The organism is Halococcus agarilyticus (assembly GCF_000334895.1).
Lineage (GTDB): Archaea > Halobacteriota > Halobacteria > Halobacteriales > Halococcaceae > Halococcus > Halococcus agarilyticus.
This window is the reverse complement of record NZ_BAFM01000008.1, coordinates 113,776-157,917: the sequence shown is the minus strand read 5'-3', so window position 1 is coordinate 157,917 and position 44,142 is coordinate 113,776. Positions and strand designations below refer to the sequence as shown.

General features: G+C 65.7%; 39 protein-coding genes and 1 pseudogene. 20 read left to right on the top strand and 20 right to left on the bottom strand.

Annotated features, from left to right (window positions below; genetic code table 11):
• Both TX76_RS18645 and TX76_RS08455 read right to left on the bottom strand, forming a co-directional pair.
• Positions 1-396, bottom strand: a pseudogene (locus TX76_RS18645) (DUF2254 family protein); the annotation flags it as partial.
• Positions 397-1,006: 610 nt separating this feature from the next.
• Positions 1,007-3,553, bottom strand: a complete 2,547-nt coding sequence (locus TX76_RS08455; protein WP_049901524.1) for an ATP-dependent DNA helicase — start codon at positions 3,551-3,553, stop codon at positions 1,007-1,009.
• Positions 3,554-3,712: 159 nt separating this feature from the next.
• On the opposite strand from TX76_RS08455, the gene TX76_RS08450 reads away from it, so the two are divergent.
• Positions 3,713-4,732 carry an AIR synthase family protein gene (locus TX76_RS08450; protein ID WP_049901521.1) on the top strand — a complete coding sequence of 340 codons (1,020 nt, stop codon included), beginning with the start codon at positions 3,713-3,715 and terminating at the stop codon, positions 4,730-4,732.
• 33 nt (positions 4,733-4,765) lie between these two features.
• Here TX76_RS08450 and TX76_RS08445 read toward each other — a convergent pair whose 3' ends face one another.
• On the bottom strand, positions 4,766-5,824 hold the full coding sequence (locus TX76_RS08445) for an NAD(P)-dependent glycerol-1-phosphate dehydrogenase (RefSeq protein ID WP_049901519.1): 1,059 nt from the start codon (positions 5,822-5,824) through the stop codon (positions 4,766-4,768).
• A gap of 138 nt (positions 5,825-5,962) precedes the next feature.
• Here TX76_RS08445 and TX76_RS08440 point away from each other — a divergent pair, with 138 nt between their 5' ends.
• The gene (locus tag TX76_RS08440) at positions 5,963-7,351 is read left to right on the top strand and encodes a sulfatase-like hydrolase/transferase (protein WP_049901516.1); all 1,389 of its coding nucleotides are present in this window, start codon (positions 5,963-5,965) and stop codon (positions 7,349-7,351) included.
• Between the two features lie 71 nt (positions 7,352-7,422).
• Here the strand turns inward: TX76_RS08440 and TX76_RS08435 are convergent, their stop codons facing one another.
• The 3 genes from TX76_RS08435 to TX76_RS08425 all read right to left on the bottom strand — a co-directional run bounded on the left by TX76_RS08435 (position 7,423) and on the right by TX76_RS08425 (position 10,046).
• Positions 7,423-8,118: a sugar phosphate isomerase/epimerase family protein gene (locus TX76_RS08435; protein WP_049901514.1), complete on the bottom strand. Its 696-nt coding sequence runs from the start codon at positions 8,116-8,118 to the stop codon at positions 7,423-7,425.
• A gap of 96 nt (positions 8,119-8,214) precedes the next feature.
• Positions 8,215-8,973, bottom strand: a complete 759-nt coding sequence (locus TX76_RS08430) for an SDR family NAD(P)-dependent oxidoreductase (protein WP_049901511.1) — start codon at positions 8,971-8,973, stop codon at positions 8,215-8,217.
• A gap of 83 nt (positions 8,974-9,056) precedes the next feature.
• Positions 9,057-10,046, bottom strand: coding sequence for an NAD-dependent epimerase/dehydratase family protein (locus tag TX76_RS08425; protein WP_049901508.1), 990 nt, complete (start codon positions 10,044-10,046; stop codon positions 9,057-9,059).
• A gap of 215 nt (positions 10,047-10,261) precedes the next feature.
• Here TX76_RS08425 and TX76_RS17570 point away from each other — a divergent pair, with 215 nt between their 5' ends.
• Positions 10,262-10,426, top strand: coding sequence for a hypothetical protein (locus TX76_RS17570; protein ID WP_154019039.1), 165 nt, complete (start codon positions 10,262-10,264; stop codon positions 10,424-10,426).
• 65 nt (positions 10,427-10,491) lie between these two features.
• On the top strand, positions 10,492-11,019 hold the full coding sequence (locus TX76_RS08420; protein WP_049901506.1) for an SHOCT domain-containing protein: 528 nt from the start codon (positions 10,492-10,494) through the stop codon (positions 11,017-11,019).
• Positions 11,020-11,286: 267 nt separating this feature from the next.
• Here the strand turns inward: TX76_RS08420 and TX76_RS08415 are convergent, their stop codons facing one another.
• The 3 genes from TX76_RS08415 to proS form a co-directional block, all read right to left on the bottom strand.
• Complete coding sequence (locus TX76_RS08415) at positions 11,287-11,958, bottom strand: DUF4396 domain-containing protein (RefSeq protein WP_049901503.1); 672 nt, start codon at positions 11,956-11,958, stop codon at positions 11,287-11,289.
• A gap of 117 nt (positions 11,959-12,075) precedes the next feature.
• Entirely contained in the window at positions 12,076-16,677 is a 4,602-nt protein-coding gene (gene gltB / locus TX76_RS08410) for a glutamate synthase large subunit (RefSeq protein ID WP_049901501.1), read from the bottom strand.
• 146 nt (positions 16,678-16,823) lie between these two features.
• On the bottom strand, positions 16,824-18,284 hold the full coding sequence (gene proS / locus TX76_RS08405; protein ID WP_049901499.1) for a proline--tRNA ligase: 1,461 nt from the start codon (positions 18,282-18,284) through the stop codon (positions 16,824-16,826).
• A 614-nt stretch (positions 18,285-18,898) separates the two neighbouring features.
• On the opposite strand from proS, the gene TX76_RS08400 reads away from it, so the two are divergent.
• A complete protein-coding gene (locus TX76_RS08400; protein WP_195156028.1) occupies positions 18,899-19,156 on the top strand; it encodes a GNAT family N-acetyltransferase in 258 nt (85 codons plus the stop codon).
• Positions 19,157-19,167: 11 nt separating this feature from the next.
• Here the strand turns inward: TX76_RS08400 and TX76_RS08395 are convergent, their stop codons facing one another.
• Both TX76_RS08395 and TX76_RS08390 read right to left on the bottom strand, forming a co-directional pair.
• Entirely contained in the window at positions 19,168-21,099 is a 1,932-nt protein-coding gene (locus tag TX76_RS08395; protein WP_049901496.1) for an ABC transporter ATP-binding protein, read from the bottom strand.
• Positions 21,100-21,213: 114 nt separating this feature from the next.
• Positions 21,214-21,708, bottom strand: coding sequence for a hypothetical protein (locus TX76_RS08390; protein ID WP_049901494.1), 495 nt, complete (start codon positions 21,706-21,708; stop codon positions 21,214-21,216).
• Between the two features lie 313 nt (positions 21,709-22,021).
• Between TX76_RS08390 and TX76_RS08385 the strand changes: the two genes are divergently transcribed.
• The 4 genes from TX76_RS08385 (at position 22,022) to TX76_RS08370 (ending at position 25,689) form a co-directional block, all read left to right on the top strand.
• On the top strand, positions 22,022-23,929 hold the full coding sequence (locus TX76_RS08385; protein ID WP_049901491.1) for a beta-CASP ribonuclease aCPSF1: 1,908 nt from the start codon (positions 22,022-22,024) through the stop codon (positions 23,927-23,929).
• 66 nt (positions 23,930-23,995) lie between these two features.
• On the top strand, positions 23,996-24,583 hold the full coding sequence (locus TX76_RS08380; RefSeq protein ID WP_049901488.1) for a PD-(D/E)XK nuclease family protein: 588 nt from the start codon (positions 23,996-23,998) through the stop codon (positions 24,581-24,583).
• A gap of 100 nt (positions 24,584-24,683) precedes the next feature.
• Positions 24,684-25,301, top strand: coding sequence for a hypothetical protein (locus tag TX76_RS08375; RefSeq protein ID WP_049901486.1), 618 nt, complete (start codon positions 24,684-24,686; stop codon positions 25,299-25,301).
• Positions 25,288-25,689 (top strand): disulfide bond formation protein B, encoded by a 402-nt coding sequence (locus tag TX76_RS08370; RefSeq protein WP_049901483.1) that lies wholly within the window; start codon positions 25,288-25,290, stop codon positions 25,687-25,689. Before TX76_RS08375 ends, TX76_RS08370 begins: the two co-directional genes overlap by 14 nt.
• A 6-nt stretch (positions 25,690-25,695) precedes the next feature.
• Here TX76_RS08370 and TX76_RS08365 read toward each other — a convergent pair whose 3' ends face one another.
• The 3 genes from TX76_RS08365 to TX76_RS18080 are packed head-to-tail and all read right to left on the bottom strand — an operon-like array spanning position 25,696 to position 27,138.
• Positions 25,696-26,511, bottom strand: coding sequence for an endonuclease III domain-containing protein (locus TX76_RS08365; RefSeq protein WP_049901481.1), 816 nt, complete (start codon positions 26,509-26,511; stop codon positions 25,696-25,698).
• 30 nt (positions 26,512-26,541) lie between these two features.
• Positions 26,542-26,955, bottom strand: coding sequence for a DUF371 domain-containing protein (locus TX76_RS08360; protein WP_049901479.1), 414 nt, complete (start codon positions 26,953-26,955; stop codon positions 26,542-26,544).
• Between the two features lie 24 nt (positions 26,956-26,979).
• A complete protein-coding gene (locus tag TX76_RS18080) occupies positions 26,980-27,138 on the bottom strand; it encodes a hypothetical protein (protein WP_195156027.1) in 159 nt (52 codons plus the stop codon).
• A gap of 793 nt (positions 27,139-27,931) precedes the next feature.
• On the opposite strand from TX76_RS18080, the gene TX76_RS08355 reads away from it, so the two are divergent.
• From TX76_RS08355 to TX76_RS08340, 4 genes are all read left to right on the top strand, one after another.
• Complete coding sequence (locus tag TX76_RS08355) at positions 27,932-29,605, top strand: glycoside hydrolase family 2 protein (RefSeq protein WP_049901477.1); 1,674 nt, start codon at positions 27,932-27,934, stop codon at positions 29,603-29,605.
• Between the two features lie 255 nt (positions 29,606-29,860).
• On the top strand, positions 29,861-30,751 hold the full coding sequence (locus TX76_RS08350; protein WP_049901475.1) for a coiled-coil protein: 891 nt from the start codon (positions 29,861-29,863) through the stop codon (positions 30,749-30,751).
• Between the two features lie 79 nt (positions 30,752-30,830).
• Positions 30,831-31,745 carry a signal peptide peptidase SppA gene (gene sppA, locus TX76_RS08345; RefSeq protein WP_049901473.1) on the top strand — a complete coding sequence of 305 codons (915 nt, stop codon included), beginning with the start codon at positions 30,831-30,833 and terminating at the stop codon, positions 31,743-31,745.
• A 74-nt stretch (positions 31,746-31,819) separates the two neighbouring features.
• Complete coding sequence (locus tag TX76_RS08340) at positions 31,820-32,959, top strand: DUF373 family protein (RefSeq protein WP_049901471.1); 1,140 nt, start codon at positions 31,820-31,822, stop codon at positions 32,957-32,959.
• Here TX76_RS08340 and TX76_RS08335 read toward each other — a convergent pair.
• Both TX76_RS08335 and TX76_RS08330 read right to left on the bottom strand, forming a co-directional pair.
• Positions 32,951-33,640 carry a type I 3-dehydroquinate dehydratase gene (locus tag TX76_RS08335; RefSeq protein ID WP_049901469.1) on the bottom strand — a complete coding sequence of 230 codons (690 nt, stop codon included), beginning with the start codon at positions 33,638-33,640 and terminating at the stop codon, positions 32,951-32,953. The two genes, TX76_RS08340 and TX76_RS08335, sit on opposite strands and share 9 nt — an antisense overlap.
• A 34-nt stretch (positions 33,641-33,674) precedes the next feature.
• Positions 33,675-34,706, bottom strand: a complete 1,032-nt coding sequence (locus tag TX76_RS08330) for a DNA-methyltransferase (RefSeq protein WP_049901467.1) — start codon at positions 34,704-34,706, stop codon at positions 33,675-33,677.
• 426 nt (positions 34,707-35,132) lie between these two features.
• Here TX76_RS08330 and TX76_RS08325 point away from each other — a divergent pair, with 426 nt between their 5' ends.
• The 4 genes from TX76_RS08325 (at position 35,133) to TX76_RS08310 (ending at position 38,850) form a co-directional block, all read left to right on the top strand.
• Entirely contained in the window at positions 35,133-36,110 is a 978-nt protein-coding gene (locus TX76_RS08325; RefSeq protein ID WP_049901465.1) for a transcription initiation factor IIB, read from the top strand.
• 358 nt (positions 36,111-36,468) lie between these two features.
• Positions 36,469-37,734 carry a DNA repair protein NreA gene (nreA, locus tag TX76_RS08320; protein ID WP_049901463.1) on the top strand — a complete coding sequence of 422 codons (1,266 nt, stop codon included), beginning with the start codon at positions 36,469-36,471 and terminating at the stop codon, positions 37,732-37,734.
• 101 nt (positions 37,735-37,835) lie between these two features.
• Positions 37,836-38,600, top strand: coding sequence for a CPBP family intramembrane glutamic endopeptidase (locus tag TX76_RS08315; RefSeq protein WP_049901461.1), 765 nt, complete (start codon positions 37,836-37,838; stop codon positions 38,598-38,600).
• A 61-nt stretch (positions 38,601-38,661) separates the two neighbouring features.
• On the top strand, positions 38,662-38,850 hold the full coding sequence (locus TX76_RS08310) for a hypothetical protein (RefSeq protein ID WP_049901459.1): 189 nt from the start codon (positions 38,662-38,664) through the stop codon (positions 38,848-38,850).
• Between the two features lie 107 nt (positions 38,851-38,957).
• Here TX76_RS08310 and TX76_RS08305 read toward each other — a convergent pair whose 3' ends face one another.
• Positions 38,958-39,641: a CPBP family intramembrane glutamic endopeptidase gene (locus TX76_RS08305; RefSeq protein WP_049901458.1), complete on the bottom strand. Its 684-nt coding sequence runs from the start codon at positions 39,639-39,641 to the stop codon at positions 38,958-38,960.
• A 3-nt stretch (positions 39,642-39,644) separates the two neighbouring features.
• Positions 39,645-39,944, bottom strand: a complete 300-nt coding sequence (locus tag TX76_RS08300) for a DUF5789 family protein (protein ID WP_049901456.1) — start codon at positions 39,942-39,944, stop codon at positions 39,645-39,647.
• Positions 39,945-40,249: 305 nt separating this feature from the next.
• On the opposite strand from TX76_RS08300, the gene rnhA reads away from it, so the two are divergent.
• Together rnhA and TX76_RS08290 are read left to right on the top strand one after the other, a co-directional pair.
• Positions 40,250-40,843 (top strand): ribonuclease HI, encoded by a 594-nt coding sequence (rnhA, locus tag TX76_RS08295; RefSeq protein ID WP_049901454.1) that lies wholly within the window; start codon positions 40,250-40,252, stop codon positions 40,841-40,843.
• Positions 40,836-41,396, top strand: coding sequence for a DUF7108 family protein (locus TX76_RS08290; RefSeq protein ID WP_049901452.1), 561 nt, complete (start codon positions 40,836-40,838; stop codon positions 41,394-41,396). The genes rnhA and TX76_RS08290 overlap by 8 nt, the downstream gene beginning before the upstream one ends.
• A gap of 87 nt (positions 41,397-41,483) precedes the next feature.
• On the opposite strand, the gene TX76_RS08285 is transcribed toward TX76_RS08290, so the two are convergent.
• Positions 41,484-41,843 carry a hypothetical protein gene (locus TX76_RS08285; protein WP_049901450.1) on the bottom strand — a complete coding sequence of 120 codons (360 nt, stop codon included), beginning with the start codon at positions 41,841-41,843 and terminating at the stop codon, positions 41,484-41,486.
• 1 nt (position 41,844) lies between these two features.
• Between TX76_RS08285 and TX76_RS08280 the strand changes: the two genes are divergently transcribed.
• Complete coding sequence (locus tag TX76_RS08280; RefSeq protein WP_049901447.1) at positions 41,845-42,039, top strand: hypothetical protein; 195 nt, start codon at positions 41,845-41,847, stop codon at positions 42,037-42,039.
• A gap of 522 nt (positions 42,040-42,561) precedes the next feature.
• Here the strand turns inward: TX76_RS08280 and TX76_RS08275 are convergent.
• Entirely contained in the window at positions 42,562-44,076 is a 1,515-nt protein-coding gene (locus tag TX76_RS08275; RefSeq protein WP_049901445.1) for an aldehyde dehydrogenase family protein, read from the bottom strand.
• Between the last annotated feature and the right edge of the window lie 66 nt (positions 44,077-44,142).

Here is a 44,142-nt window from a genome sequence, read left to right as displayed (position 1 = left end):
TATTATCCTGTCGTCGCTGTCGGCTATGCTGATTGTTCCATCCTTCATCTTTTTCAGAATTGAATCGTCAAAATTCTCTGGAAGCTGTTTTCGGAGCAACTGAGCTTGACTCATTGGGTCGAGCCTCTTTCCTATGAACACAACATACGATAGCAAGCAGCACAACGCCCATACTAATAAAGAGAAAACTAACGCGAGTTGTAGAGGCTCCTGAAGCGAGTATTTGGAAAATAGCACTATTGGTATTGATATCACATATGAGGCTACTATCAGCTGTATGAATCTCGATTTGATCAACGAGGGAATAATTCGAGGTGTTAGCTCTTGTGAGAAGTATTCTACTCCTAGAAGACTTAGTGAAATTGTAATTGCGAATATTGTGGCAAGGATTTGGGCAACAGTATTTGCTACTCCAGAATTAGGTCCCCCAAGAGAACGCTAGAAAATCAAATGGAAAATAGAAAGGTGTTACTAATATGCATATCGAAATCGCACCTCCTACGTAGAGAATAGTGTACTCCAGTAAGTCGGCCTTTGTCCGCTCAAAAAGGGTGAATTTTAGACCCATGAAATTATACAATCCCGAGACTCCAAGATATTTTAGTCTACTGATTGAGAACGTGGCTTGAAAACCACTCACCCTGTTGATCTTCTTTAACTCATCTTGTTGAGGATGTCCTGTGGTCCTCTGTGGGTGCCGGCGGTCTACAACCTGTCACGATATTCTCCCCATGAAACGCGGGAGGGGACCAAGGCAAACGACGCCTATTATCCCTACGTCTCCGACTATATGTTGGCAAACATCCGGGACAGGTGGCTATCAGTCTGTGGGACTTGACTCCCTTGGCCACTGCTCTACGTAACCGCTGGCTTCTACCGTAGGCCCGTGATAACCCTCTAAATTATCCTTCCGGCGGAAGCATAAGGTCGGTGTCTTCCTCCCCGCTATGCTTCGCAGTAGGTCAAGAGCGTTGTATTTGGGGGGAGGTAGCGGACAGACGAAAGCTCACCCACTTCCCCATTCTGGATGCTTCTCAGCGAATTCTTCTACTAGCTGTTCTAGAAACATCGGCGTCATCGTGGTCCACTCCTCGCGTTCCTCGGCCGGGAGATACTCATGGACCGACCGCGGCGCATCGGGGGTGTAGCGCTCGTCGAGGAACGCCCGAACGCCGACCTCCTCGGGCCCTCTGATGACCCGGCCGATGGCCTGCCGCGCGCGCCGGACTGCGGGCACCGTGAGCGCGTACTCGAAGGCCCGGTCCTCCCCGAACGCCGCGCCGTAGGCCCGCCGGACGGCTCGTATTCGGGGGGAAGCGACGTTCACGAGCGGGACGCCGACGACCGCGCACGCGCTCAGTTTCGCGCCGTCGTAGTCCACGCCCTCGGTGAGCGTCCCGCGCGTCGAGGTGACGAGCACCTTCCCACCGCCGGCGAAGAAATCGCGCTTGAGTGCTTCGGTGGTCTCGGCGCTCGACGGCTCGTCGACGAGGACCGGTTTCTCGACCGATGCCGTGAGGCGCTCGGCCGCCCACGCCGCCTCGCGGTAGCTCGGCATGCAGACCAGGACGTTGCCCGGGCTCTGCGCGATCTCCCGGAGTGCGTAAGCGTAGGTCTCGCGGACGTCGCTTCCGGAGTCGGGCGGACCCCGATTCCGCGCGGTGAACGCCGGCACGTCGACGATCCAGCTCGCGCGGTTTTCCGCGGGGAAGGTCAGATCGTACGTCCGCTCGGTGATCGGGCGCTCGACCTCCGATCGTTCGTCGCTGGTCGACTCGTCGTCCCCGGCTGCCCCGTCCTCGGTATCCGCTCCTTCGCTTCCGTCGCCCGAACCTCCCTTCGGACTCGGGAGGTCGACACCGTCGGGGACATCCGGAATTTGGGGGTCGTCCGCCGGTTCGGTCACGAGCCGATCGAGCCCGACACACTCCCGAAAGACGTCCATCGGTTCGAGCGTCGCGCTCATCAGGACTCCGCCACCGAGGTCCCCAAATCGCTCGCGGAGATCCGCGGCCGGCAGGCAGTCGTAGCATTCGAGCGCCGCAGTGTAGTGGCGTCGCCACTCGTCGCTGTGCTCGCGATCGGTGCGTTCGAGCGTCACCTCCCGGAAGTACGCGGCGTGATCGCGGGTCCACCAGTTTCGCATGAGTCGGCCGATGCTCCCGCAGACGCACGATCGATCGGGATCGACCGTTTCGAGCACGTCCTCGACCGCCGCGCCGACGGTGTGGAGCGATTCGAGGAAGTCCTCGGTGTAGCCGGCCTCGATCGCCCACTCGGAGAAGTCATCGGGCTCGTCGACCGCGGGATCGCGGAGCGGGATTTCGAGCCGGTCGGGAAGGTCGCCGCGCTCGGCCGCGCGGTCGAGATCGTCGAACTCCTCGTCGAGATACGTCTCGACCCGCCGATCAAGCCAGTCGATGGCGTCGTTGTAAAACTCCCGGGTGTGATCGAGCGCGTCGGTCGAGAGCTCCCAGCTCGCAAGCTGGGTGGCGATCGCCTCGCGGTTCTCGCGGGACTGACGCGCGTACGAACCGAGCTGCGCGATGTCGTTTCGCGCCCGCCGGAGCGACACGCTGCCGATTCGATCGCTCAGGAGATCCCGAACCCGCCCTTCTACCCTGTGGGCCTCGTCGACGATCACGAACGTGCGCTCGTCGACCACGCTATCGGTGAGCCCGCGCGTCCGGGGATCGAACAGGTGGTTGTAGTTGCCGACCACCACATCGGCGTCCTCCAGCAGCGTCCCCATCGCCCGGTGAGGACAGGTTCCGGCCGGGACTGCCCCGGTGAGCAACTCCTCGGTCGTAATGACACTATGCTCGCCGTCGGCGAAGGAGACGGGCGACCCCTTCTCACGGGCGTACCAGTCGGCCTCGAACGGACAGAAGACCTGCTCGCGGTCGCTTTCGGTCATCGATTCGGGGGCGACTGGTCGGCCCGTCGAGTACGGTGCGTCGACCCCCGCCGTCGAGAGTCCCTCGTCGAGCGTGCGCCACGAGTCGGCGTCGATCCGGGCCGACTCGACGAGTTCGGCCGCACGGCCGGCGTCCCACCACGCCTCGCCGCCGTCGTCGCCCGCGACGAGCCCCGCGGTGGTCTCCCGGAGGTCCTCGCAGGCGTCCTGAACCCCGCGATCGAACGCGTCCGCGCGCTCGTACGGACAGAGCGCGGGCTTGCCGACGAGCGCGAGTCCGGAAAACGGCTCGTCGAGGTCGGCGTTGATCGCCCGGAGGTCCTGGATGAACTGTCGGCGCTGCTGTTTGACCGGCGTCGCCACCACGACGTTGTCGTAGCGGTCGGTGTCCCGGAGGAGGTGGCCGGCGGCCGCGAGCGCGGCCATCGTCTTGCCCGTGCCGCAGGCCCCCTCCATCACGAGGTAGCCACCTTCCTCGCCGGCGTCGATCGCCGCCTCGATCGCGTCGGCCTGGTTCGCGTACGGCTCGTCGTAGCCGAAGAACGCGCGCCAGTCGACATCCGCACCCGACGCAGCTTCGTCGGCGCGCTCCTCGGCCGTGGCGGCCGCCCCGTCTCCTCGTTCGTCACCGCTCATCGGTCGTACTCGGGATTCCGTCGGCATCCGTTATAGACTGTCGGTCCGCGAAACGACGATCGGCAGCCAACGGGAGGCGTTTCGTCGGTCTTCCATCCCGAATCGCGACTCGGTCCCACCGATGAACACGGTTTTGTCGGTGCTCGCCCCGGTTCGGGCATGGCCGACTACGGGAAGGTGGACGCCGACTTTTTCGACGAGCACATCTATCCGCGCCTCGGCGCTGACCGGGCGGACGTCGCACTCGGGCCGCAGCACGGCGTGGATTTCGGGGTGGTCGAGATCGGCGGTCGTGGGGTCGTGATCGCGACCGATCCGGTCTCCGTGCTCCCCCAGCTGGGATTCGAGCGGGCCGGCCGGTTCGCGCTCGACGTGGTGCTCGCCGACGTGGCGGTGAGCGGCCTCCCCCCCACCCATCTCTCGATCAATTTCAGCCTCCCCCCAGAGATGACCGACGAGGCGTTCGCGACACTCTGGGAGGCCATCGATCGCGAGGCCGCCGATCTCGGGGCGAGCGTCGTGGCGGGTCACACGGCACGGTACGAGGGCTGTGCGTTCCCCTGGGTCGGCGGCGCGACCGCGCTCGCGGTCGGGGATCGCGAGGAGATAATCAGGCCGGATGGCGCGCGGCCGGGCGACCGGCTCGTGCTCACGACCGGGCCGGGCGTCGAGGCGGTCGGCCTCCTGACGACGCTGTTCGGCGACCGGATGGATCTCCCCGAAGCCACACTCGATACTGCGAGAGCGCGGCTCGACGATACCGACACCGTCCGCGACGCGCTCGCCGCTGCGGCCGCCGGGCCGGTCACGGCGATGCACGACGTCACCGAGGGCGGGCTCGCCAACGCGCTCCGTGAGGTTGCCGGGAGCGCGGGCGTTCGCCTCGATGTCGACCGCGAGGCGGTCCCAATGCGCCCCGGCGTCGAGCCGGTCTGTGAGTACCTCGACATCGACCCGTGGACCGCGACCAGCTCCGGCACGCTCCTGATCGCAGTCGAACCCGACGGCGTCGAGAGCGTTCTCGCGGCGCTCGACGACAGAGAGACGACGGCGGCCGTCGTCGGCACCGTTGCCGAGGGGACTGGCGCGTACGTCGACGGCGAGCGGATCGAGCGTCCGGCCGTCGACTCCTCGTGGGGTGTGTACGCCGACTACGCCGCCGGGGAGAACGAGTCGTAGCCGTCGCGTCGGTCGACCTCGTTTTCGGTGGGTTCAGACGACGCCGGTCACCCGTGCGACCTCGCGCGCGGCGGCCTCGTTCATCCCGTTGCCGAGGATGGTGTAGCGATCCCGGATCCCGTGGGCGGTCGTGAGCGCCTCGATCACGTCGGCCTCGTCGATGCCGAGCTCCTCGGCGGTGGTGGGTGCGCCGATCCTGGCGAGCGCGTCGCGGACGTTGCGCCACTGGCCCTCGTCGCCGGTGTGGAGGTACTCGGTCAGGATCGATCCCACGCCCACCTGGTGGCCGTGGAGCGCCGCACCGGGAGCGATCCGATCGAGCTGGTGACTGAAGAGGTGTTCCGCGCCGCTCGCCGGGCGTGAGGAGTCCGCGATACTCATCGCGACTCCCGAGGAGACCAGCGCCTTCACGACGACCCACGCCGACTCCTCCAACCCCTGCTTGATCGAGTCGGCGTTGTCAACGAGCATTTCGGCGGTCATTCGACTGAGCGCGCCGGCGTACTCCGAGTATTCGACGTTCTGGAGCCGGTTGGCGAGCCGCCAGTCCCGAACCGCGGTGTAGTTCGAGATGATGTCGGCACACCCCGCCGTCGTCAGCTCCCACGGCGCGTCGGCGATGATCTCGGTGTCCGCAATGACGGCAAGCGGCGGCTCGGCGGCGACCGAATGCCGGGTGTCGCCTTCCGGGACCGAGCCGCGGCCGGAGACGATCCCGTCGTGGCTCGCGGCGGTCGGCACCGAGACGAACCCCATGCTGAGGGAGTCGCTCGCCATCTTCGCGATGTCGATCGGCTTGCCGCCACCCACCCCGACGAGGAAGCCGGCCTCCTCCGCCTCGGCGGTCTCGATCACCCGCTCGACCGCCGCGAAGCTCGCCTTCTCGACCACGACCGTCACCGGCTCCGTTCCCGTGGCGGCGAACCCTTCGACGACGCACTCGCCGGCTACCTCGCGGGCGGTCGGGCTAGTGACGACGAGAGGCCGTCCAGCGAGGTGGAGTTCGTCGACGGCGTCGGTAGTTTGAGAGAGGACACCGTGACCAACCACGACGTTCCGTGGGAGACGGATCCACGTCGATTTGTCGAACATGACGTTCCCTATTCGGCACGAACCAAACCGTTTGCCCTCCGCAGCGCTTCCGCACGGAAACACGACTGGAACGGCGGACTCGCTGACGTTGCACCAGCGTGCACAAACAGTTTAGTATGCCATCGAGTATCGTCATCGATGAACGTCGCGCTCGTCGTCCTCGACACACTGCGATACGATGCGTTCGAGGAGCATTTCGACTGGTTGTCGGGGATTCGCTTCACGAATGCGTGGGCACCGAGTCACTGGACCGTGCCGGTCCACGCGTCGCTGTTCGCCGGGAAGTACCCGAGCGAACTCGGGGTCCACGTCGACAACCAGGCGCTCGACTGTCCCGAGCCCGTGATCGCCGAGCGACTCGCCGAGGCTGGCTACACCACCCGCGCGTTCGCCAGCAACATCATCCTCGCCAAACCGTTCGATTTCGACAGGGGATTCGCCGAGTACACCGGCACCTGGACGTTTCGAGCGCTCTCCGGCGACGTGTTCGACTGGGAGAGTTTCGCCGAGGGGGACGACGACGGCCCCGAAACCTACCCCGGGGCAGTGCGGGACTGCATCGCCGGCGAGTACGACACGTGGCCGTCGCTGAAACACGGTGCGCGAGTCGCGTTGCGTGACCTCGGTGGCGATCGGTTCGGCGGCGCTCGCTTCGGCAGCGATCCGTTCGACGAGCAGGGGTCCCAACAAGCGCTCGACTACGCCCGGGAAACCGACTTCGGCGACCGCGAGTTCTTGTTCGTGAACCTGATGGACGCACACATGCCGCACACGCCGCCCGAGGCGTACCGAACAGTCGACACCGACGAGCCGATCGGCGACGTGACCGAGTACAACGGCCTCGTGGCGACCGCTGGCGACGGCCCCGATGCCGACCCCGAGGTGCTCAAGCAGGCCTACGACGATAGTGTCCACTATCTCTCCGACGTCTACCACGAGATCCACGCCAGGCTCCGCGAGGAGTTCGACGTCGTCATCACGCTCTCGGATCACGGCGAACTGTTCGGCGAACACGGCGTCTGGCAGCATTCATACGGTGTCTATCCCGAACTCACGCACGTCCCCTGCGTGATCTCCGGCGACCGCATCGAGGACGCGACGCGCGCGGAGACGGTGAGCCTCCTCGATGTCCACCGGACGATGCTCGATCTCGCCGGCGTCGACGGTGACTCGGCGGGGAACGCGCTGCTCGACGTGCCCGGCGAGTCCGCCGAGGCCATCACGGCCGCGCCGACCGACCGGACGTGCGCCGCGGAGTATCTGGGGCCGAACCCGCGAAACCGGGCAAAGGTCGAACGGCTCGGCTACGATCCGACGCGGTTCGACGAGGAGCTGTTCGGGGTCGCGGCCGAGGGGGCCTACGGCTACGAGACGACCGACGGACTCCAGGTCATCGGCGAGACCGACGCGGCGCTCGACGAACTGCTCGAAGCGCACCGCGACCGGATCGACCGGCGCGACACCCGGGATCGAACGGCGGTCTCGGACGCGACGCGGCGTCACTTGGAGGATCTCGGCTACGCGTAGGCGAGCGCGGCGCTTCCGTCGGGTCGGCTCTCGACCGCACTCCGTCGGTTCACTTCCGGCCCCCGTTTCGCTCAGTTGCCGGCGACCGATCGGGCCGGCGACAGGTCGAACTCGGCCTGGTGTTCGGTGACGGTTTCGAGCGCGGCTCGCTGGTCGTCGGGCATGACTTCGAGGACCACCGTGCCATCGAAGTGTCGGTCGACGAGGCGACAGACCGCCCCGATGTCGATGTCGCCAGCGCCGAACGCTAGGCCGTCCTGGACCGGCGTCGAGTCACAGAGATGCAGGAGGCCGATCCGATCGCCGTACTCGGTCAGCAGGTACTCGATCGCCGTCAGGTAGTCCGCTTCAGCCATGAACAGGTGGGCGACGTCGAGTGTGAGGCCGTGACCAGGTTTCAGCACCATATGTCGGAGGTGGCGAACACTCACCCCGGTCTTGTTCTCGTAGCCGTACGCCGCGGTCAGGTCAAGCTCCTCTAGTTCTGGGGTGTCGACGTGGTTGAGGTGTCCCGAGTGAAAGACGACGAATGCGTCGAGCGCCACCGCGAGCTGATCCGTTCGGTGGAGGTACTCCTTCTCCGCCAGCGAGACGTGGGGCGTGTGAACCGAGACGGCCGCGACATCCGACGCCTCAACGTGCGCGACGCACTCGGCGACCGATTCGAGGTGGTCCTTCTCCAGATACAGTTCCACCCCCTCGAACCCCCGGTCGGCTGCGGCGGCGAGCGCGTCCGGTTCCGGGGGACATTTGCCGGCGATGAGCATTACTCGTACGTTCAGGCTCCGTTGGCCTATTCGTAGGACTTGCAACCGCAAGTAACGTTTAACTACGGCGGGCCGATCGACGTCCGTCCACGCCGCTCATCCGGCGTCCGTCGGGCGGACGAGGAGTTCGTCGACGTTGACGCGTGGCGGCTGCGTGACCGCGTACCGGACCGCCGCCGCGACGTCGGTGCTTTCGAGCGTCCGCATCGACTCGATCGCCGCTTCGACCTCGTCTTTCGCCGCCGCGTCGGTGATGTGTGCCGGGAGTTCGGTGTCGGTCGCCCCCGGTTCGACGGTCGTCACGCGAACCCCGTCGTCGGCGACCTCCTCGCGGAGCGATTCCGCGAACGTGCTCACACCGGCTTTCGTGGCGGCGTACGCACCGAATCCGGCACCCGGACCGCGCCGCGCGTCCGAGGAGATGTTGACGACGTGGCCGGCCTCGTCCTCCCGAAGCGCCGGCAGCGCGGCGCGGGTGGTGTTCATGAGCCCCGTCAGATTGACCGACACCATCCGTCGCCAGTCGTCGGCGTCGGCCCGCTCGACCGGGGCGAGCAGCATGACGCCAGCGTTGTTGACGAGCACGTCGAGCCCGCCGAACGCGTCGGTCGTCGTCTCGATCATCGCCTCGATGTCCGCCTCCTCGGTGACGTCCGCAGTGATCGCCAGCGCGTTCCCGCCCGACGCTTCGATCCGCTCGGCGAGTTCGTCGAGCCGGTCGGTGCGGCGTGCGGCGAGACTCACACTGGCCCCTTCGGCCGCGAGCGCCTCCGCGGTCGCCGCGCCGATCCCTGACGACGCACCGGTGACGAGCGCCGCCTTCCCGTCGAGTTCGCCGGCCGTGGTGTGGTTCACGCCACGGCTACGACTGTCGGTCGAAAGAAGCTGTCCTTCGGGCAGGGTAACCGGACGGGGACACGACGACGCGGTCCGCCTGTTCAGAGCGTATCCAACACCGAGAGCACGCGCTCCTCGGCTTCTCGGTCGGGGCCGTTCTCACGGCCGGTGCGATCGCTCGCTTGGTGAGCTTCGACTGTGCGTTCGAGCGCCGTCTCGATCGGCGTCGCTTCCCAGCCAAGCTCCGCGATCTTCGCAGTCGAGAGCACGTGGGGATACGAACGGTAGATCGGGAAATCGTCGGGCGCGAGCTCCGCCGCGGCGAGTTCGCGCTCGTTCGCCGCCACGATCTCGATATCGGTGTCGAGGGCGTCGGCGATCAGCTCGACCCACTCGGAGAGGACGGGCAGCCGGCGATCGCCGACGTTGTACGTCTCGCCTGGTTTGCCCTCCTCGGCCACGGTTACTAATCCACTTGCCACGTCGGGTGCGAAGACGAGATGCCAGAGGCAGTCGCCATCGCCGGGGACGATCACGCGGTCGTGATTGAGGACTCGATCGATCCAGTAGTCGAACCGTTCGGTGTAGTCGTGTGGGCCGTAGACCACGGGCGGCCGGACGCTCATCGCGTTCACGCCCTCGTCGGCGGCCGCGGCGACCGCGCGATCGATCTCGGCCTTCCGGGGGCCGTAGCTGTCCATCGAGTCGTCGGTCGCCTGCTCGTCGGTGCAGTCGTGAAGCGCGGTCGTGTCCTCGCGTTTCGGGATCTCCTCGTCGCCGTAGGCCGACCCGCTCGAAATCACGACGTAGGCTTCACAGTCGGCGAACACCCTGGTCGCGTGGCGCACCTCGCTGGGATGGTAAGCCACGCAGTCGATCACGATGTCTGGATCGACCTCGCGGGCGGCGCGTTCGACTGCGTTCTCGTTCGTCCGGTCGCCCGCGACGTGCGCGACGGCCTCCTCATCAGCGAACGGGTTCTCGTGGTTCCCGCGGTTGAACACCGTGACGTCGTACTCGTTGTCGAGTAGCTCCCGGACCGTGTGGCGGCCGATGAAGCGCGTGCCGCCGATGATCATGGCGTGAGGCATCGACCACCCTGCGGGCGGCCGCGAGATAACAGTTGTCGGTCGCGACGACTGGTTTCACTCGGTGTGAACGGCTCGTCGTGCTCGCGTTTCCAGTGGCCGGCGGCCGCCCTCGACCTACTGTTCACCGTGTGCGAAACTCACTATGACAACCACTATTTCGGCAATGACCAACTTTATCTAACAGAAGTTAAATCCCCCCGGAGCCAATCACGCGTATGGACAAGCGATCCACGCAGAAGAACGACCGAAACGAGTTCAGACCATATCTTCCGGCGATGCCCCAGGCGACCGCCGAACCGACCCGGATCGAGCGGTTCCTGACGCGGCTGTTCCGCCGGCGTGGCGGTCTCCGGCGCGTCGTCCGACCGAAGCACCGCTAACGCCGGAAACCTTGGGAACGGCGACGAGCGTGAGATATAGATAGCTGGCCGACGCCGATCACGATATGGGCTGGCTCCGGGACAACGCGCTCGCCGTCTGGCTGGGTGTGTTGCTCGTCTCCGGTGTTCTCCTGACCGTCGTGCTCGGGTACGTCGGGCTCGTGGTCACCACCGCGCTCGGCAGCGGAGCGGGAGCCGTCGGCGTTCTGTCCGGACTCGCGTTCCCTTATCTCCCCATCGTGGCCGTGCTGGTGGTGGCTACTGTCATCTCGGGGCTCGGGTTCAGCTGGTCGTTGCTGCGACGACTGTCGATCCCGCGGAGCGAGCGGCTCCAGTCGGCGGCCGAGCGCGTCGAGCGCGAGTACCCGGCAATCGACGGACTTGGCCTCTCTGAGACCGTGGTCCCGCCAGAGCCATCGACCGAGGACGCCCTCGACGACCTGAAACGCCGGTACGTCACGGGCGAGATCGACGAGACGACGTTCGAACGCAAGCTCGATCGGCTGGTGGCGAACGAGTCAGTCGACGACGCCACCGCCGCCCGCGAGCGCGAGGCCGTCTTGGACGAGCGCTCCAGCGAACGCTCGTCGTGAGAAATACGCTGCTTTGTGACGATCGAGTGACTGACCGACCTGGGTGAGATCGATTACACGAATTCGTCCGATCATGAATCACGGTGCAACTGAAAACCGCAGTCCACACCCTCCCCAACCGATTCGCTCACTCCGTTCGCTCATCCCTCGCGCGAGTCGCACCTGGCGACGCTCGCTTCGCTCGCGCTGCCGGTGCTCCCGCGCGCCGACCGCGACAGCAGTCGGCGTATCCCAGTTCCACGATCGACCCGTCCGTTGTCGTCCAGTTTATGCCGCCTGTCGCCGTTCTGTCGGGTCCTGCATCCCACCCTTGACGCCGCGGTGGACGAGATAGACGTTGATCGGGTAGGCGACGAGCAGGCCGATCGTGAGCGAGAAGACCAGCCCCGACCAGAACAACACCTCGCCGATATGGGCCTCGCCGGCAAGCCAGACGTCGGTCCCGATGGCGGCGATCTCCATCAGCGTGATCGACGGCGTCTCGGTCAGCAGAGCGTCCTTCGCGGCCTCACCGAATCCGACACCCTCCTGCATCAGCGGACCGACGGTGAGAGCGTACCCCATCGCGTAGGCGAACGTGAAGGTGACGACGATCACGAGCGACGTCCCGAGCGCGAGGAGGCCCGCCGCGAGCGTGACGCCAATGACCTCGCCAGCGCCACACCCCGAGTAGCAGTGTGCGACCGACCGACTTCCCTTCCGCCAGAGCGAGTCGTGGCTGATCTGCGCCCGGCCCGAGTACCAGTACATCCCGAGACCCAGTGGTCCGGAGTAAAGCACCGTGAGACCCCACACGAACTTCATCAGCGGGGCCATCTCGTCGTTGTTGCTCCTGACGTCCCACACCAACACGGCGAGCGACGCGGCGACGATCGCCACCCAAACGGAGAGGTACGTCGGGTTCGTCAAGACGCTCTGGAGGGAACTTTCGAGACTCATGGGAGTGGTTGGGGCTCCCCACTTTCCGCTGTTGTGGTTACGAAACCCACTCTGAGATAGCACGTACGTTATCGTGCGACGGCCGATCACGCAGTTAGATTCGCTTTCGAAACCGTGTCAGTCCGCCCCGCCTTCGACGACCGGCCGCTCACTGCCCGCGGTCGTCGCGTGAGCGGGCGGCTGCGTGCGGACGTCGGCGCTCTCGCGCTCTTCGATGACCTCGGCGTAGGCGTCGGGCATCACCTTCACGACGTGCTCCAACTCCGTCTCCCAGTTGTCAAGGACGTACTCGCCGCGATCCGAGCCGGTGTAGGCGACGTGGTTTGCGACGAGGCGACGGAGCATCTCTCGGTCCTTGTCCTCCAGCTCCCGAGTGGTGCTCACCATCCCGTGGTTGACCGAGGACTCGAAGTCGCCCTCGCGGTCGAGGACGTACGCGACCCCGCCGGACATTCCGGCGGCGAAGTTCTTCCCCGTCTCGCCGAGCACCGCGATCGCGCCGCCGGTCATGTACTCACAGCCGTGATCGCCGACCGACTCGACGACCCCTTTCACCCCGGAGTTTCGGACCGCGAACCGCTCACCCGCCTTCCCGTTGACGTACACCTCGCCCTGGGTCGCACCGTAGAGCGCGACGTTGCCGATCAGGACGTTCTTCTCGGGCTCGTAGGGGGCGCGTTCGGGCGTGTTGACGACGAGCTTCCCGCCCGAGAGCCCCTTGCCGACGTAGTCGTTCGCGGTCCCGGTCAGGTTCAGCGTGACGCCTGCCGCGAGGAAAGCCCCGAAGCTCTGGCCCGCGACGCCGTCGAAGTCCACAGTAATGGAGTTCTCGTCGAGCCCGTCGCCGCCGTGGCGCTTCGAGATCTCGTTCGAGAGGGTCGCACCGACCGCGCGATCGACGTTCGAGATCTCCCGGTCGAGGTGGATGGATTCGCCGCGCTCGATCGCCGGCTCGGCGTCGGCGATCAGTTCGTTGTCGAGCTGGTCGTCGATCTCGTGGTTCTGCTCTCTGGTCTTGGTCCGCTGCTCGTCACTGCTCCCCTCTCCCTCCCCGCTCGCGTCGCCGTCGGCCCACGGCTCGGCGAGCACCGCGGAGAGATCGAGCTTCTTGGCCTTCTCCTGGGTGACGTCGTCGCGCTGGCGGAGGACGCCAGGCCGGCCGACCATCTCCTCGACGGTCTCGAAACCGAGTTCGGCCATGATCTCGCGGAGCTCCTGGGCGATGAACGTCATGTAGTTCACGACGTGTTCGGGCTCGCCGGGGAACCGTTCCCGAAGTTCCTCGCGCTGGGTCGCCACGCCGACAGGACAGGTGTTCTCGTGGCACTGGCGGGCCATCACACAGCCCGAGGTCACGAGGGAGGCGGTCCCGAAGATGTACTCCTCGGCCCCCAGCAGCGCCGCGACCGCGACGTCCCGCCCGGTCTTCATCCCACCGTCGGCCGAGACGCGGATACGCGAGCGGAGCCTGGTCTCGCGGAGGAGCTGGTTCGCCTCGGCGAGTCCGAGCTCCCACGGCAGTCCCGCGTTCTTGATCGAGGTGCGGGGGCTCGCGCCCGTCCCGCCGGAGTGGCCCGAGATGTGGACGACGTCGGCGTTGGCCTTCGCCACACCGGCTGCGATCGTGCCGATCCCCGCCTCGCTCACGAGTTTGACGTTGATGTCGGCCGCCGGATTGGCGGCCTTCAGGTCGTGGATCAGCTGTTTCAGGTCCTCGATCGAGTAGATGTCGTGGAGCGGCGGCGGCGAGATCAACCCCACACCGGGCGTGGCGTACCGGACGTGCGCGATCATCTCGTTGACCTTCTTCCCGGGAAGGTGGCCGCCCTCGCCCGGCTTGCTCCCCTGTGCCATCTTGATCTGGAGCTCGTCGGCTGAGGAGAGATACTCCGAGGTGACGCCGAACCGGCCCGACGCGACCTGTTTGACGGTGCACTCCTTCTCGGTGCCGAACCGTTCGGGCGGCTCGCCACCCTCACCGGTGTTCGATTTCGCGCCCAGCCTGTTCATCGCGATCGAGTTCGTCTCGTGCATCTCGGGCGAGAGGCTCCCGAGGCTCATCGCCGCCGTCGAGAACCGCTCGACGATCTCGTGGACCGGCTCGACGTCCTCGATCGGGATCGATTCCCGGGAACTGTCGAATTCGAGCAGGCCCCGGAGCGTCTGGAGCTCCTCGTTCTGGTCGTTCATCAGCCGAGCGAACTCCTGATACTGCTCGTAGTCACCCCGCCGGACGGCCTGCTGGAGCGCGCCGACGGATTGGGGGTTCCACTCGTGGAAGATCCCGTCCGAGCGGTGTTCGTACTCGCCCTGGCGCTCGATGTCGGGATCGTCGCCGAACGCGATCGCGTGGCGATCGTGGAGGTCCGTCTCGATCTCGTCGATCCCGATCCCCTCGGTCCGGGCGGTAGTGCCCTCGAAGTATTCGGTGACGAAGTCCGACTCCAGCCCGACGGCCTCGAAGATCTGCGCTCCCTGGTAGCTCTGGACGGTGGAAATCCCCATCTTCGACATCGTCTTCAGCAGGCCGTCTTCGAGCGCACCGACGTACGACGCGACGGCTTCCTCGCGCGCCGCGCCGTCAGCCCCCGCGGTGAGATCCGCGATGGTCTGATAGGCGAGATACGGGTTGACCGCGCCAGCGCCGTAGCCCACGAGCGTCGCGAGGTGGTGGACTGCCCGTGGATCGCCGGACTCGACGACGAGCCCGACGTGGTTGCGGAGCCCGTTGCGCACGAGGTGGTGGTGGACCCCGCCAGTCGCGAGCAGGCTCGGAATCGGTACCCGATCCGCGCTCGCCGCTCGATCGGAGAGCACGAGCACGTCGTGGCCCGCCTCGGCCGCGGCGGTGACCTCCTCGCGGACGCGCTCGACCGCGGTTTCGAGGTCGGTATCGGAGTCGTACGTGATGTCGATCGTTTCCGTGGTGAGGCCGTTCGCGCCGTCACCATCGAGTTCCTTGACCGCCGCCGTCTCGGCGTCCGAGAGCACCGGCGAGTCACAGACGAGCTGGCGAGCGTGTGCCGGCGACTCGTCGAGGAGGTTGCGCTGGTGGCCGAGCCGGGTTTCGAGCGAGGTCACGAGCTCCTCGCGGATGTAATCCAGCGGCGGGTTGGTGACTTGCGCGAACAGCTGTTTGAAGTACGTAAAGAGGGGGCGGTTGAACTGCGAGAGAACGGATAGAGGGGTGTCGTCGCCCATCGACCCGACTGGGTCCTTGCCCTTGGTCGCCATCGGTTCGAGCAGGTTGTCGAGTTCGTCGTGGGTGTAGCCGTAGAGCGCCTGATGGGAACGCAGGTCGCCGACCGTCTCGCCTGATTCGCGCTCGGCGTGCTCGTGTGCCGCGTCGCCGGCGATATCGTCAAGCTGGACCTGTTCCTGTTCGACCCACTCGGCGTACTTCGGATCGGTGAGGTCGTCGAACACCTCCGCGTCGGGCACGACCCGCCCCTCCTCGGGATCGGCGAGGAACAGCTGGCCTGGTTCGAGCCGGCCGCGCTCCTCGACCTCGGCCGGGTCGAGATCGAGCGCACCGGTTTCGGACGCCATCACTAGGCGGTCGTCGGTCGTGACTTCGTACCGGCAGGGCCGAAACCCGTTGCGGTCGAGCACCGCGCCGACCCGGGTGCCGTCGGTGGCCGCCACCAGCGCGGGGCCGTCCCACGGCTCCGAGAGCGAGGCGTGGAAGTCGTAGAACGCCTCGCGCTCGTCGCTCATGTCGTGCTCTTCCCCCCTGAAGGCCTCCGGAATCAGGAGTCGTAGCGCGTGGGGCAGGTCCCGGCCCGATTGCATCAGGAGTTCCAGGGCGTTGTCGACGCTCGCGGTGTCGGATTGGTTCTCGTCGGCGATCACGGGCTTCACCGCATCGACGTCGAATTTCTCGGTGCTGACGTCGGTCTCGCGCGCGCGCATCCAGTTGACGTTCCCCTGGATGGTGTTGATCTCGCCGTTGTGGATGATTCCCCGATACGGGTGCGCGAGATGCCACGCACCGAGCGTGTTGGTCGAAAAGCGCGCGTGAACGAGGACGAACGTCGAACGGAGTCGGGAATCGGTGAGATCGGGGTAGTAGCCCGCGAGCTGGTCGCCCTTCAGCAGACCCTTGTAGACGAGTGTCTGACGGTCGAGCGAACAGATGTAGAAGCGCTCGCTCCCGTCGGGATCGTGCTCCGTGACACGCTTCTCGATGGCACGCCGGCCGACGTAGAGCCGATGGTCGAACGACTCGTCGTCGATCGGATCGTCCGCCTCCGGGACGACGAACGCCTGATAGACCGCGGGTTCGGAATCGAGCGCCGTCTGCCCGAGATCGCCGTTGTCGGTCGGGACCGATCGCCAGTGACGTACTGAGAGGTCGTACTCGGCGAGCGTGTCGGCGACGAGAGTCTGGAGTTCCTCGCGGGCTTCGTCGTCCTGCGGGAGAAACAGCGAGCCGACAGCATAGGAGTCGGGCAGTGAGATGTCGAGTTCGTCGGCGAAGAAGTCGTGTGGGGTCTGGACCATGATCCCCGCGCCGTCGCCGGTCGACTCCTCGGCTCCGGTCGTGCCGCGGTGTTCGAGGTTCGCGAGGAGTTCGAGACCGTCGGCGACGACCGAACGGTCGGTCCCGCCGTCGAGATCCATGACGACGCCGACGCCGCAGTTCGCCCGTACGTCCGTGGGATCGGCGAGGCCTGCCGTGGCCGCCGAACCCTCTCCGGAGGGTGGCTGCTGGGTCATATGCGGCCCGCTACCCTGGTGTCCAATAAGAGGTTGTCCCTGAAGGACTATATGTGTGCTTGTACCAAATAAGGCAGTTACCATTTCTGACGAACGGTTGTCAATGCGTCTCAGAGGGTTCGAAAGATGGAAGACGTGCGGCGAGATCAGTAGGACTTGGCGAAGTATGCCGTCTCGACCGCTGCATCGTCACAGACCACACACTCCTCGTGAACGGGGTCGGTGTCGCGTTCGAGGGGCACCAGCACGATCTCGGCGGCGATCTCGTCCTTGATCGCGGCCTCGCAGTCCTCGTCGCCGCACCAGCCAGTTTTGACGAGACCGCCATGCTGGCCGATGGTTCCCAGCAGCTCGTTGCGACTCTCGGCCTCGCGGACGTTCTCCTCCAAGTCCTGTTCGGCGGCGGCGTAGAGCTTCGCGTGGATCGTATCGAGATGGTCGCCGACCGCGCCGGCGATCCCCTCGCGGTCCTCGACCGCCGACTCGCCGTCGGGGCGGTGGACGACGGTCGCTTCGTTGTCCTCGACCTCGTTCGGCCCGATCTCGATCCGGAGCGGGACGCCCTTGAGCTCCCACTCGTTGAACTTGAACCCGGGGTTGCGCTCGTCGCGGTCGTCGAGTTCGACCCGGTGGCCCGCCTCGTCGAGCTCCGCGGCGAGGTCGGCAGCGTACTCCAGCACCTCGTCGCGGGTGTCTTCCTGCCAGATCGGCACGACGACCACCTGCTCGGGCGCGAGCGTCGGCGGGAGGCTGAGTCCCTGGTCGTCCGAATGGGTCATGATCATCCCGCCGAGCGCGCGCCACGACAGCCCCCACGAGGCGGTGTGGGCGACGTGTTCGTTCTCGTCCTCGTCGACGTAGGTCACGTCGAACGCCTCGGCGAACCCATCACCCAGGTAGTGACTGGTGGCGGACTGGAGTGCCTTGCCGTCGGGCATCAGCGACTCGATCGCCGCGGTGGTGTGCGCACCGGGGAACTTGTCGTGTTCGGGCTTGCGGCCCTCCAGCACCGGGAGCGCGAGCACGTCCTCGTGGAGTCGGCGGTACTGGTCGAGTCGAAGCATGGTCTCCTCCCACGCGCTTGCCTCGTCGCGGTGGGCGGTGTGGCCCTCCTGCCAGAGGAACTCTTTCGTGCGGAAGAACGGTTTCGTATCCGTTGCCTCCCAGCGCACCACCGAACACCACTGGTTCAGTCGCATCGGGAGGTCGCGGTGGCTCCGGATCCACTGGCTCATGAACGGCGTGATGATCGACTCGCTGGTGGGTCGGACCGCGAGGCGCTCGTCGAGTTCGTCGTTGCCGGCCTGCGTTACCCACGCCACCTCGGGGTCGAACCCCTCGACGATGTCCTTTTCGCGTTCGAGGTAGCTCTCGGGGATGAACAGCGGGAAGTAGGCGTTCTGCACTCCCGTATCCTTGAACCACCCATCGAGGTGATCCTGGATGCGCTCCCAGAGGGCGTACCCGCGGGGGCGCGTGACGATGAACCCGCCCATCGGGGCGTAGTCCGCGAGACCCGCCTTCTGGACGACTTCGGCGTACCACTCGCCGGGGCTGTGCTCCTTCGACTCGGTGATCCCGAGCTCCTGTGTCTCTGGCTCGCTCATACGTACTGCTGTTTCCGGGACGGTTTAAACGCGGTGCGGTTCGGCCGAACGCGGCGAAAAATGTGGGGGTGGCTCAGGAGCCACCCGGCGGGAACGGGAACCGACGACCGACTCGGCGGATGGCGAACCGCACGTCGAGCCAGTCGTGCATACTCGCTGGGAACAGCCGCAACGGCATAAATTCGATGCCCGAACGTGAAGATCGTGGCCAACAACCGGGATCGACTGATTTGTGACCTCTGTTGTGGGGCGGTTGGCGCGCGAGTCGCACGCGAAGCGTGCGACTCGCGCGAGGGATGACTGAACCGAGTGAACAAAGTGAGCGGGGCGAAGGAGTCGGTTGGGGAGGCGTGTGGCCTGCGGTTTTCATTGGTGTCAGGGTTTGTAGGATCGGTTGATTGTCGGTAGAACTACGTCAAGATCGACGTGACCACCAACCATGACCGACGTGGCGGCGGTCGAACTCGGCCCCGAGAACGCCGACGAATACGTGGAACTGTACCGCGAGTTCGAGTGGTGGGCCGACCGCGAGCGGGGCGATGTCGAGCAAGCGCTCGAAAACACCTCGCTTGCGGTTGGGCTGCGAGACGGACCAACTAGTTGCGGCGGCGCGCGTGTTCAGGGATTTCGTCTACTACGCCGAAGTCTACGACGTGATCGTTGCCGAATCGCGGCGCAACGAAGGGGTGGGCGAACGGCTCATGGAGGCGATCGTCGAGCATCCGGCTCTCGAAGCTATCGACGTGATCGAACTCCTCTGTCGTGAGGGGTTGGTTCCCTTCTACGAAACCTGCGGGTTCGAGGTGTTCGACAACCGAGCAACGGTGGACGATCACGAGGAGGCGTTCGTGAAGATGAACTACGAGTCGTAGCCGCCAAGCCCTCAGTCGGTCCCGGCGCTGTCGGGCGTCTGCTGGGCGATCCGCTCGCTCGCGCGCGCGACGAACTCCTTCGGGAGATCGCCGATCTCGCCGGCCTGGACCCGCCAGAGGTTGGCGTATAGCCCGTCTTCTTCGATCAGTTCGTCGTGAGTACCGCGTTCGGCGATCCGACCGTCGTCGAGCACGAGGATCCGATCGGCGTCGCGCACCGTCGAGAGTCGGTGGGCGATCGCGAACGTCGTCCGGTCGGCGGCGAGCTCGTCGATCGAGCGCTGGATCAAGAGCTCGGTTTCGGTGTCGACCGCCGAGGTCGCCTCGTCGAAGATCAGAATGGCGGGATCCTGGAGGATAGTCCGCGCGATCGCGACGCGCTGACGCTGGCCGCCGGAGAGTTTCACGCCGCGCTCGCCGATGTCGGTGTCGTACCCCTCGGGGAGGTTGGCGATGAACTCGTGGGCCTCCGCGCGCTTTGCGGCCTCGACCACCGCCGCGTCGTCGGCGTCGAACCGCCCGTAGCGGATGTTCTCCCGCACCGTGCCGTCGAACAGGAAGTTCTCCTGGCCGACGTAGCCGATCGCCCCGCGGAGGCTTTCGAGCGTCAGGTCCCGGATGTCGTGGCCGTCGACCCGGATCGATCCCTCGTCGACGTCGTACAGCCGGAGGAGCAGCTTCAGAACGGTTGTTTTGCCCGCACCGGTCGGGCCGACGAGGCCGACGGTGTCGCCAGGCTCGGCGGTGAAATCGATGTCGTGGAGCACGCGCTCGTCGTCGTAGCCGAAGGAGGCGTCATCGTACTCGACACGGCCCTCCACGGTATCGAGTGCGGTCGCGTCGGGCGCGTTCTCGATCGAAACGGGAATCGACATCAGCCCGAGGATACGCTTGGTGGAGGCTTTGGCGTCCTCGTAGCGGTCGACGATGGTCCCCATCTGCGAGAGTGGCTCGACGAGGCGCTGGGTCAGGAGCAGGAAGGTGACGAGATCGCCGGCGGTTAGCGATCCCGTGAGGGGACCGGGGGCCGTACCGTCGACGACCCAGAGGCCACCGACGACGAAGGTGAGCACGAACGAGATCGAGATCAGCGCCTCCAGCCCGGGCCGGTAGATGAAGTTGAGTCGAAGCGCGAGCCAGTCGAGCCGGAAATACCGATACGAGTGCTCGCGCACCCGCTCGTCCTCGTAGCCTTCGGTGTTCGAGGACTTGATGACCTCGATCCCGCCGAGGTTGTTCTCCAGCCGGCTGTTCAGGTCGCCGACCGACGAACGGACGTCGGCGTAGCGCTCCTCCGCGACGCGCATGAACCAGTAGGTGAACGCCCCGGCGACCGGGATCACGGCGAGCGTGACCGCCGCGAGCTGGGGGTTGATCGCGGTCAGGATCGCGGCCGTCCCCAGAATGAGCACCCCGAGCTGGATCGCCTCGCCCATCATCGAGTCGAGGAACTGCTCCAGCCTGTTGGTGTCGTTCGAGAGAATGCTCATCAGCTCGCCGGTCTGGGTCTCGTTGAAGAACTCCATGTCGAGGCGCTGCATCCGCTGGTAGCTCGCGGTCCGGACCTCGTGTTTGACCCGGTGAGAGAAGAGGTTGAGCGTGGACTGGCGGACGAAGTTCAATACGGCGGCCCCGACCATCGCGACCGCCATCACGGCGACCGCGAACCAGAACTGGGCCGCCGTGGTCTCGGGCAGCCACGCCGTCGGGACGTACGGCAGCGTGAACGCGGTGGTGTTCTCGAAGAGCGCGTCGATCGCGACCCCGAGGAGCACTGGCGGGACCAGCGAGAGGAATCGGGCGAGCGTGCTCGACAGCACGCCGACGACGAACCACCGGCGGCTGCCCCGGCCGAACTCGACGAACAGTCTGAGAAGCGGGTGATCGATCGACTCGCGTCGCTGTTCGATGTACTCGGCGTCGAGGGCGTGGTCCGAACTCACGGGTGGTTCTCCGCGGTTGGCGGTCGCCGGTAAAACGGGTTGGGGAAACCCGCACGCCTGGCCGATACTCTCGGCTTCACCACCGCACACATCGCGCGCGCCGTGCGAACGCGATCACGAGCGGGAGTCGTCGGAATCGACCGCGAACGGACTCTCGCTCGCGGTCCACTCCCAGCCTGGAAGGCGGGTCTGAAAGCCGGCCGCAAGCGCGGCGTCGAGATCGTCGAGCCCCGCCGTGCCCTCGGTATGTGTCGTGACGTCGGCGTAGTGGAAGGTGGCCTCACCGAGCAGTCGGAGCGGTTGGTTGCCGGCGATGGTCCCGGCGAGTTCGCGGCCCAGCAGCTCGTCGACGACGAAGCCCGGATAGTCGTCCTCGACGTCGAGATCGCGCAGCAGGCCCGAGAGCGCGGCGACGTTGACCGCGAGATCGCCGTCGGCGAACACCGCATCGACCTCCGCACGGTACGTGTCCGCCGAGACGCTGCCGACCTCGGTATCGAAGGCGGCGGCGAGGTCGGTGCGAACGTCGTTGAGCAACGGGACCACGGTCGGGGCGCGCTCCGCGATCCACTCGCGCTCGTCGGCGACGGTGGCCGGGGTGAGTCGCATACGGGCGAACGGACTGGCGGCGGGGTACGCTTTGCGAAAGGTTTTATTACCGCCCACCGATAGGAGCAGGTACACGCGGGTTCTCCGGACTCTCAGCGGTCCATCGTCACGAGTCCGGACCCACGGGCCCGTCGTGCGGGCCGAACGACCTCCAGAGAGTATTGTATGCCACAGTCCGCGCCTCACGCCAACGGCTCCCGACCACCGAACGGACCGACCCACTCCGACGATCGGGGTCAGGTCCTCTCGGGAGCCTGGCGCGACGCCGGACCGGCACACGCGCAGTCTCTCAGCACATGACCCGAATCTCACTATGAGTACGGTTGACAAGCAGCTCGACGAGCTACAGGCGACGATAGTCGACGAACTCCCGAACGACATCTCCGTGTCGGACGTGACCTACGAGGGGCCGGAGCTCGTGATCTACACGCGCGACCCGAAGAAGTTCGCGCGCAACGGCGATCTGATCCGGAACCTCGCGGGCCAGCTCCGCAAACGCATCACTGTTCGTCCGGTCCCCGACGCGCTCACCGATCCGGCGAGCGCGCGCGAGCAGGTCCTGAACGTGATCCCCGAGAAGGCCGACGTCTCCGATCTCGACTTCCACGCCGACACCGGCGAGGTCGTGATCGAGGCCGCCAAACCAGGGATGGTGATCGGCCGCCACGGTTCGACGCTCCGGGAGATCACCCAGGAAGTCGGCTGGACGCCCGAAGTCGTCAGAACCCCGCCGATCGAGTCCTCCACGGTTTCCAATGTCAGAAGCTTCCTCAAGCAGGAACGCGAGGAGCGACGGGACATCCTCGAACGGGTCGGCCGGCAGATCCACCGCGAGGAGATGGCCGACGACGAGTGGGTCCGGATCTCCACCCTCGGCTGCTGTCGGGAGGTCGGCCGCGCGAGCTTCATCCTCTCGACGCCCGAGACGAGGATCCTGATCGACTGTGGCGACAAGCCAGGCTCCGACGACGCGCCTTACCTCCAGGTCCCTGAGGCGAACCCGCTGAACTCGCTCGACGCCGTCGTCCTGACCCACGCCCACCTCGATCACTCCGCGCTGATCCCCCTCCTCTTTAAGTACGGCTACGACGGGCCGATCTACACCACCGAGCCGACCCGCGACCTGATGGGCCTTCTCCAGCTCGACTACCTCGACGTCGCGGCGAAGGAGGGCCGCAGCCCGCCCTACGACAGCGCGATGGTCCGGGAGGCGGTCAAACACGCCATCCCGATCGAGTACGGCGACGTCACCGACATCGCGCCCGACGTGAAGCTCACGCTCCACAACGCCGGCCATATTTTGGGTTCGTCGGTAGCACACTTCCACATCGGCGATGGGTTCTACAACGTGGCCTTTTCGGGCGACATCCACTACGACGACACCAGACTGTTCAACGGCGCGGTCAACGACTTCCCGCGGGTCGAGACGCTCGTGATGGAGTCCACATATGGTGGACGGAACGACTATCAAACTGATCAGGCCGACTCCGAGGAGAAGCTGATCGAGGTCATCAACGAGACCCACGACCAGGGTGGCAAGATCCTGATCCCGGCCTTTGCGGTGGGCCGCTCCCAGGAGATCATGCTCGTCCTCGAGGAGGCGATGCGCTCCGGGAAGATCCCCGAGATGCCGGTCCATCTGGACGGGATGATCTGGGAGGCGACCGCGATCCACACCACCTACCCCGAGTACCTCCGGGACGACCTCCGTGATCGCATCTTCCACGACGACGGCAACCCCTTCCTCGCGCCGCAGTTCAACCACATCGACGAGGGCGACGACGAGCGCGAGGAGGTCGCTGCCGGCGATCCTGCGATCGTCCTCTCGACCTCGGGGATGGTCACCGGCGGCCCGATCATGTCGTGGCTCGACCATCTGGGGAGCGACCCCGACACCACGATGGTCTTCGTCGGCTACCAGGCCCAGGGCACCCTCGGCCGCCGCATCCAGAACGGCTGGGACGAGATCCCCCGTAATGGCCGCGGGCGCTCGAACACCCTCAACCTCGAGTTCGACGTCGAGACCGTCGACGGGTTCTCGGGCCACGCCGACCGCCAGGGTCTGGAGAACTTCGTGAAGACGATGAACCCCCGCCCCGAGAAGGTGCTCTGCGTCCACGGCGACGAGTCGAGCGTCCAGGACCTCTCCTCCGCGCTGTATCACAACTACAACATGCGAACGTTCGCGCCGAAGAACCTGGAGACGTTCCGTTTTAAGTAGAATTTTCGCGACTGAGCAGGTAATCGGACGAACGTTTATGTCACGCCGGTACGAGACCGGGTGTGAATGGCGAACGAAGCCGAGGAGTTGGATGGTTCACTCTCGGAATTCCAGCGAGACTTCGAACAGTTGCCCGATGTCGAGAAGCCGCCACAGACGTTCCTTCAACTCCTCGGACAGGAGTCCAAAGAGACGGACTGGAACACGATTCTGTCGTACTTCCTTGACCCATCGGAACCACACGGTTTTGGTACAGACTTCCTCGAAGCGTTCTTGTCGCTGTTGGAAGAGAATTCGGAACTGGAATTCGATTTCGACCGGTTCGACTTCGGAGAACTCGAAGTCAAATCCGAGTGGGTGATGCGTGACTTAGGAGTTAGGCCGGACATTACGATTTACTCCGAACGTCGCTGGTTCGTCATCATCGAGATGAAGGTCGGCGCGTCGGAGCACAACGATCAGACTGTTGAGTACGTCCGTTCGAAGAAGATAGGGAACATTGACAAAAACGAATTTAGCAGAACGACTGAAGAAATCGAAGAGTACGAGGACAGAGAGGAAGACAATCACAGCTATATCTACCTTGCGCCCGAATCAGCGGCAAGTGCCAAATCATCTGATTTTTGCCAACATATCCTGGCGCAAAATAGTTGAGAACCTAGAGAGGTTCGAGCATCAGAGCTACGGCCGTTACCCGTCGAGAAGTCACGCACAGCTGACCGATTTCCTCGACACCATCAGACGAGAACTATACATGATAGACGAGAAAATAGAGCGGGACGAGATAGATAAGATGCGGCTGTACTTCGAGTACGCCGATACATTCAACCAGGTAGAGAGTGCGCTTGACAGCGTGCAAGAACGGGAGCGGAAAAGGTGGAAAGAGCGGTTCCCCAGCGATTTCATGCCACCAAATTGGAGTGATGAAAAATGGCGTTGTAGGGGTGATTTCGCGCACATCTATCGAAAGGAGTGGCAGCTCACGGAAGATGGAGAACAGACAGACAACGGCAATGCACCCTATCGGATAAGCTTCACACACAACATCAGCGATGACCCATTTAGACAGGGCTTCCTCACTTTTCAATTGTACTGTCCGAAAGGAGCAGATAGTGACTTCACCGACGAATTCAACGAGCGGTTTCATGACGATGAGAGAATTCGTGACTTCTTCCAAAGCCGAGACCTTACGCGGAACGATGGCTACAAAATGTGGATGACTGAAGAAGAATACTCCTTCGAACAGGAAGAACTCCCCCATAGCTACTACGAGGCACTTCGAGACGCTTTCGAGGATCATCAAGAAATAGCAGATGATATTACGAGGGTATTCAACGATGCAGTCTGTGCAGTAGTCAATGAAAATCAGTAATAGCCGCCTCCCACTTGCGGCCGCCACGCTCGTCACGGCGGTCGCCACCGTCTGGAGCCTCTATCTCAGCCTCGGCCTCGGGCTGATTCCCTGCGAACTCTGCTGGTACCAGCGCATCCTGATGTATCCTCTGACGGTGATCCTCGGCGTGGCCGCGCTCGAAAACCGCGCCCGCGTCTACCGCACCGCGCTGCCGCTATCGGTTCTCGGAGCCGGTATCGCCGCGTATCACTCGTGGCTCCAGATCAGCGGCGGGTCCGGAACGTGCTCGATCGGCGGTGGCTGTTCGGCTGTGCAGTACCGATTTCTCGGTCTCTCCGTGCCGAACCTCTCGCTGATCGCGTTCGTGCTCGTCTCGCTCGCGCTGGTCGTCGTCGTTCGTCGGTAGTGGCGGCTATTCGACCGACGCGTCGGCGGGATCGACCACCTCGCCCGTGTCGGGATAGACGCCGATCTGGTCGCAGAGATCCGCCATCGGACAGGCGTCGGGGTCGTCGAGACAGGCTGGCTTGCGCGCGGAGCAGTACTCCCGCCCGAACTGGATCGAGGCGGTGTGACCGAACCCGCACTTCTCCGCCGGCACCTGGTCTTCGACGACCGCCCTGACCTCCTCGTGGTCGGCGTCGGGCGGCGCGATCCCGAGCCGGCGGTAGATGCGGTGGACGTGGGTGTCGACCGGGAAGACGCCCGCGCGCCCGCCCGAAAACAGGAGCACGCAGTCGGCGGTCTTGGGACCCACACCCGAGAAATCGAGCAGTGCGTCGCGTACCGTTTCTGGCTCCGTCTCGGTCACGAACTCGTCGAACTCGGCTGCGCTCCCGTACTCGTCGACCACGCGCTCGGCGATGGTGATCATCGTCTTCGATTTCTGATTGTAGAGGCCCGCCGACTCGATGGTCTCGGCGAGCGTGGGTTGATCGGCGTCGGCGAGCGCAGCGGCGAGATCGCCGTCCCTCCCGCCGTACCGATCCATCAGCGCGTCGTGGGCGGGCTGGCTCGCCTTGTCCGAGGTGTTCTGGCTCAGGATCGTGCGCACGAGACACTCGAAGGCGTCTTGGCCGCCGTAGGTCTTCTGCCAGTACAGCTCCCCGAGCCGGTCCACCACGGCCTCGGCGCGCGTGTCGGCTGCGCGCTCCTCGAACGCCGTTTCGAGCCCGCCACCGTCGGGACCGCCGCTGATGTTCCGTGTCGGCTCGGCGTCGTCGCTCATGGCTGTGGGACGGTCGCCGGCCACAAAACCCTATTCGACCCGGAAGGTAGCCCGGAGGTCCGCACCCTCGGCGAGCGCCGCCGCGAACTCCCGATCGAGGTCGGCGGCCGCTGCGTCCGCACCCACCATCACCGTGCGGTCGTCGACGTACTCGCTCGTCCGACAGACCAGGCTCCGGTCGTTCGTGAATTCGAACTCTGGATGACCGCGCCCGCGGACCATCTCGGTGTGATCGCCCGCCTCGAACGTCGCGGTGATCGTCGCGTCGACGTCGCGACAGGCCGCGACGAACTCGGGATCGAAGTCGGCGGGCGTGCGGTCGGCCTCGATCCCGAGGATGCAGTCGCCGGCGGACGTGAGGTAGTCGTCGCTCGTGAGTTCGAGCGTGCTCGCATGCTGGGCGGTGACGTGCTCGTGACCGTGTGCGTCGACGACCGCTTCCATACCGCTCCCTCGTCGGTGCGGTGCTTATGTCTGTGTCTTCGCGATCGTCACCGTGACTTCCCCGCACGCACACTCGTACGCACGGCGCTCCCCGGCCGGGTCGCGGAAGACGAGCGCGGGTTCGTCCGGGAGGTCGCGGTCGCACTCGGCCGCCTCGCACGTCGCGGCGAGTTCCTCGAACATACCTGTCGAACGGGTCCCGGGAGGTATCAACCGGTGCCATCCCCGGAGTGAAAGTGAAATAGTCCGACGCAAGCGGCGACGGTGGTGCGGGCCTGGCGTCTCGACGAGTGCCGGAGCACGTGGAACGTGCTCCGGACTCTCGTTCACTTTCGTTCACGAGAACGCAGCGAGTTCGTCCGAAAGACGCTTCGCGTCTTTCGTGATGACGAAAATCTCTGATTTTCGAACCACGAGACTCAGGAGAGCTTGCTCTCCTGGCGGATGAAGGGCGAGGGCGTGAGCGGTGGGTGGCGCGAACGTAGTGAGCGCCGCCGAGCGAACGGGGAGCGGAGCGACCCGTGAGCAACGCGAGCGCCCGAGGGCTTCGGCGGTGTTGTGCGGAGGCGGGGCGGTTGCGGCGAGCGCCAGGAGTTCTACCGCGAGCGAACGAGCAACGCGAGTGAGCGAGCGGGTGTTTTTCATGTCCTCGTGAGCGGAGCGAACGAGGGCTCGGAGCGGCTATGCCGATTCGGTGAACGTTTTTGCAAGCCGAGCGGGACGGCTTCTTCGCGCGGCTTCGCCGCGCGAACGGTTCGAGGTCGCCCGAAAATCGAAGATTTTCGGGATGACGAAAGACGCGAAGCGTCTTTCGAACCACGCGTAGCGCCTCGCTACCGCCGTCCTGCTGGCCGTGCGAACGGGCGGTTTTGCCGCCCGTGAGCAGAGGGGGTCGCGCGAGCGCAGCGAGCGCGATCTCCCCGCAGTAAAAAGGTTCGACGCAAGGACTATGATCGCGGCGCACCCGGCTCGAAGCATGGAACTCCGCGAGTGGGAAGCCGCAGCCGTCGATCCCGCGGAGGGACCACCGACCGTCGACGAGTGGACGGCGGTCGATTCGCCGCGTCCGTCGCGGCTCGCCGGCGAGCACGCCGTCGCCTACCGGACATCGTTCGCGGATCCGCGCGAGGGGGCGGGTCGTGCGCTGCTCGAACTCCACGGCCTCTCGCCCCGCGGGCGCGTCTGGCTGAACGACGAGTTCCGCGGCACGCACGACACCCCGTTCACGCCGTTCCGAACGGTGTTCGACCCCGCTCCCGAGAACGAACTCCTCGTCGAATGTCGCGCGCCCGAGAACCGATTCGACGACGCCGGGGAGGCGTCGCCGGCGAACGAGCCAACGATCCCTGGCGTCCGACGAGCGAGCGTCGAACCCACCCCCGAAAACGTCGTCACCGACCTCACGATCCGTCACTACGCAACCGACGACGGGACGGGCGTCAACGCGATCGTCACCGTCGACGCGGGCACCGACCTTCAGAACCGGATCACGCTCTCGCTTCGACGGACGGGCACGGACGGGATGAGCGCACTGAGCCAGGTCGGCGTCACCGCCGACGCGGGCGAGCGCGTGACCGTCCGCGGTCAGCTCACGGTCCGCGATCCGGACCGCTGGCATCCTCACGGGTTCGGTGCGCAGGATCGCTACGTCGTCGACGCCGCGCTCGGCGGGAGCGAACGCACCGCCACAACCGGCTTCCGAACGGTCGAGAGCAGCGCCGACGGGATGGTGGTCAACGGCACTCGTGTCCCGATCCGAGGGTGGTGTTCGCGGTCGGCCACCCCCGAGACAGTCGAGCGCGCGCTCGCGGCGAACGCGACTCTCGTCCGTCCTGTGGGTGCAGTCCCGCCGCCCGCGTTCTACGACGCCGCCGACGAGGCGGGGCTGCTCGTCCTTCAGGACGTTCCGCTCGCTCCCGGCGAGTTCGACGTCGAACGACCGCGCCGGGTCGCCCGCACCCTCGGTGGCACGTACGGCCACCACCCGAGCCTCGCGGGGTTCGGGGTCCGCGACGACGCCGCGAGCTTTGAATCCGCCACCGACGAGAGTGATCGCTATGCGCTCCGTGCGACCGGGAGCGGCGATCCCGCGGCGACCGCGAGCGCGGCCGCGGCGGCGCTGCCGGACGACGTCCCCGCCTTCGTCCTCCCGGGTTTCGACGCCGGTCCCGACGAGGTGACGACCGCGAACGCGTGGGTGCTCGACGGGTTCGCCGGTGCCGACGACCCGCTCGACGCCGGCGCACAGACCAGGTACGTGGTCCCGGGGACGGGTGCGGGCGCGGCCGCGCGGGCCAGACGCGCGCTCGAATCGCTCCGGCAGTCGGGTCGCCCGATCGTCACGGCACTCTCACCGGCGGCGAGCGAACACGCCGTCGACGCCGTCGAGACGGCGTTCGAACCGGTGAAAGCGTTTCTCGACGAGTCGACGCGAGGCGCGACCCGTGTCGTCGTGGTGAACGACACGCCCGAACCAGTGGGGGGAAACCTCGCGTGGACGGCCGCCGACGCCGACGGGACGCTGTCGGTCGAGATCAGCCCCCTCTCGTGGGACGCGGTCGGCGAGATCGACGTGCCGGCGGACGCACGAGCCGTCGAGCTGTCGCTGTCGATCGGCGGTCGTGACGTGATTACCACCGTCAAACGGTAGATGGCGGATCGGCAGAACGGTCGAGTAGGAAAACGAAGCGGTCGGCGGCGCACGATCCATGACACTTGTTTACAGACTGTCGTGACCACAACGTTTAAATCCATCCTGGCAGTACGTGCAGGTACCAGAACGCCGCTGGCGTCTCTGTGGGACCGCACGCACACCGAAATGACACGGGCTTCTCCTCGACAGCCGACAGCGACCGACCGGGAGCGGCGACCACGGACGCCGGCGCGACTGGAATCGTAACGAACCATGCCAAGCACAATCGATCAATCAGCGAACGTCGAACTCACCGACGACGACCTCGACAGCGACTCGAAAGGCCAGCTCATCAAACTCGCCGGCAAGCTCCGCGACCGGCGCAACGACTTGAACCAGATGGCCTCCGAGCGTGCCAGCAAGCGCGACGAGCTCAACGCGAAAACCCGCGAGCAGGTCGACGCCGCCCAAGAGCACAGGGAAAAACGCGACGAGCTGAACGACCAGGTACAGGAGCACAAGTCGAAACGCAACGAGCTCAACGCCGAGGCCAACGAGCTGTTCGACGAGGTCGACGACATGAAGTCCGACCTCGAACTCGACGAGGGGAAGGACCTCGACGAGCTCGAATCCGAGATCGAGGACCTCGAGTTCAAGCAGCAGACCGAGGTGCTCTCGGCCGAGGACGAGCGCGAGCTGATCGAGAAGATCGAGAACAAGCGCGACGAGTATCGACAGCGACAGGAGGCGCTCGACGAGACCGACGGGCTCGAAGAGGTCAAGGCCGAGGCCGAGGAGGTCCGTGCGGAGGCCTCCGAACACCACGAGAAGGTCACCGAGCTCGCCGACGAGGCCCAGGAACACCACAACCAGATGATCGAGGCCTATCGCGAGGCCGACGACGTCCGCGACGAGGCCGACGAGTGGCACGAGAAGTTCGTCGAGGCCCAGGAGACCGCCGACCGCCACCACGAGGACTTCGTCGAGGTGCAAAAGCGCCTGCGCGAGATGGACAAGGAGGAAGAAGAGGAGCGCAAATCCGAGCGCGACAAGAAGCGCGAGGAGGCCGAGGCCGAGGCCGAGGAGATCTACGAGCAGTTCAAGCAGGGCGAGACCCTCGACACCGAGGACCTGATGAAACTGCAGAAAGCGGGCAAGCTCTAGCTACTGACGGGACGTTTTGCGGACGCGATCGCCACACTGTGGGCGAATCCTTAATCCCTCCCGCCCTCCGAAGAAGGGTATGACGGATCACCGATCCAGGCGGCGAGCGCTCGGCGGCATCGTTGCGGGCGCGACCGCCGGTGCGGGAGTGTGGGGGACGATCAAGCGACTTCGATCCCAAGTCAGCGACGGCTACGACGTCGCCGAGGTCGCGGTCGAGGGACCGATCACGCGCGAGGGGAGCCGTCTCCCGAGCAGCCGGCAGCGCTCGATTCCCGCCGACAAGGTGGTCGCGGAGATCGAACGCGCCGACGATGATCCGAACGTCCGGGCGCTGATCGTGAAACTCAACACACCCGGCGGCGAAGTGCTCCCGAGCGAGGACATCCGACTCGCTGCCGAGCGCTTTTCGGGGCCGACGATCGCGTACGCGACCGACACCTGCGCGAGCGGCGGGTACTGGATCGCCAGCGGGTGTGACGAACTCTGGGCGCGCGAGGCCAGCATCGTCGGCTCGATCGGCGTCCGTGGCTCGAACGTGAACGCGAAGGGGCTCGCGGACAAGCTCGGGCTCGAATACCAGCCGCTCAACGCGGGCGAGTACAAGGACGCGGGATTCCCGCTGAAAGAGCCAGAGGAGGAGGATCAGGAGTACCTCCAGGGGATCGTCGACGACTACTACGAGACGTTCGTCGAGCGGGTCGCCGAGGGACGGGGGCTCGACGAGGAAACGGTCAGGGAGACCGAGGCACGGATCTACTTGGGGGCCGACGCCAACGAGAACGGACTGGTCGACGAGCTCGGTACCCGTGAGGACATCGAAGACCACCTCGCCGATCGACTCGACACCCACGAGGTCACCGTCGAGGAGTTCGAGCCCCAACAGAACTTCCTCGAACGACTTCGAGCCGAATCACAGGGCGTGGCGTACGCCTTCGGCGCGGGCGTCGCGGGCGCGGTCGGGGCTGACGAGGAGTTCCGACTCCGACTGTAGGCCGACAGTCCGGTTCGATCGCGGGCCTGCATACATGACGCACGTTTTTATTCGGCGATGCCGTCACGTCGGGCGTGAGCAGCCTCGTCGTCTGCATCGATCGCGGCGCGGTCATCGCCGATACCGCGGGCGAGACGCCGGTGGTCGGCGAGCGAGCGGTGCGCTCGCTCGTCACCGAGGTCGGGCTCGACGACCCCGAGGACAGTCGGGTGAACTGCCTGCTCGAAGGCCTTCGGCTCACACGCGAGCGTCACGACGAGGGCGAGGAGCCAGTTCTCGCGGTGGTGTCGGCCCCGGACGAGTCGGTCGACAGCGACCGGGCGATCGCCAAGCAGGTCGACGATCTCCTCGCCGCCCACCCCGTGGAATCGGCGGTGATCGTGACCGACAACGCGGCCGACGAGCGGCTGGTCCACGTGATCGAGAGCCGCGTTCGAGTGGATGGGGTCTCGCGGGTCGTGGTGCGCCAGGCGCGCGACCTCGAATCCACGTACTACCTCCTGAAGCAGTTCCTCGCCGACGAACAGCTCCGCACTACTGTCCTCGTCCCGATCGGCCTCTTCTTGCTCGCGATGCCCGTCCTGGTCGCCGTGCAGAACGTGACGGCCGCGCTCGCGGCGGTCGCCAGCGTCGCCGGCCTCTTCCTCCTCTACAAGGGCCTCGGCGTCGACCACGCGCTCGCGGTGCTCGCGGGCGGGGTGCGCGACGGGCTCTACACCGGCCGGGTCTCGATCGTGACGACCGTGGTCGCGGCGGGGCTCGCCCTCGTCGGGATCGTCGCGGGCGTCATCAGCGCCACGCCACTCGCAAGCGAGGCGAACGTGCTGACGACCGCGATGGCCTTCCTGTTCGACAGCGTGCCGTGGCTGGCGATCGCCGCGCTGACCGCAAGCGTCGGCCGTGCGCTCGACGAGTGGCTCCGGAACGATCGGGTCGGAAACGCCGCGCTCAACCTCCCGTTCGTGGTAGTAGCGGTCGCGTTCGTCGTCCGCGGGTTCGCGGCGTACTTCCTCGAACGAGCCGGCGTGATCGAACCGCTAACTGTGCCACCGATGGCGCTCGGGATCGTCTCGGTCCGAGGGTTCGCGGTCACCGGCGACGTCCGGCTGGTGGCGTTCGTGGTGTTGGGCGTCTGTATCAGCCTGCTCGGCGTCGGCGTGGCCGCCCGGCTCGGCGACTGGCTCGCGGTCGAGGAACCCGCCGAGTCACCGTAGCGCGTCGAGCAGGCCGGCGAGCGTCGCGAGGTCGTACTGGCCAGGCGCGGTCGCCGCGTCCGGGTCGACGGGCGCGTACGCGATCCGCGAGCCGTACAGCGGCGCGATCGCGCGGGAGTGTCGCCCCGCCGCACCCATCGCCATCGTCGCCACCCGGCGGCCATCCCTATCGAGATCGCGGGTGACCGAGAGCAGCGTGAGCACGTCGTCGACCGATTCGGCGGTGGTAGCGAGCTTCCCGACGTCGCCGTGCTCACAGGCTCGCGAGAGCGTCCGTCGAAGCTCCGACTGGGGTGGCGTCCCCGAGAAGTCGTGAACCGAGACCACGACGCTCGCATCGTGCTCGTGGGCGTGGGCGACGACATCCGTACCGCCACCTTCTCCTGTATTCTCGTTCTCCGTGACTGTCGCCAGTTCGACATCGATAGCTTCGACGGCTGGCTGCTCGGCGGCCCGGCGGAGCACGTCGAGTCGTTCCGGCTCCTCGGCGACCCCACCGCCCTCGGCTTCCGTCCGGTTGGTCGCCAGTATCGGGAGTTCGCCGTCGTAGTCGTCGAGCGCCGCGAGCGGGTCGGTCGCGAGGTCCATCCGGAACTCGACCGCGTCGGCGTGTTCGCGCGCGGCCGGTTCCTCCGTGGGGTCGGCCGTGGCCGCCGCGAGAACGAGGGATTCGAAGTTCATGTCCCCGAGTCCGGCCGGGCGAACAAAAACCCACCTACGGCTCGAACGGCGCGTGCTCGACAGCGTATCCGCCGACGGTCGGGCGGACGTCCTCGACGGCGTAGAGCCGGATCCGTCGTTCCTGGTTCGTGACGACGGGGAAATCGTAGTGTTCGGCGTCGTAGCCGAGTTCCTCGTCCGCCGCTTCGCGCTCCGTGACGAACTCGCGGTGACGATCGAGTCGTCGCTGGACGTAGGACCGAGAACGGGTTTCGAGGTCGGCGATGCGATCGTCGAATCCAGCGAGGAGGGCAGGGTCGCGGTCGTAGGCGACGGAGTTTCGACCGGCGAGCATCGCCGCGAGCGTGGTGGTGCCGGTGCCCGAGAACGGGTCGAGCACGCGATCGCCGTAGACCGAGTACATGTTGACGAGTCGGAGGGGGAGCTGGAGGGGGAACGCGCCCGAGCGGTCGCGGCCCTCGCCGTCGAGCGCCTGATCGGTGCCGGTGAGCGTCCAGAGGTCGGAGAACCACTCGTTGCGCTCCTCCCAGAAGTACGCGCTCTCGTAGCGTCGACGTTCGCCCGGAACGAACTCGCGGGTCGATCCATTGCGAAAGACGAGAACGTACTCGTGTTCGAGGGTGGTGTAGGCGTTCGTCGGCACCATTCCCGAGCCCATGAACTTGGTGAGGCGATTGGCGGGCTTTCGCCAGAGGATATCGGGGAGCGACCGGAACCCGCGTTCGCGCATCGCCTCGACGACGACCGCGTGGTTCGGGTACTGCTGGAACTCGCCGTCGATCGAGCGGGTGGCGTCGCCGACGTTGATACACGCGATTCCCTCCGGTTTGAGCACGCGCGCGAGTTCGTCCCACGCCGGGGCGAGCGCCGCGTGCATCGCCTCGAAGGCCGCCTCGCCATCCTCGTCTTCGAGATGGTCGCCGATCGCCGGATCGAGGTCGGCGAAGAGTTCGTCCCAGAGCTCGATCATCGGGTACGGCGGCGACGTGACCACGAGATCGATCGCGTCGTCGGCGAGGGCGAGGTCGCGGGCGTCGCCGACCGCGGTCACGTGCTGGGTCTGCACGTCACACCCTTCTCCGATCGAAGTAACAACGTTGTGGTTCGTCGCCGGATGGCGTCATCGCAGCTGGGTGGCGGGCGGTTGCGGTGGCGGTGCGGGCCTGGCGGATGAAGGGCGAGGGCGTGAGTGAACGAAGTAAACGAGCGCCCGAGGGCTTCGGCGGTGCGGTTCCTCGGTGGATCGAGGACGAAGCCGTTTCGAACGACGAGAGAGCGAAGCTCTCTCGTCACTAAGCGGGAACGAAGATGCCGTCTCGTAGCACAGTAAAAAAGTGGGCCGTGATGACCGGCATTCGTCGAGACTCGCCGAGGGCGGCGGATAGCGTTTCCGATCCCGGTGAGGCGATCGCCGCGATCCACCGGGAAGGAGCGATCGGTTCACCCCCTCCCAAGGGTTTATGTCCTCGCACGATACTACTATAAAAGTGCAATGACACGGTCCACTCGTCAGCGGGAGCGGCAGGCCGAGACCGAACACGAGGCGGACGAACGGGAGGGGGAAACGGAGGGAGTGCGGGACTGTCCCGAGTGTGATTCTGAAAACCTAGTCAAGAGCGCGGACCGCGGGGAGATCGTCTGTGACGACTGTGGCCTGGTCGTCGAGGAGGAGAACATCGATCCGGGCCCGGAGTGGCGCGCGTTCAACCACGCCGAGCGCCAGCAGAAATCCCGTGTGGGTGCGCCGACCACCCAGACGATGCACGACAAGGGGCTCACCACTACGATCGACTGGAAGGACAAGGACGCCTACGGGCGATCGATCTCCTCGAAGAAACGCTCCCAGATGCACCGACTCCGCAAGTGGCAGGAGCGCATCCGAACGAAGGACGCCGGCGAGCGAAACCTCCAGTTCGCGCTCAGCGAGATCGATCGGATGGCGAGCGCGCTCGGCGTTCCCCGCTCGGTACGCGAGGTCGCCTCCGTCATCTACCGGCGCGCACTCTCGGACGACCTCATCCGCGGGCGCTCGATCGAGGGCGTCGCCACGTCGGCGCTGTACGCGGCCTGTCGGAAGGAGGGCATCCCCCGAAGCCTCGAGGAGATCTCTGAAGTATCGCGCGTCAATCGCAAGGAGATCGGCCGAACCTATCGATACATCTCCCAGGAACTCGGCCTCGAAATGCGTCCCGTCGATCCCAAGAAGTACGTCCCCCGCTTCTGTTCGGAACTCACCCTCTCCGAAGAAGTCCAGTCGAAGGCCAACGACATCATCGAGACTACCGCCGAGAAGGGCCTGCTCTCGGGGAAATCACCCACCGGGTACGCCGCTGCCGCCATTTATGCAGCTTCCCTGCTCTGTAACGAGAAGAAGACCCAGCGCGAGGTCGCCGACGTCGCCCAGGTGACCGAGGTCACCATCCGCAATCGGTATCAGGAGCAGATCGAGGCGATGGGGATTCACGGGTAGACACCCACTTTTTTACTCCTCGGGTGGCCTCCCTCCGGTCGGCCACCACTCGTCGCAAAAACCTGGACTAAAAACTCCCGTTCACTCCCTACGGTCGTTCACGGTACGATCACTGGCTTCCAGCCGCGCCACACCGCGACCGCCACACGCCTCCCCAACCGATTCGCTCACTCGCTCCGCTCGTTTCGCTCATCCCTCGCACGAGAGGTGTGCGCCGACGAGCGGCGCACAGCCGTGCGCCAACCACGTTCACATCATCGCACACTCTGCTCCCGTACCGACCACACCCCGCGTCGGCGCACCACCACATCCACCGCGGACTCAAGATTCAAGCTCTCACGACACCTTCGGTTGAACGATGCGGCTCGACGAGTACTTCGAGGAAATCGAGCGCGACGAGGCCGCAGAGCGCCGCGAGCTGGTGAAAAAGAAATCCTACGCGATCACCGACTACCTCGAAGACGTCGAACACGAGTTCGATCGGCGGGTCTCGGACGACGCGCTGCTCGGCTCCACGTCGCCGACGATCTTCGTCGGGCGATCCTCCTATCCGAACGTCTCGACGGGCGTGCTTTCCCCGGTGGGCAACGAGAAGCGTGCCGCCGACTTCGAGACCGGCGGTCACTGGTACGACCGGAACTTCTCGATCGAGGACGTCTTCCAGCACCGCACAGGATTGGTGAACTCGACTCAGCGCGCCGCCGTCGACAACGTCGCCGACGCGTGGAACGGGTTTCTGGGCACCCAGCGCGAGGTCGCGATCGCCGACAAACCTGTCGACGTCGAGATCGGGCTCGACGGACCGCTCGACGTGGATTTCGAGGTCTCCGAACAGGACGTTTCCTCGCCGACCGGGCCGCGCGCCCAAGCGAAGAGCGCGACGCTGACCGAGAACCCCCACGTCCCGCAGCCAGTCAAGAAGACCCTGGAGGACGACGACTGGCACGCAGCGGGCGCGATGAACTACCTCTACAACCGGGGGTTCGACGTCTACGACATCAACACCATCCTCTCGGCCGGCGCGCTCGGGGAGGGCGCGAACCGGCGGCTCGTGCCCACCAGATGGTCGATCACCGCGGTCGACGACACCGTCGGGAAATTTCTCCGGGGCGGGCTCCGGAACGCGACCTCCGTCGACAAGACCGAGGTGTACTACAACGAATATTTGGGAAACAAGTTCTGGATCGTGCTCGCGCCCGGCAGCTGGGAGTTCGAGCTGGTGGAGTTCAAAGCGCCCGGCAGCGTCTGGAACCCCGATCCCGATCGCGGGATGTGGATCGCGGCCGACCGCGAAGGCTACGAGGGTCGGACGAGCTACGTCGACGAGACCGCGGGTGCGTACTACGCCGCGCGGCTCGGTGTGCTCGAACACCTGGACGAGCACGACCGGCAGGCCTCGGTGCTGGTCTGCCGTCACGTCACGCCCGACTACTGGGGCCCCACTGGAGTCTGGCAGGTGCGCGAGACAGTCAGGGATGCCTTCGCGGACGAGCCGGGCACGGCCCAGTCGTTCGGGGCGGCGCTCCGCGAACTCGGCCCGCAGCTCCCGGTCTCGCTCGCGCGCCTCCGTCGGAAGTCGTCGCTGGCGGCGGGTGTCCAGTCACAGCTCGCCGAGTTCGGGTAAGTCCGGCGTGTTCGTCGGCGTTCGGTTCGATCGATGATCGATCGCCACGCGAGCGTACGGCGGTGATGGGATTTTTGCGTCCTGCCGCCCGACCGTCACGCATGAATACGACGGTCGAGATGGGCGGGGCATGGGGTCGGCTCCGTGCCGTCGGCGTCGGGGCGTCGATCACCGTGGCGGGCTTTCTGGCGGCAGCCGTGCTCGGCTATGTGGTCGGCAACGTAGTAGGTCTACTCGATATCGAACTCTCGCTGACCACGGGCTTCGTCCTGACGGTACTGCTCTTACAGGGCGTCGCCTTCCCGCTGACCGCGTTCGGCTATCTCCGATTACGTGGACTGTCGTTTTCGTTCCTGAAGGCACGCCTGCCGACCCTCCGTGACGTGCTCTGGATCCTGAGTGGCTACGTGCTGGTGTTCGCGCTGGTGTTCGTGCTCCTCCTGCTCGTCGTCAACCTCGGTGTCCCGACCGCGAGTCGAACGGATCAGGCCGCACTCCAGGATCCGGGAACTCTGATCTGGCTCATCCCGCTCTCGCTGCTGGTGATCGGGCCGGGCGAGGAGCTCCTCTTCCGGGGGATCATCCAGAGTCGACTCCGGGAGTCGTTCGGCCCGGTCGGTGCGGTCGTGCTCGCGAGCGCGACGTTCGCCCCGGCGCACATCCTCGCGCTCACCGGCTCGATCCAGGCGCTCGCGGCCACGATCTCGCTGCTGTTCGTCCCCGCGCTCGTCTTCGGCGTGACCTACGAACTCACCGACAACCTCGTCGTCCCGTCGGTCATCCACGGCGCGTACAACGCGACCATCTTCGGGATCGTCTACATCGGACTGCGCTACGGACCGGCCCAGCCGCCAGGGCTGCTGTGACGCTACTGCACCGACCGCGCCTCACGAAACGTCTTTGTTCCCTCCGACGGAGCTGTGAATCATGCTGGTCGCTCAGGCACCCACCCTCCCGGGTGGACCGGTGGTCGCCACCCTCCTGCTCGTCATCGTCGTCACGGGACTCGTGTTCGTCGTGGTGCGCGCTCTCGGTCGTGCCGTCGGTGGCTCGAACGAGGGGCGAATCGACGATCTGGAACGTCGCGTCGACGACCTCGAACGGGAGCAGAACTGACTCGTCGAGCCGGGCAATCGACATCGAGAGCGGCGAACGTCCCGACGACGATCACCAGCACACCTCACTGTCGGAACCATCCTGCTGCGCCCGCCATCACGATCGCATCAGACCGGCACTGGAAGCCATCGGAGCCACCCGGCGACCCGCTCGGGCGGGAGCAGTGGCGGGTGGAGCACGAGCCAGTCGAGGAGGACCAGTCCGAGACCGTGGGCCACGACCGAGGGCAAAATCGAGCCGCTCCGGTAGTCCACCACGCCGAAGAGGACGTCGGTCGGTCCCGAGAGGAGCAGCTCGATCGGCGGTTTCGCCGCGTGCTGGAGCGCGTACAGAACCGGGCTGATGAACGCGCTCTTCACGCCGAGGTCGCTGACGCCCACACAGAGCAGTCCTCGAAAATAGGTCTCGGCCGCGAGCACGATCACGAACTGGCCGACGGCGTGCGGCAAGAAGGCCCCGAACGCCGTGCTCGTCCCCCACATCGGGTAGTACGCCCGCACGGTCGGGAGTGACGAGCCGACGAGATAGAAGGGGCAGACGAACAGCGCGAGCAGCAGGGTGTTCCGAAGTGCCTCGCGATCGACGCACCATCCCAGCCGCTCGCCGTACAGCCATGCCAGCGCGCCGGGCCCGGCGAGATACACGATCGCGTCGCGGGCCGCACGGGCCCACAGCCCGGTGTTCCCCGCGGCGTCGCTCCACGCCATCCACACGACCGCGAGGACGCCGCCCCACAGCAACGACACCTGCACCCACGAGAGCCGGGGGCGATCGAACGTGCGGACCGCCACGACCTACTCGTCCGAGGTCGGCACCGGTCCCGTGCCGACGACCTCGTGAACGTGGGACTCGAACTCCTGGCGGCGCTCGAAGTACGTCTGGTCGATCTCCGCCAGCACGTCGTCGATCCGGCGTGGTCCATCGGACGTCCGGATTTCGATGTCACCGATCCGCCGTTCGAGCCGGGACTTCTCCATCCCCCACGTCAGTCGTGACGTCGCCCGCGCGAGCGGAACGCCGTCGATCGATTCGCCCTCGCCGAGCTCGACGACCGCCCCCTCGTCCTCGCCTTCGCCGTTCTCGTCGTCAGCCATACCCCCACTCCGGCGGGGGGCCGATTAGAGCTTTCGAACCAGCTTCTTCCTTCGTCGGGTCGGCTCGCTTCGCTCGCGTGGATACTCGCCGCCTCCGCTACCGCCACAGTACCGTACTACGCCACATACCTCCCCAACCGATTCCTTCGCTTCGCTCAGTCATCCCTCGCACGGGTCGCGCCTTTGGCGCTCCCGCGCGCCACCACCCTCTCACCGCCGTCAACAGTGATTCCGGACTCCGGTCTCGATCATCGTCGTTGGGCAAATCGGAAACGCTATCCGCCGTCCTCGGCGAGTCTCGACGAATGCCGGTCATCGAGTGTGACGCCGAGCGCGCCCGCGAACGGCTCGAAGCCGCTGGCGTAGCGATCGAGTCGGGCAACACCGATCACGAACGCTGGCGCGCCGCACGCGACGACGCGACCGCGGTCGCCTACGAGGGAAAGGTCGTGATTCAGGGGAACGATCCCGTCCGACTCGCGGCGCTGCTCCAGGAGACCGGCGGGCGCGCCCACTGCTATTTCGACGGCGCGTCGCGCGGAAACCCCGGCCCGGCGGCGATCGGGTGGGTCATCGTCACGAGCGAGGGGATCGTCGACGAGGGCGGCGAACGTATCGACGACACCACCAACAATCGCGCGGAGTACGAGGCCCTCCTCCGGGTGCTCGACGTCGCACGCGAGTACGACTTCGGTACGGTCGATGTCCGCGGCGACTCCCAGCTCGTCGTCGAGCAGGTTCGAGGGACGTGGGACACCAACGAACCCGCACTCCGCGAGCGCCGGGTTCGGGTCCGCGAGCTCCTCGACGGGTTCGACGACTGGTCGATCGAGCACGTCCCGCGCGAGGCGAACGATCGTGCCGACGGACTCGCCAACGAGGCGTTCGAGGATGGGTGAGCTCCCCGCCGCTGCCGTCGACGAGGCAGAGCGTCTCACCCGCCTCGCGCGCGCGGCGACCGACGAGGCCGAGCGCGAGGCGTACCGCGAGGAACGTGCGTCCGTCCTCGCCGACCACGGCTTCACCGCACGGATCCGCGAGGAGGGATCGGACGCAGTGCTCGTCTGCTACCCCGACGAATGGCTCGACGACGGAACGGTTCGGACCGACCGGATCGAGGACACCGATCGCGCGATCGAGCGCCGGCTCTCAGGGCCGGGCGATCCCGACGACTGGCGACAGGTCGCGGCCCACAACGATCGGGTGGTCGCCCGCGTCGCCGAGCGCCACGGCGACGTTCACGCCGCGAACGCCCGGGCGTTCGCCGACTTCATGAGCAACCACTACGCCCGCCGGATCGAGACCGCGACCGCGGACGAACGCTGCGAGTTCCGCGAGGAGTACTTCGTCCGCAACGCGTGGCCGTCGGCCGAACAGCGGTCGGCGATCGAGGAGTCACTCCCGCTCGCTCTCGACGCTGCACGCAGTTTCGGTTCCGACTCCGGACAGTAATTTTTGGACCAGCGTTGTTTATGCAGTCAGACGATCACTTCCGAGTAGAGTCCTGTCGTTGAAACCGACGTTGAGTCTCCCGGCACGTTACGAGGAGTTCTGTGTGTTGACGGTCACCGTTACCCGATCGCTCGTGCCGTTCGCCGTGGCGGCGTCGACGAATCCAGGGTCGCCGGCGAGGACGACCACCGTTTCGTCGGTCACGTGCGTGAGTCGGATCGCGGTGTCGGTTTCCATGGCGTGCGCCGCCCGATACTCTTGGAACGCGACGACGAACTCGCTGGCGTTCGCGGCGTCGTCCCAGCGCAGCGCCCACGCGTGGCCGGCGTCGCCGTCGTCGGTTCGTGCGATCACTCGCCGATCCGCACCCCACCCGGCGGCCGCCGTCGCCGCTCGCGACTCGTTCACGCCGTTTTCGAGCGCGCTCCGGACGAACGCCTCACCCATCGTGTCCCGGCCGACCGGCGAGAACGCCGACCCGTTGGCGCGCAGCGTGACCGCGAGCGATCGGGCTGGCTCGACGTCGGGTGACAGCCCGTGGATGACCTGTTCGCTCGTCCGCGGCGGGGCCGCGTACAGTCGGTTCGTGGCCGCAGGGCCGTCGATTCGCTCGCGGACGTACTCGACGCCTTCGACGTACTGAGCGTTGGCGTAGTGCTGGTAGCTTCCGGCCGGATACGCCGCCGCTCACCTCTCGAGCTTTGGGGGAGATGGCCGTACCTGCTGTTCTCCAGTAGCTCAAAATCATCAACTCGATCTTCGTAGAGCTGTCGAGCTGATGTCGAATGTCGCAACTCGGAAGAATATCGCTGCTAGAGAGATTTTATCCAACTTCTTCGGCGAAAGAACTCTCCAAATCGACGTAATACTCTGAGAAAGCGAACGATCGAAGTCGTAAACGACAAAACGAAACATCGCGATGAAATGAGAGAACGGTCGAGAGGAACCGATCTGGAAAACGACTACAGAACGGCCGAAATGACAAATCTTCATTCGAATCGTTCTGGAGCTCTCGTTCCCGACTGGAGTAGTCGGTTTCCGGTATCGTCGAGTTCGATCGCACGTTGCGTACGAACGAGTCGAATATTCTAACGAATGGGGGACGACGGTCGGTCGTCCATCGACGAGCACGGGTCGCCTGACCGTGGTGGAAACGGCGTGGTGCCTACGACAGCGGGTCGTCGAGGGCGACGTTGACCGACTTCGTTCGGGTGTACTCGTCGAGGGTGTCCTTCCCACACTCCCGGCCGATCCCCGAGGCCTTGTACCCGCCGAAGGGGATGCCCACGCCGCCGCCGTGGTACTCGTTGATCCAGACGCTGCCGGCCTCGATCTCTGCCGCCGCGCGGTGGGCGGTCGATGCGTCCTGGGTGGCGACGCCGGAGGCGAGCCCGTACTCGACGTCGTTCGCGAGCTCGATCGCCTCCTCGTAGTCCGCGAACGTGATGATGCACTGGACCGGCCCGAAGATCTCCTCCTGGGCGATCCGCATGTCGTTGTCGACGTCGTCGAACACCGTCGGCTCGAAGAAGTACCCGTCGTCGCTCTCGATCCCAGCACTGCCGTCACCGCCAAGGATGAGTTCCGCACCCTCCTCGCGGCCGACGTCGACGTAGTTCGACACCTTCTCGTGCTGGTCGTCGAACGTCAGCGGCCCCATCGTGGTGCCGTCGGCGAGCGGATCGCCAGGCTCCCACGCCTCGGCGGTCTCGACGAACGCATCGACGAACTCGTCGTGGACGTCCTCGTGGACGAGGATGCGCGAACACGCGTCGCACGACTGGCCGGTGTTGTAGAAGATGCCCGACGCGGAGGTCTCGGCGGCCTGCTCGATGTCGGCGTCCGGAAAGACGACGTAGGGTGATTTCCCGCCGAGTTCGAGCGTCACCGGTGTGATCTGATCCGCGCCGGCGGCCATCACTTCCCGGCCGACCGGGACCGAGCCGGTGAACGAGAGCTTGTCGACGCCGGCGTGGTCGGTCAGCGCCGCGCCCGCCTCCTCGCCGTAGCCGTTGACGACGTTGAGCACGCCGTCCGGGAGGATATTCTCGGAGAGCTGTGCTGCACGAGTGATCGACAGCGGGGCCTCCTCCGAGGGCTTGCAGACGACGGTGTTGCCCGCCGAAAGCGCCGCGCCGGTCTTCCAGCCGAACAGGCTGAGCGGGTAGTTCCACGGCAGGATCTGGCCCGCGACGCCGTAGGGTTCGCTCCGCGTGTACACGTGGTTGTCCGCGCCCTGCGGGAGCTGAGAGCCCTCGTGGGCCTGCGCGACCGCGGCGTAGTACTCGAACTGTTCGAGCGCCTCGGTGAGTTCGTCGCGGGCGTACGCGAGCGGCTTCCCGGTGTCGAGGCTCTCCAGGAGGGTGAGTTCGTCGAGATGGTCCCGGAGTTCGGCGGTCCACTCGTGGACGTACTGGCTGCGTTCTTGGGGCGTAGTCTCGCGCCACTCCTCGTCGAACGCCGAGCGTGCAGCCGCTACTGCCGAATCGATGTCGTCCGCATCCCCGCGGGCGACTGTCGTGATGGGGTCGGCAACGGCAGGGTCGACGGTCTCGAACGTCTCGCCGTCGGCCGAACTCCGCCCGTCGATCCAGTGCTCGATCGCGAGGTCGGCGGTGGCTCGCTCGATGGCGTCCGCGTGGTTCTCGTCGATGGTGTCGGTGAATGTCGGTGTGCTCATGGCTCTGACTCGGTAGCGGCGGACGCGTGGGTCGGTACTGACGTTTCCGCTTCACTACCGAGTAGG

Excerpts from the sequence above, each read along its gene's own strand:
- TX76_RS08455 (WP_049901524.1), bottom strand. The coding sequence starts at position 3,553 with ATGAGCGGTGACGAACGAGGAGACGGGGCGGCCGCCACGGCCGAGGAG.
- TX76_RS08450 (WP_049901521.1), top strand. The coding sequence starts at position 3,713 with ATGGCCGACTACGGGAAGGTGGACGCCGACTTTTTCGACGAGCACATC.
- TX76_RS08445 (WP_049901519.1), bottom strand. The coding sequence starts at position 5,824 with ATGTTCGACAAATCGACGTGGATCCGTCTCCCACGGAACGTCGTGGTT.
- TX76_RS08440 (WP_049901516.1), top strand. The coding sequence starts at position 5,963 with ATGAACGTCGCGCTCGTCGTCCTCGACACACTGCGATACGATGCGTTC.
- TX76_RS08435 (WP_049901514.1), bottom strand. The coding sequence starts at position 8,118 with ATGCTCATCGCCGGCAAATGTCCCCCGGAACCGGACGCGCTCGCCGCC.
- TX76_RS08425 (WP_049901508.1), bottom strand. The coding sequence starts at position 10,046 with ATGCCTCACGCCATGATCATCGGCGGCACGCGCTTCATCGGCCGCCAC.
- TX76_RS17570 (WP_154019039.1), top strand. The coding sequence starts at position 10,262 with ATGGACAAGCGATCCACGCAGAAGAACGACCGAAACGAGTTCAGACCA.
- TX76_RS08420 (WP_049901506.1), top strand. The coding sequence starts at position 10,492 with ATGGGCTGGCTCCGGGACAACGCGCTCGCCGTCTGGCTGGGTGTGTTG.
- TX76_RS08415 (WP_049901503.1), bottom strand. The coding sequence starts at position 11,958 with ATGAGTCTCGAAAGTTCCCTCCAGAGCGTCTTGACGAACCCGACGTAC.
- gltB (WP_049901501.1), bottom strand. The coding sequence starts at position 16,677 with ATGACCCAGCAGCCACCCTCCGGAGAGGGTTCGGCGGCCACGGCAGGC.
- proS (WP_049901499.1), bottom strand. The coding sequence starts at position 18,284 with ATGAGCGAGCCAGAGACACAGGAGCTCGGGATCACCGAGTCGAAGGAG.
- TX76_RS08390 (WP_049901494.1), bottom strand. The coding sequence starts at position 21,708 with ATGCGACTCACCCCGGCCACCGTCGCCGACGAGCGCGAGTGGATCGCG.
- TX76_RS08385 (WP_049901491.1), top strand. The coding sequence starts at position 22,022 with ATGAGTACGGTTGACAAGCAGCTCGACGAGCTACAGGCGACGATAGTC.
- TX76_RS08380 (WP_049901488.1), top strand. The coding sequence starts at position 23,996 with ATGGCGAACGAAGCCGAGGAGTTGGATGGTTCACTCTCGGAATTCCAG.
- TX76_RS08375 (WP_049901486.1), top strand. The coding sequence starts at position 24,684 with ATGATAGACGAGAAAATAGAGCGGGACGAGATAGATAAGATGCGGCTG.
- TX76_RS08370 (WP_049901483.1), top strand. The coding sequence starts at position 25,288 with ATGAAAATCAGTAATAGCCGCCTCCCACTTGCGGCCGCCACGCTCGTC.
- TX76_RS08365 (WP_049901481.1), bottom strand. The coding sequence starts at position 26,511 with ATGAGCGACGACGCCGAGCCGACACGGAACATCAGCGGCGGTCCCGAC.
- TX76_RS08360 (WP_049901479.1), bottom strand. The coding sequence starts at position 26,955 with ATGGAAGCGGTCGTCGACGCACACGGTCACGAGCACGTCACCGCCCAG.
- TX76_RS18080 (WP_195156027.1), bottom strand. The coding sequence starts at position 27,138 with ATGTTCGAGGAACTCGCCGCGACGTGCGAGGCGGCCGAGTGCGACCGC.
- TX76_RS08355 (WP_049901477.1), top strand. The coding sequence starts at position 27,932 with ATGGAACTCCGCGAGTGGGAAGCCGCAGCCGTCGATCCCGCGGAGGGA.
- TX76_RS08350 (WP_049901475.1), top strand. The coding sequence starts at position 29,861 with ATGCCAAGCACAATCGATCAATCAGCGAACGTCGAACTCACCGACGAC.
- sppA (WP_049901473.1), top strand. The coding sequence starts at position 30,831 with ATGACGGATCACCGATCCAGGCGGCGAGCGCTCGGCGGCATCGTTGCG.
- TX76_RS08335 (WP_049901469.1), bottom strand. The coding sequence starts at position 33,640 with ATGAACTTCGAATCCCTCGTTCTCGCGGCGGCCACGGCCGACCCCACG.
- TX76_RS08325 (WP_049901465.1), top strand. The coding sequence starts at position 35,133 with ATGACACGGTCCACTCGTCAGCGGGAGCGGCAGGCCGAGACCGAACAC.
- nreA (WP_049901463.1), top strand. The coding sequence starts at position 36,469 with ATGCGGCTCGACGAGTACTTCGAGGAAATCGAGCGCGACGAGGCCGCA.
- TX76_RS08315 (WP_049901461.1), top strand. The coding sequence starts at position 37,836 with ATGAATACGACGGTCGAGATGGGCGGGGCATGGGGTCGGCTCCGTGCC.
- TX76_RS08310 (WP_049901459.1), top strand. The coding sequence starts at position 38,662 with ATGCTGGTCGCTCAGGCACCCACCCTCCCGGGTGGACCGGTGGTCGCC.
- TX76_RS08300 (WP_049901456.1), bottom strand. The coding sequence starts at position 39,944 with ATGGCTGACGACGAGAACGGCGAAGGCGAGGACGAGGGGGCGGTCGTC.
- rnhA (WP_049901454.1), top strand. The coding sequence starts at position 40,250 with ATGCCGGTCATCGAGTGTGACGCCGAGCGCGCCCGCGAACGGCTCGAA.
- TX76_RS08290 (WP_049901452.1), top strand. The coding sequence starts at position 40,836 with ATGGGTGAGCTCCCCGCCGCTGCCGTCGACGAGGCAGAGCGTCTCACC.
- TX76_RS08285 (WP_049901450.1), bottom strand. The coding sequence starts at position 41,843 with ATGGGTGAGGCGTTCGTCCGGAGCGCGCTCGAAAACGGCGTGAACGAG.
- TX76_RS08275 (WP_049901445.1), bottom strand. The coding sequence starts at position 44,076 with ATGAGCACACCGACATTCACCGACACCATCGACGAGAACCACGCGGAC.